The organism is Pseudoalteromonas piratica (assembly GCF_000788395.1).
GTDB classification, from domain to species: domain Bacteria; phylum Pseudomonadota; class Gammaproteobacteria; order Enterobacterales; family Alteromonadaceae; genus Pseudoalteromonas; species Pseudoalteromonas piratica.
Genome location: NZ_CP009888.1, coordinates 1,699,730 through 1,757,400, shown reverse-complemented (window position 1 = coordinate 1,757,400; position 57,671 = coordinate 1,699,730). Strand labels below are relative to the sequence as shown.

The following is a 57,671-nucleotide window of genomic DNA, read 5'->3' as shown; positions in this document are numbered from 1 at the left end:
AACGAGTATTACCGCATTTATGGTATGCGTTGGCTTGGCACAATTAATTTTAGGCCCTCTAAGCGATCGATTTGGCCGTAGAAAAATCGCCATCTTCGGTGTGGTCACCTACTTCATTGGTGCACTATTCGCTGCATCTGCTGAAACCGTATCTTTATTAATCATCGCTCGAATTATTCAAGGTGTGGGCGCTGCAGCAACCTTTGTCAGTACTTTTGCTTTAGTGCGGGACAACTATAATGCGAATAAAAGTGCGCAAGTAATCTCTTACTTAAATGGCATTGTCTGTTTTATCCCTGCATTAGCGCCAATTTTAGGCGCATGGCTTACAGTACAATTTGGTTGGCAAAGTAACTTCTACTTTTTAGCTAGTTTTGCGCTGGTAAGTTTACTAATACTGATTTTTGCAATTCCAAAAAAGGCTTCTAATACCCCACAAGGAAAGCATCAAGCAAAAGTATCGTACTGGCAAATTTTCTCTCACCCTACTTTTTTATTTAATGCCACCATATGTATGTTGTCTATGAGTGCAATTTTGGCATTTGTTGCCCAAGCTCCCAACTATTTAATGACGCAACAAGGACTGGATGAAAAAAGTTTTACCTTTTGGTTTGGCATTAACGCAACGGTGAGCATAATAGGCAGCTTTCTCGCACCGCAATTAATCAAAAAAGCCACCTCATTGGCACTTATGATTGGCCTACTATTAATGATCTCTGCAGGTTGCTTAGTGATAGCATTTCAGCTGGCATTCACGAATGTCACAAGTTTTATGATTGCCATCTTTATCGGTTCAATTGGTTTTGCCTTTTCAATGGGCGCTGCAGCAGGTAATGCTTTAGCACCTTTTAAACAAAATGCAGGTAAAGCATCGGCATTACTGGGGATGATGCAAATGAGTGGAGCAGGCCTAATTGTTAGCCTAACTCAGTATTTACCTATTGCTATTCCCTATATTATTGCATGCCATTTATTAAGTGTTTTGCCTTTTCTAATTCGCTTGAAACAGCATGATAATGAACCTCTGGCCGCTTACAGTTAAAACTCGTTATGATTAATTTTGAATCGCTATTATCGTTTGTCACTCTTAGTTTTTTGCTAGCCGTTTCACCCGGCCCGTCTAACGCTTTTTTGATGGCGCAAACTTTTGCAAAAGGTAAAACTGCCGGTATGCAAACTGCCTTTGGCTTTGCAACAGCGGGCGTAGTACACACAATTTTAGCCGTTGCAGGCTTGAGTGTAATTTTAAAAACATCAGAAATAGCCTATCAAACCGTACTTTGGGTTGGCGCTTTGTACTTAGTGTATCTTGGAGTAACGAGTATTATTGATAGTTTGCGCCCTCCCGAAGAGATCCATTGTGAACTGTCGGGTAAAAAAGAGAAAAACATTTTCGTTCAAGCCATGCTGACTGAAATATTCAACCCTAAAGTGGCTCTATTCTTTCTGGCGTTTATTCCACAATTTGCTGACAGCACATTAGCGACGCCTGTCTGGCTACAGTTATTAATTTTTGGTTTACTCTACCCTATTTTAGCGTTTCCAATTGACGTTATGTATGTGAAGAGCGGCAATAAAATTGCAGGTTACTTCAAGCATCATCCAAGTGCGCAACAATGGATTGACCGCATTGCCGGTGGTATTTTTATTTTATTAGGGTTACGCTTGATACTTGAAGTTTTTTAAGGTGTTAACAAATGGAACAAATTATCACTGCAATTCCAGCAAAGAAAAGCATCGCATTAGTCGCACATGACGGTAAAAAAGCCGCATTAAGCGCGTGGTGTGAAAAACATAAATCGATTCTTGCAGCGCATAATTTATACGGCACCGGCACTACAGGCCACCTCATTGAGAAAACAACAGGGCTACAAGTCGAGAAGCTCTTGAGCGGCCCGATGGGTGGTGATCAACAACTTGGTGCCAAAATCGCTGAGCATGAAGTGAACCTACTTATCTTCTTTTGGGATCCCTTAGCTTCCCAGCCACACGACCCTGACGTAAAAGCACTTTTAAGATTGGCTGCCGTTTGGAATATCCCCGTCGCTTGTAACGAGGCAACAGCAGATATGTTGATTGCCAGTCAGATGATGTCGGAGCAAATCGACCGCACTATTCCTGATTATCATAACTACTTGGCAAATCGCCTCGACTAAACATTGTGGTTATTCACGCTGTCTAACACGTAAAAACCGTGCAAATCGTGGTTTGCCATATTTGGTAAACCCATTATAACGATAAGTAACTTGACTGCCGATAACTGGGGGCTTTTTTCTTAACGCATCAGATAAACCACTGCCAAGTTTTATTTGCTCACCACTTTTAAGCTCAACAATCAGCGCACCAACCATTCCTTGATATTTACCTTTGCCGGCACTGTAACCTACTATGATCCCTTCGGCGTCTTGATAAGGTTTATATTTGAGTAAGTGAGCACTTCGTCCATTACTAAATCGAGCCTGTTTTGCATGTAGAATAACCCCTTCAGCACCTTGCTTTAAACGTGCTTGGTAGAAGCGCTCTAATTGCGATTCATCACTGAACTGGTGTTGTTCGACTGCCGCAAGGTAGTCAGAGTCTGTCTCAAGAATTGCTGCGAGGTAATTTTGATAACGGATAGAAAACACGTTTTCATTATCTGGCATATCAAAAACAAAAAATTTTATTTTTCGCCAAGCTGCTTGGTTCGGTTTTTTATCTAAAACGGTACTGGCGATAAACTCAAAATCATTATGCTGACTCCATAGTTCTCCATCGAGCCATTTATTTGGCCAGTTTTTAGTAAACCAGCTCGGTGCATAAATTTTATTTCCATTACGGGTAACAAGCTGTTGATTACGCCAAATAGCTCTTACACCATCTAGTTTTTCGCTAACTAAGTACTCGCTTACACCTTGTCTCTGATAAGTTTTTGCCAGTTGAACTTCTACGGCAAATGTATGTTCAAAGCAAAAAATTAAAGAAAAGAACAAAAGAAGTTTAAGAGCCATGATTTCCTCCTTGAAATTAGATCGGCTCTTATAAGTGTATCGGATTATTTAGAGTTTGCTGGCGATCAGCGCTTTAACAGCTGTTAAATCTTTACAGCGAAGGTCTACATGCGAAAAATCAGATGACATAGTGTATTTATTTGGCACAACCACAGTAAATAGACCCGCAGCCTTGGCACTTGTTGACCCCGCCACAGTATCTTCAATAGCAAGGCCGGATTCAGCTGTTAAAGCAAACTGTGCTATTGCCAATTGATAAGGCTCAGGATGTGGTTTTGGCAACTCAACATCATCTCGGGTATAAATCACATCAAAAAATGGCGTTAAATTATGGCCTGACAAAATAGCGGTGGCTTCCGCTTTTGCACTGCCAGTCACCAATGCCAATTTTAAACCTTGCTTTTTACACCACGTCAGTAAGTCTTTTGCCCCTGGCAATAATTCTGGTAGCTGGTTTTTTGAGATATCAGAAAAAACCACATGCTTGAGATTGGCAAGTGCACTTGGCGTAATCTCTAAACCATGTTCGCTAACAATGGTTTTAGCTGCTTCAAGAGTCGGCTTTCCAGCATACTGCTGGCAAAATTCATCTTCACTAAAAGAGAGTCCATATTCAGTCAGTACTTTATTCCAGCTCACCGCATGTAAGTGCTCTGAATCAACCAAAGTGCCGTCTAGATCAAAATAAATCGCCAGCAAAGACATGTTAGTTTTGCTCTTGTAATGCTTCTGGTACTGGTGATGAAGCTAGTTCACCACTTTCCACTTCAATTAATTCGTAACCTCGTGCTAGGCGCTTTACTGTCAGCACAGGTTTATCCAATGCTTGCTTTTGACGCTCAAGATCTTGTGACAACCCCTCAAGCGTTGTGCCAAAAGAGCCTTCTGCCGTTTCAGACCAGTTTACCGCTTTACCATTAATATTGTATTCAACCACGTGTACTTGAAATAAGGTACCCTCTTCACTCGGGCATTCAATGACACGATAATTCCAAAATGCAGACATAATAATTTCCTCGTATTAAGGGCGCAGACTTTAGCATATTTTAAATATTTATAAAGTAGTTGAAAACGGCTCACAGACAAGGCTTGCATAATTATTCTTAAACTGGTTGTATAGTGAATATCTAAGCAGTTTTATGTAGATAGTATGTGGTTACAAAAAATTTTAGTAGTATGCTTATTGGTCGTTTTCACTGTTTCCAGTGGCAATGTTTATAGTCAAAACCCTATCACTGTTCCGGTGTTAATTGCCGAAGATGTAAAACTTCATTTAGAACGATTAAGTAAACAGACGGATATTTTAGCACTTAATGATTTTTCTCAGCTCCCACAGGGCCGCGATTTAGTCGATGTCATTTTGCTTAATCAAGCACTCCACCTTGGTAAGTGCAATTGTCGTTTAGTGTATTTTGATAATTCTGTGTATGGCCGCAACATCGATTTACTCAATAGTGGAAAATTTGCTATGAGTGCAGATACCCTTTGGTTATCTGATATTCAAGCACATCCAGAGTCACTCATCGCTAGCCATGTTGTTATCAAAAAGGGTGACTATGATGTCGGTTTATATACGTCCAAGGGCAATGAAAAAGCACTTAAGGCGAAAAATACTGATGACATTTCTAAACTTACAGCCATATCAAATCGTTTTTGGACAGCAGATTGGCAGGCCATTAACCAATTAAAACCGAATAAACTTGCTCATATTGAGTCGTTCCCGAATATGAAGCGATTAGTTAAAAGCGAAATTGCAGACTACACCTTAATCCACTTTAGAGTTGATGAAGATGATCTAAGCTATGAGGAGATGTTGCCCATTCCCAATATAAAGGCTGTTTTATGGGATAGCCGCCATTTTGCAATATCATCTCATTTCCCTAACTCTCAGCATATTGCTAATGCTATTAATGCTGGCCTGAAGCTGTTACATAAACAAAATAAAATTACAGCGGCATATCAATCTGTTGGTATTAATCACCCAGTTACTGCAAATTGGGAGGTCCTGAATATTAACCCAGATGATAATTTAAATGGATTATGAGGAACCGCTATTAGCAGCTATTTAGCAAATAAAAAAAGCCCATCAAATGATGGGCTTTTTAATATACTTAAAGAGTATGCTTAGAAGAATTTAGCCTTGAATTCAACGCCTACAAAGCGACCTTCATTTACAATACCCGTGTTGTTGTTGAAGTCTACACCACCAATAACAACACGTTCATCAGTTAAGTTACGGGCAAATGCTGCAACTTCATATTCGTTGTCGCCCGACGCCCAGTTATAACCAGTACGTAAGCCGCCTTCAAATAATGCTTCACCAGTGAATTCAACTGAACGGTAAAGGAAGAAATCAATTTCACTGCGGTATGACCAATCAGTGTATGCGAAGAACTCACCATCGCCAATTTCTTTACTGTAGCGAAGCGTGAAGTTTGCAATCCATTCAGGTGCATGCGGTAAACTGTTACCATCGATGCTGTAACCTTTGCCTTCAACCATTGGATCAGTAATGGTGCAACCAAAACAACCTGGCAGGTATAAAGAGTCATCTTTAAGCTCAGTGTTGTTGTAGCTTAAGTTGAATGTTGCAAATAAGTCGTCTGCAAGCACCCACTCTGAATCCATTTCAAAACCATAGCCAGTTGTTTTATCAGCATTAAGTAAACGGTTGAAGTTCGAGTCACCACCTACTGCAGTTAATTGCTGATCGTCCATCTGATAATAGAACACGGTCATATTCAAGCGGCCACGACCATCAAGAATATCTGACTTAACACCTGCTTCGATTGAGTTGATTGTTTCTGAGTCAGCAACAGTTACCTCATCACCAAACAGGATACGGCCCTGAATACTTGGGGCACGGAAGCTGTTTGCAGCACGTGCAAATAAATTTACGTCATCCGTTAACTTATAAGTTGCTGATAAATCCCATGACACATGATCATCACTAGGGTTTGCTTCACCAAATGCAGTACCTGAACCGAAAGGTCCTTGAATACGCTCTGCAACAAAGTCTTTTTCATCATCTGAATAACGAAGACCAGCAGTCACTTTTAGCGCATCGCTTAGCGTGTAATCAACTGAACCGAATAATGCCCACGCTTTAGTTTGTTGGTTTTGTACCGCATAACCATTTTGAGCGCCATTCGCCAGTGTATCGTAGCTGAAGCTTTCAATTGTTAAATCTTCATCAAAGTAAAATACACCAACTTGGTAGTTTAAATCACCACTGAAGTTGCTTGAAAGACGAAGTTCTTGAGTGATTTGATCGTGATCAGGAATCGCATCCGCACTTTCTGCTGCAAATGGAATAAAGCCGTGACCTGTTTCCATACCACAGAAACCACAACCGTAACCACCATCTACGTCAGCACGAGAAAAAATCTCAGCACTGTCCCAAGCTGAAATACTTGTGATTGTGTGATCATTTAAGTCCCACTCAAGCTTTAAGCTAACACCTTGTGTTTCAACTTGTTGCGTTGCATTCTTCGCAGCATCGTGATGCACAACATCATCTTTCCAACCCGCGCGAATTTTGTTTGAGCCCACATCCATTAGGTTGCCATAGAAAACAATCGGCTCACCATCAAGGTCGCGGTAACGGAAATTTAAAAGACCCGTGAAATCGTTGCCTTCATAAAGGAACTGAACACGTGCCGCTTTTTCGCTATAACCACCTAAAACATCTTTTTGTTCAGCACCAGGGGCTACTGTGTCGATGTAGTTATCTTTTTCTTGCCAAAGTGTCGAAACACGCATTGAGATGTTATCAGTAAGACCTGTTCCTACAGCACCCTCAAAGTCCATTGCACCACGCGTACCATATGAAAGTGATGTATATGCATCAAATTCTTGAGAAGGCTTAACTGAGTCAAACTTTACAAGACCTGCTGGCGTGTTACGTCCAAACAGCGTACCTTGAGGACCACGAAGTACTTCGATACGTTCGATGTCAAAAACAGGGAAACCTTTTAGAATAGGGTTTTCTTGAACCACATCGTCAACTACTAATGATACAGGCTGAGACGCGTTTAGATCGAAGTCAGTGTTACCTAAACCACGCACATAAAAACGTGGGAAAGTACGACCAAATGAAGACTCAACCGAAAGGCTTGGGATTTTCGCATTCATAAAACGAATATCCATACCAGCAGAGCTGTATGCATCAAGGTTATCACCTTGCAGTGCTGAGACAGCTACAGGAATTTCCTGAGCATTTTCAACACGCTTACGAGCTGTTACTTGGATTACTTCTAGTTGAGATGACGCAGCACCTGCTTCTTCACCCTGCGCAAATGCGGCACCTGATACAACTAAAGAAGAAAATAGTGAGCCTTGAATTAAATTAGCTAGCTTGGACTTTTGTAGATATTTCATGGTGGTTTAAAACCTTGTGCACTCAAAATAAAACGTTTGATTTGACCTACTTTGTTGTCATGAGCAGTGTCAAAATCATGCTTGTATCCTTTTAAAGTGAATGGCAAAGTTCAACTTTTCACGTTAATACGCGGACCCTTCAATACGAGTACTTAATACTGCGGGTTGAACAATGCCTCAACAAGCCAACCTAGTGGTTAACATGTTGTTTACACCCTTATCCATTTGCGGCAAAAATAATACAAATCACCGCCTTCTCAGAAGGACATATGCCCTTGAAAAGTTCTAGTAGATCGAATATGAAATATAGCTTAAATGGTCTTTTTTTCATCTTTTAGCAACAAAAGATGAAAAAAAGTCTAAAAAAGTACATTTAAAGAAAGGACAAATGGCCGCAAGCAGGTTACAACTGGTTTACATTCTTAAGCTTGTAACAATTCGGGAGCAGCCAATTTTAACTTATGTTGATGCAATAAATTCATGATTTCGAAGTGAAGTGTATCACTGACCTTAAGATAGGTTTCAAAATCAGTGCTTGTAATATAAGACAATACATACAACTCAACAGCAAATGGACTAAACCCCTTAAAATAAACTCGACATGGACTTTCATCAATTAATTCATGCTGTTCGAGCAGTGCTTTGAGCGCTTTATTAAACTCGCTCAATTGCGTATTCGACTGCGGCATTTCAAGCAATAACTTAGGGCGAAATGCCATTTTCTCTCGCTCGGAAAAGTTTTCAATTTCCATATCGATAAATTTGGCATTTGCAATATACACAACGGTGCGTTCAATAGTACGCACGCGGGTGGCACGTAAGCCTATCTCTTCAACCGTACCAATAAACTTGCCAATACGACATAAGTTACCAACTTTTACCGGGGTGGATGAGTACAAAGTGATTGCGCCTATTAGGTTTTCCACTGACTTTTGCGCGGCAAGGGCAACAGCTAAACCGCCAATACCTAAGCCAGCCATAATAGTGGTTGCACTAAACCCTAAGTTTTCAAGCCAGATTAGCACCGCTGCGATCACAAGGAGGGATTTAACAACATTTGCCGCAGGCCTAAGCAAATACGTCGTGTGTGTTTTCCCCTGCGCTACCAGTTTACCTGTCAATTTACTCTTCACAAGCTCTACAGTACGCCAAAGAAACCAAAGCCAAGCAAAAATTAAAATGGTTGATGCTTCTGCCACCGCTTTCACGGCAAAAGTCACATTAGACGTATCAGAAAAATTACGAGTTAATAAGGTTGCTGTTAAAAAGCTTAAAGGCGCATATAAAAAGTCTATATAAAAACTTAGTTTTATTTTGAACGCATTAAATAACTTAATTAACACCCAATAGCTCAGACAGCTAGCGACAATGTAAAGTAAAAATGTCACTGCAAAATAAAGCCATTGCCATAGCATCACCCCCATAAAGCGATAATTAGGTAAATGTTGTGATAACCATTCACCCATTTCACTGTATCCATAGTATTTATCTAAGACGGGAATTTTGGCAACAGTGGCGTTGGAGATCTTCCAAATTCGTTTATTTTCACTTGTCGGGACACGCTGTAACAATACAGGCACAGTGCCTTCGGGAGTTTCAATTGTGCCGACTAAATCACGATAGTCAGGCACATTTTCAGGTAACTTTCCCAATAAATCATTGGACAGGCCTTCAATATCAACCCACAGAGTGCGATCTAAGCTGACATGAAGTTGACGTGCGATTTCAGGCTGAGATGCAGCTGTGACTTCAAAAGGTAAGTTTCTAAAGTCCAAATATTCGGATGCTGTTTGGTAATCCTGTTGACGAGCGGCAGATAGAAACCCCTGCATACTGCTCTTAGGTGTTTCACGTCCAAATGTGTCCCAACCAACAAACGCATTTATTTCATTTGTTTGTTTCGCGGCTTGTTCAACCTCTTCTAACTCTAACAGGTCTTTTACCGTGACATCAGTTTTGGGCTCTGCAACAGCAGAACCCAAAAACATCATAAAACACACAAATAAACTGCGCCATATCACACATTTCATTACCATCTTCCCTAACTAAATTTTTGTTTAATTGTTTCGCACCTGATTAAACATGGATACCTGTTGTTCAGAAGGTTCATCTGATAAGTAACTGACGACCACAATTGCGATGCTGGCAATGATAAAACCAGGCACGATCTCATACATTAGACTACTTAGACTTTGTCCATTTACCGTAACTGGTAAGTAAATCCACAACAACACCGTCGCGGCTCCTGAGATAATCCCTGCTAGCGCCCCCTGCTTAGTCATTCGTGACCAGTACAAGCTCAAAATAACAACCGGTCCAAACGCAGCACCAAAACCAGCCCATGCATTACTGACTAAACTTAAAATAGAACTCTCTCTGTCATAAGCAAGAAATATAGCCAGCAAAGCAACCACTAATACCGAAATACGACCCACTAATACCAACTTTTCTTGTGACGCTTGTTGATTCAAAAATGCTTTGTATATGTCTTCGGTTAGTGAACTTGATGTCACTAATAATTGTGATGAGATGGTACTCATAATAGCAGCTAAAATGGCAGCCAGTAAAAAGCCTGCAATGAGAGGATGGAACAGCACTTGCGAAAGTAAAATAAAGATAGTTTCAGCGTCTTTTAATTCAATGCCAGTTTGATTTACATAAACAACACCGACAAAACCAGTCGCTAATGCGCCAATTAAAGAGACAATCATCCAGCTCATGCCTATTCGTCTTGCAATAGGTAAATCTTTAACTGAGCGAATAGCCATAAAGCGCACAATAATATGCGGTTGACCAAAATAGCCTAAGCCCCACGCCATTGCCGAGATAACGCCCAATATAGAAACACCCGATGCAAAACTTAATAACGTTGGGTTAAGTTGTTCAACGGTATCAATAGCATTTGATAAACCGCCCACTTCTGTTAGCACAACCACAGGCACCAAAACGAGCGCCAAAAACATGATGCAACCTTGCACGAAATCAGTCAGGCTCACAGCCAAAAACCCACCAAATAACGTGTAAATTACCACCACCCCAGCGGTGACATATAAGCCAAGTTCGTAACTCATACCGAAACTTGATTCAAATAACTTGCCCCCAGCTACAACACCAGATGAGGTATACAAGGTAAAAAACACAATGATAACAATTGATGAAATCACCCTCAGAATACGTTTGTCATCATTAAATCGGTTTTCGAAAAAATCCGGTAAGGTAATCGAATCATTAGCAAGCTCGGTATATGTCCGTAAGCGTGGTGCTACAATTAAATAGTTTAGATAGGCACCAATGATAAGTCCTATGCCAATCCAAGCACTGCTTAGCCCTGATAAATACATGGCTCCAGGTAGACCCATTAACATCCAGCCACTCATATCCGAAGCGCCCGCAGAAAGTGCGGTTACACTTGGGCTTAAGTTTCGGCCCCCTAACATATAACCAGATACATCACTGGTCGACTTCTTATATGCATAAAAACCAATACCTAACATTACTGCAAAATAAAGGCCTAACGAAAAGATGGTGCCAAACTCCAAGATAACTCTCCTAACATACCAAACTTGGTACTTTATTCGCATTCTCACGATGCGTACCAACTGTCATAATAATTTACTATATCAAAACATTTTTCGATTTGTTTATTAATTGCGATAAAGACAACTTGTAGTGCGAAAAATCATTTCACCTAGGAAAAAATAACCAAAAATAAGGTGAAATACACTCTTACTTATCCTATATTCAGATCATAAAAAGAACTCAAGACAACACACAGGACCTCTGCTTTTATGTATTTTTATGCAGCGAGACAACCTATTCTAAACCGCGAAAAAAAACTCATTGGTTATGAACTTCTTTTCAGAGATAGTTTAGATAATGTATTTCCTAATATAAATGAAGACGAGGCAACTTCGCGCCTTATTGAAGGAAGCCAGCTAAGCCTTGGGCTTGAAGATATGACAGGCGACAAACCTGCATTTATCAATTTTACACTTGAAACATTAGTAAAAGGTTATGCAAAAACATTAGGCACCAAAGAAGTCGTTGTCGAAATTCTAGAGACTGTGCAACCAGGTAAGCGACTTCTTGCTGCGGTAAAAGAGCTTAAAGAAATGGGTTACACCATTGCTCTTGATGATTATAAACATGCCCCAGTTTGGCGACACTTTTATCCCTTTGTCGATATCATCAAAATCGACTGGCTCGACACCTCGATTGACCAAATCAAAGAAATCATTGCACAAACCAAAGACTTTCCAAGTATTCAATTCCTGGCTGAAAAAGTAGAAACACCAGAACAATTTGAACAAGCAATGGAGCTTGGCTTCCACTATTTCCAAGGTTTTTTCTTCGCAAAACCGGAAGTAGTTCAAAGCCGTGCATTAGCACCAAACGAAATGACACTTGCAGAGTTACTGTATGAAACATCAAGCCCAGAGATGGACTTGAAAAAAGTAACGGAAGTGTTTGAGCGTGATGTCAATTTATCATACAAGCTCTTACGTTATTCAAACTCAGCAGCATTTAAACGTCGTGCCGAGATAAGCACAATCAAACAAGCACTTGTTGTGTTAGGTATTGAAGAACTTAAACGTTTTCTATCTGTGCTTTTCACCGCGCAAGTGGCTTCAGACAAGCCACCTGAGCTAATGCGTTTGTGTTTAACCCGAGCAAAGTTTGCTGAGCTTCTTTCAGAGCAAGCTGGTCAATATCAAGAGTCATCAAAAGCCTTCCTTACAGGTATGCTGTCGTTGATTGATGGTATCTTAGATCAATCAATGGAATCTGTATTGGATAAACTTCCTCTTTCGGAAGAAATCAAACTCGCGATTTTGAACCGTGAAGGGCGCTTGGCTGAGTACCTAGGATTAGTTGAGGCATATGAAATAGCGCAATGGCAAAAAGCAAAAGAAATCCAAGATAAATTAAGCTTGAACGCAGATGAAATTCCTACGGCTTATCATGATGCTCTGCAGTGGGCTAACTTACAGATGGACGCCATGAGCAAATAACAATGTTATTTAATAAAAAAACCGACGCTTAGGTCGGTTTTTTTATGCTTAAAAATTAACTATAAGTTTTCAAAAAAGTCATCATTCGCTTTTTCTTCAGTGCTCTTTTCAACTTTTGGTAATGGTGGATTACCATCATACAATTCGTATAGTTGGCGCTGAAAGTAAACGTCTTTTAAGAATAAGTATGGGTCTAATGACTCGTTTAATAATGCTTCTTGCGGAATAAGTGAGGCACGAGCTTCAAGCACCTTTATTACCCATTTACCCAAAGTCACAGGCGTGCCTAAAGATAAACTTGGCAATACAACCGCATCCATGACATCTCCTGATGCATTTCTGACAGTACTTGGCCCGTAACCTGGAAACATTAAGTAAGCGCCATCAGAAACACCCCAAACACCCAATGTTTGACCAAAGTCCTCCGTTTCTTCAACTAAACCGATTTCAGAGGCAACATCAAAAATACCAAAAATACCGACGGTTGAATTAACTAAAAATCTAGCAACATTCACCCCCGAGTTCGACACTTTTCCTTGCAATAACGAGTTTGTTGCATCAATTGGTGCATCTAAATTATTGGTAGCATTGACTAAACCACTACGAACAGGTTGTGGTGTCACTTTGGTATAACCAACAGCAACAGGTCTCAATACATATGCATCAAGCACATCCATATTGAAATCGTAAATGGGCCTGTTTACTGATTGCAGCGGATCGCGCGGATCTTCCTTCTCAGGTGGTACTTGGGCACACCCTGTTAACAGCATACTTGCAGATATGGCAAATAAAGTAACTAAGGTTTGGAATGTTTGCTTTAGCACTCAGTGTTCCTTTAAAACTTATAGTAATTTATCTATTGTCAGATTAACTTGATTAATTTGCTCAATATCAAAGCCTTGAGTATGTCCTTCAAGTTCACCTGCTTGCGTATCAACTTTATCATCAATACTAATGCGGGCTACTATTTTAACACGCTTGAACTCAGCAAAGGTCATGCCTGCAACCATGGCGTCACTTTCGGATAATGTAACGGTTAATGGGAGCTGCCATTGTGGCTTTTTAACCACTGCCAGCGGCATTGGCGGACCATTTTCTGCTTTTGCAAAAACGAATAAAACACCATTAGCAGGTAGTTGATCTTTTAATTCATCTGCAAGGGTAATATTTACCGAGACGGATAGGCCTTGTCCAACTGAATTTTGTTCAGAATTGTTAGATTGCTGCGCAACCTTAACCTTTAACTCTTCAACCCGAGCATTTAACATGGCATAACTGGGGTTAGTTTCTGACATACGCCCTAAGATAAGCTCAAATGCCGCAAGAGATTGTTGCCAATCACCACGTTCATAAGCAATTAATGCCAGCATTGAAAGTGCATCTGTATTACTCGGTTCAATCTTTAAAACCTGAGAAACCACTTTAGCCGCTTGGTTTATTGAATGATCAGCCCCCTCTAACATTAATACCTGAGCTTTACTCACCAGCGCATTAATATTATTGGCATTCATAGCTATTGCCTTATCAAATGACATATTTGCTGATTCATAATCGTTTAGCATCAGCATGATTCGTCCGAGTAGTAGCCAAGCCATTTCGTCATCACCTTGCTCTGCGAGTTTTGTGCGCAGACCAAGAGCAAGCTCTTGCATTTCATTGTTTGATAGTGGCTCGCCTTGTTGTAGCACCGCACGTTTACCAAGTTCAGGTAAGTTATCTTTCGCATCTTGCCATTGTGTCAACAAGTTGAAGCTACCCGTCATTAAATAGAACACTATACAGAATGTTAAGGTGAACAAACTCGCAGTTAATGCGATAACGGAACGATTGCCATGTTGATTAAGCTGTTGCTCCGGAGCAAGTTCCTGTAATAAAGCTTGTTTTTGCTCAACAACCGCAGTGTTATAAGCATCTTCACTTAATTTACCGGTTTCAACTTCTTGCGATAGTTCTTCTAAACGAGATTCGTAATCAGAAATACGTAAGGCATTTGCATTGGGGTTAGTTTCAATTGATTTTTCTTTGCGAATAAACGGAAAAACAACAAAGAACAAACCAAATACCACAAGAATTGCAGCATAAAAATAAAATGATGTAATCATGCTGATTCCTTATACTTTGCGATCAATGCTGCTAACTTTTGTTCATCAGCCTCACTCCATTGTGCTTTTTTCTTAGCCTGCTTTTTTTGCGTTAATAAAATAAACACAAAACCAAGCACAACAAATCCTAAAGGTAAAATCCAAAGTAATAATGTAAGTGGTGTGACAGGCGGCTTGTAGTGAACAAAGTAGCCGTAGCGATCAATCATATAATCAACTACCTGATCTTTATCATTACCCGCTTGTACCAGTTCAAGCACTTTATCACGCAGATCTTTTGCAACGACGGCATCTGAATCTGCAATATTCTGATTTTGACATTTAGGGCAACGCAGTTCAGCAGTTAATTCACGAAACAATTGCTCTTCTTGAGCGCTGTTAAACTGATATTGATTTTCTGCAGCGAACAAACTCACAGAGAAAATCGTCAATAATACGATAAATAATTTTTTCATTACTTGAGCTCTAATAACTTAGGTGCAAACTTTGCACGCCATACTCGTTCATTAATATCACCTGTGTGATGCAAGATAATTTTGCCGTTTTTATCGACTAAAAAGTGCTCTGGCGCACCAGAGACACCTAAATCTAACGCCAGTGTGCGGTTGAGGTCCAAAATGTTAAATTGATATGGGTCACCCGTGCGTGACAACATGCCCTTCACTTCACGCTGCAACGCAGCTAAATCAAAGCTATCACCGAAATCAGGGTCATAGTTTTGTTCATAGTAAAGGCCAATAATTTTCACTCCTTGACCACGTAACTTAGTAAGGTATGGCAATTCGATTAAACAGGTAGGGCACCATGTGCCCCATACATTCAATAAATAAACGTCACCAAGTAGATCTTTATCTGTCCAGCGCTTATTCTCATCCATTAAATCTGGCAAGTTGAACGCTGGCATCGTTTGACCTAATCGACCCGTTTCAATTTCTTTTGGGTTACCAAATAAGCCTTTTAATAAAAATACGCAAAGCACGGCAAAAATAATAAAAGGTACCAACATTAACGTTTTATTTTTCATGCCGTTACTCCTTTCATCTCAGAAGCCACACTCGCTTTACGACGATAACGTTTATCGAGCATCATAATGACACCGGCAAGTGCCATCAGTAATCCACCCAGCCACATCCAGCGTACAAACGGTTTTTCATAAATACGCAACGCCCACGCGCCGTTACTTAATTGTTCGCCAAGAGCGAGGTACAAATCACGACTTAATTTGGCGTCAATTGCAGCCTCTGTCATCACTTGCATTCCCACATCATACTGACGTTTTTCCGCGTAAAGTTCTGTTACTTTTTGCTCGTCTTTAAATACAGTGACAACCCCTGCATGCCCTTTATAATTAGGCCCTACAATCGCTTTTACGCCTTCAAAACGATAGCTGTATTCATTTAGCTGTGTTTGCTCACCTGGGTTTACTTTAACTTGTTTCTCAACTGAGTACGCCGAGGTTAACGTAACGCCTAACACCACACAGGCAAAGCCTAAATGTGCAGTGTGCATAGCCCAAAAACTGTTACCCAATTTAGTGATAGAGGCGCCCTCTTTGCTAAGCTTATCAAGCAAATCAATAACCACGGTTAAACTCACCCATAGCGCAAAAAACACGCCCACTAATGTCGTGGTCGATACATTTTCATAACTTGAGTAAAGCCATGCAAATGTAATAACCGAGGTCACAATTAATGCACCTATCAACTTTTTAGTGAGATGTGAAAACTTGTTTTGCTTCCAGCGCAACATTGGACCTAAGCCCAATAACAATGCAAATGGCGCAAGTAAATAAAAGAACATTTGATTGAAGAAAGGCACACCAATAGAAATTGTACCTAAGCCTAGTTCTTTATGAACCATCGGCAGTAATGTGCCAAGCAGTACAATCAGGGTTGCAACACAAAGCAGTAAGTTATTCAGCCAAAGTGCAACCTCACGTGACAAAACTTTATAGCGCGATGACGATTCAACCGTACCTGCGCGCAAGCCATACAGGAGTAAACTGCCGCCCACCACCAGAGCTAAGAATGACAAGATAAATGAACCTCGCCCAGGATCTGTGGTAAATGCGTGTACAGATACAATAATGCCAGAACGTACAATAAAGGTACCGAGTAAGGTCAAAGAGAATGCAGCAATAGCCAAAAGCACTGTCCACGATTTAAAGACACCTCGTTTTTCAGTCACTGCGAGTGAGTGGATCAATGCGGTTGCGACTAACCATGGCATTAAAGATGCGTTTTCAACTGGATCCCAGAACCACCAGCCGCCCCAGCCTAATTCAGCATAAGCCCACCATGAGCCAATTGTGATACCTAATGTTAAAAACAACCATGCAGCCATGGTCCAAGGACGTGACCATTTTGCCCATGTATTATCGAGTTTACCCATTAATAGTGCTGCAATCGCAAAAGCAAATGACACAGATAAGCCAACATAACCCATGTACAGTAATGGCGGGTGAATGATCATACCTGGATCTTGTAATAAAGGATTTAAATCATGCCCTTCGATTGGATAATACGGTAGTAAGCGCTCAAATGGGCTCGACATTAATAGGGTATATAGAATAAAACCAAGGCCTAAAAAGCCAAGAATAGACAGTACGCGCGCGCGTAATTGCCATGGCAATGATTTAGAAGCAAATGCAACAATGGCAGTCCAGCCTGTTTGCATTAATACCCAAAGCAGTACCGCGCCTTCATGACCACCCCAAGTAGAGGTTACTTTGTAATACCATGGCAAGGTTGTACTGCTGTGGCTGGCAACATAAGCAACCGTGAAGTCATCTATCAAGGTTACATAAATTAATATACCAAATGAAATCGCAGTGAAAAGAAACTGCGCCAAAGCAAATGCTGGGGCGCTTTGCATTAGGCGCAAGTTGCCTTTAACTGCACCCACCATAGGGTAAACACTCAGAAGTATCGAAAACGCCAATGCCAACGTTAACGATAAATAACCTAATTCAGCAATCATAATTAATAACCGCCGTTGTTAAGGTTATATTTTGGTTTTTCGTGTTTAATTCCCTTCACAGCTTCAGCAACGTCCGCTGGCATGTATTCTTCATCGTGCTTTGCTAGTACTTCAAACGCTTCAATCACATTTGGTTCAATTAACACACCTTGTGCAACAATGCCCTGACCTTCACGAAACAAGTCAGGTAAAATACCATGATAACGAATTGTCACTAATGGACCGGTATCAATTAATTTGAACTCAACATCTAGAGATTCTTCATCACGAACAACTGAACCCGGTACAACCATACCGCCGATTCGCAGTTTTTGACCAATAAATGGCTTTTCTTTATTTTCGCCTTTACCTTCAATTAATTCTGAAGGTGTGTAGAACAAGTTAATATTCTCTTGTAATGCATACAAGGTCAGGCCTATTGCTGAACCAATCCCTAACAGCACCGCTAAAATAGTAAACATACGTTTTTTACGTCTTGGATTCACAGCCCCTGCTCCTTCGCTTTTTTGATACGCTCTTCGCGCGCAATTTGCGATTTAACATTATCTAAAATTTTACGATGTGTACGTTTACTTGATATAAAAATACCTAATAAAATCAATGCACATGCCCCATATGAGAGCCAGACAAAAAAGCCATAGCCACCCATAGCGAAAAATTCTGAAAGCGAGTTAAACTGCATTTTTACCTCCACTCACTAAATTGCGCACCCAGGGGCGGTGCTTTTCTCTTTCTAAAATTTCATTCTTCAAACGCATTAGCACGATAACTGCCATTAAGCATGCAAATGCAAAAATATTGATAAGCAATGGATAAAGCATACTGCTATCAATTGCAGAACCATCAAATTTGGTAATTGTTGAACCTTGATGAAGCGTGTTCCACCACTCCACTGAGTAGTGAATAATTGGTACATTCACTACACCTACCATAGCCAGAATACATGAGGCGCGACCGGCTGCACCTTTATCTTCAAACGCATGATAAAGCGCAATTACCCCGATATAAAGAAATAGCAAAATAAGCATGGTTGTTAAGCGTGCATCCCATACCCACCAAGTGCCCCACATAGGTTTACCCCATGCTGCACCAGTAATTAATGCAATTGCGGCAACCGCTGCACCCACTGGCGCTATAGCAACTACGGCTAGTTCGGCATTTCGGATCTGCCACACCATTGCAATAAAGGCGGTAATTGCCATTGAAGTGTAAGCACCCATTGACAAAATCGCTGAAGGAACATGAATAAAAATGATTCGATAACTGTCTTTTTGTTGATAATCCGCTGGTGCAAACGCAAGACCCCATGTCCACCCAACAATTAAACCAACTACCGCAAACACGGCAAAATAGGGCATCAAAGTATTACAAACTTGATACGCTTTTTCTGCTTTCGCATATGGATGTAACCACTTCCACATAACTAACTCACACTCACTTTTAAAGATGATGAAACGGCAAATGGCGCCAATACACTTGCACCAGCAAGTAACGCCCCTAATATGGCTAACTGACCAGAGTAGTCAAGCGACATCGCCCCCGCATCAATGGCAGATGTCGCAAAAATTAATACCGGAATATAGAGCGGTAAGACTAATAAACTAAGTAAAACACCGCCCTTCTGTAACCCTACCGTTAACGCCGCACCTATCGCCCCGATTAGACTTAACAACGGTGTACCAATTAGTAGCGTTAACAAGGTCGCCGTTAACGCTTCACTTTCTAGGTTTAGCAGTAAAGCAAACATTGGCGTCATTATGACTAAAGGTAATCCGGTAACAGTCCAATGAGCCGCAATTTTAGCAAGCACGGTTAATGATGTAGGAAATGGACTTAACATCATCTGTTCAAGCGTGCCATCGATATAGTCATCGCGAAACATTTTATCCAAACCCAACATGGTAGAAAGTAATGCAGCCACCCAGATGATACCTGGCGCCATACGCGCTAGTAAGTTAGGTTCAGGCCCTACACCTAATGGAAATAAGGTAATAACAATAATAAAAAATAAAACAGGATTAATAATCTCTGAGCGCTGGCGAAACGCCAAAGTGAGATCTTTTTTATAGATACTTGAGAATAAGCGCCAGTAAGAATCATGGGTGTTCATTTAGAAACGGTACTCCAATACTAAACGCGATAACTCTGGAAAGTGTTCGGTTAAATCTTGGTGGCTGGTTAATATAATTGCACCACCTGCCGCTAAATGCTTTTTAAATTGCTGTTGCAACAATACCACCCCTTTTTTGTCCACGGCAGTAAATGGTTCGTCCAACATCCATAACGTTGCTTTGTTAAGCCAAAGGCGCGCAAGTGCCACGCGGCGTTGTTGACCTGCTGAAAGCAAGCGAACGGGCACATCTTCGAGACCAACTAACCCAAGCTGCGCCAATACATCATGCAAGTCTTCATCTGTTTCTAGGCCATGAGTTTCAAGCCAAAAAGAAAGGTTTTCAAGTGCTGTAAGTTGACCATTAACACCTGTTTTATGGCCAATATAAAGTGTATCGCTGGCAAACTGGAGGTTGTCTTTAGCAATATCAACATTTTGCCACATCACTTTGCCTGATTCTGCGCGAACGAATCCAGCGAGTATGCGCAGAAGGGACGTTTTACCAGCCCCATTTTGCCCTTCTAACTGGACAATTTGCCCTTGATGTAATTCAAAAGAGAGATCTTCAAACAAACATCTATCTTGCCGAATGCAGCAAATTGAATCTACTTTTAACAAGTTAATACATCTCTCGACCTAAAATTGGGCATTAGTCTAACATAATGGTATTGTAAAACGTAATCTCCTCGACAAGAGAAATTGGCAATAGCTTGATTTAAAACAGATGACAGATATTCAATCTCTGCTAAATATTATCTCTACCCCAAGTAGTGAGCTTGAGCAAAGCACTTTACCTCAATTAACACACAACCAGTTAACACAGGTGAAACAGCTTCAACAAACTTTGCAGCATTTGAATTTGCCTACAAAAACAAATCAACAGCTACTCACAGCATTAGTCAAAGATGCGGTAAATGTGACGAACCTATCTGTAACTGACAATAAATTGTCATTTTCGCTCGCACAATTAACGTCAAAACTAGTTGAATTATCGATACCTAACCAAACATTGCTGCTACGTACAGATAAAGCAGAACTTTCGCTATCAACAAATCTGACAAATCTACTTATCAATCTACCAAAACAAAGTATTAAGCTGCCACAGCAAACAATATTTGAGTTACTTAAGCACGCAACTAATAATTCAGTCTCTGTACCAAACAAGTTTGCATTGCCTGCAAGTATTATTAATTCTGATAATCAATTGATAGTAAAAGCTAACAGCCTTGCTATTTCTACTGAGCTATCCAAAAACCTAACAAACCTGGTTAAACATCAACAGCCGGCAATTATTGAAGTTGAACATAAAAGTGAGCAATTAAAAATAAATGTTAAATTGGATAAGAATAGTCAGCCTGTGCAATCTCAAATTTTACCGATAAAAAAAGCCATCGAGCTAATCAAGCTGCAATCATCTAGCTTACTATTAAATTTAAAGAAAACACCTGAAATACAGGTTAACGGTCAGGCTATTCCACTACCTCATTTAGCAAAAGTGGTAACCAATCAAACACTGCCTTTCACGCTTAATAATTTAGGCGATAAGGCTGTATTAAATTTGCCGAGTCAAAATCTTCAGGTAAAACTTAATGCCGAACCTTCACCATTAAACATAGCGCCAAGAGACATGCTCTCGGTACCCCAATCTTCAGCCAAAGAACTCTCACTTATTCAACGAGTGGCAACGACAGACAAAAGCTTCAACCAATCTCTTATTGGGTCAATGCTTGAAAGTATTAAAACCGTTTTATTTGAACGAAATATCACTTTGAAGCATGCTTCTAAAGGAAGTGTGCATTTACCCAAGCTCACCCCCTTAAACGAAGATAACTCTAATACTCAGCAAACTAAAAAGTCTCAAGATGCACTCATCAAATTGCCTGTATTAACCCAAGCCGTTGATACATTGCAAAAAGCGCCAACCTATAAACGCCCGATAACTCCGACTTCACCCACTCACAAAGAAACAAGCAACCTTGATGGGGGGCTAGCAAAAACCATCACGTCTGGAGCTGATGCCATTAAGTCAATCCAGCATAAGCTTGAAAACATCGCAAAACAAAACCCTTTGCAAACATTAACAATGCAACTTAATAAAACGCTTTCCTCATCTGAATTACCTGATCCATTAGCAAAGCTTGTCAATCATGCATTTAATAAGATGATAAATGAGTCGAGTGCTTTGCAACCCACCATGTTGCAAATAAAGTCGATAATTGCCCCTTTAGAAGTAAAGCAAAGAGACAGCCTACAAACACCTATTGGTGCAATTGAACATGTAAAAATTGCACTTGCAGCCACGGGGTTATCACAACAAGCCCGTTTAATACCTGAGCAGCAAGGCAAGCTAGAGAATTTATTGCCATTATTGCTTAATTTAACGAAAGCCTTGAACAGCAAAAAAGAGGGTAAATCGCAAAAGGGACAATTATCTCTGTCGAATGCTCTGCAAAGAAATTTAAGTGATAATATAAATACCCTGCAAAAAGGCCTTCAAGGTAACTTGCAATCAGCTACACAGCAAACAACCAGTAATGAGCAACCGCTTGTAAATATGCAGTTTTCGTTGCCACAGCAGCAAACTGAAAAACTTGCCACTACGCCAATAACCATTCAAGAAGAAAAGCGCAAAAACGATAATGGCGAAATTACGTCAATATGGCATATCTGTTTAGCATTCGAGATACAAAGCGGTATTTTGAATATTGCCGCCGAGTTAAATCAACGCCAGTTGTCTCTCAATTTTAGCTCTGACAACACAATATTAATCAATCAAGCAAAGTCACAGGCTCCTTTATTAGCGCAAAAATTAACGCAACACGGACTTGACGTTTTACACAGTGAATTTGTTTTAACTGAGCAACAGCATCTTAAGTCGCGCTCAGGAATCGTAAATATTAAGGTTTAATATGACTTCACAGAAATCAGCAATCGGGCTATTTTACGATGGCCAAGGTGCCCCAGAAGTGAGTAGTAAAGGCTTCGGTGAATTAGCAGAGCATATAATTCAATATGCCAAAGACAATGACATACTGCTGCATCAGGACTCAGCATTGGCAGAGAGCTTAGCGGGCCTTGAAATCGGCCAACAAATACCGGAGGAGTTGTATTACGTTATTGCAGAGTTAATCGCGTTTTCTTATGTACTACAAGGAAAGTTTCCACCAGGCTGGCAAGCATTGCATAACAAATTAGACGTAGAAGCCTAGTAGAAAACTAGGCTTTTTATTTGCGCACTACCCTTCTTTTTGGTGAAGTGTAAAGAGCAGTTCAGCTTCAGCTCTTGGCAATTCACATTCGCGCATAATTTCGTCGATATCCGCCCCTAAGGTGATCATTTTGACTGCACGAGAATAAATTTTTGATTCTGGATCTGCCAACTGAATATCTTGCTGCTTTTGTTTTAGCTCTTGTGCTTCGGACTGAAGCTCCATTACATGTTTACCAATTTTCAGTAAACCCGAACGGATTTCTGCGATTTCATTTTTGTTGATTGTTTGTTGAGTAAGTAACTTAGCTTCACTGTCCTGATGTGTTTTTTGTACCTGCTTTAAACGTGAAAGAAAACTAAACGCAATTATGCAGGCACAAACAGCAACACAGAGTGCAACAACTGAAATTATTTGCCAAACCATTAGAAATTACTTAGTTCATCCCACTCTTCATCACTTAGTAACTTATTTAAATCAACTAAGATTAGAAGCTCACCGTCACGGTTAGAAACGCCTTGGATAAACTTAGCACTTTCTTCAGTGCCAATGTTTGGTGCACTGTCTATTTCAGAACTACGTAAATAAACAACTTCGGCAACACTGTCGACTAGAATACCAATCACCTGCTTTTCAGCTTCAATGATCACGATTCTAGAGTTATCTGTCACTTCAGCGCTATTTAAGCCAAAACGCGTACGTGTATCAATGACAGTTACAACATTACCACGCAAATTGATAATGCCAAGTACATAAGCAGGGGCACCGGGCACTGGCGCAATTTCACTGTAGCGCAGTACTTCTTGAACTTGCATTACATTGATGCCGTACGTTTCCTCTTCTAGGTGAAACGTAACCCACTGCAATACTTCATCATTTACGTCGGCTGCATTTGACGAAAGAACTCTTTCTTCACTCATTTTTAAGCTCCTATCCAAAGTGGATATGTGTTAACTGCTTCTAACTCAACGACTATTGCGAACAGCCCTAATCGTCTTGGCTATCTAAACCTTGATTCAATAACTCGGTCATTGCCGATACATTAATTAAAGCACACATTTTCTCTTTAATTAATCCAGCTAACCAGGGTCTTCTGCCGGCTTTATCACGCCATTTAATGTCCTGGTGTGATAAGCTAACATTATCAATCAATCGCTCAGCTAACAGTCCCCAGTTAGATTCACCTAACATTATAAGATACTGATAGTTTAGCGCTTCTTCTAAGTTTTTGTTATATTTTTCTGGCATTACCCAGCGCGCAGAGTCAACTACATTCAGTTTCTCTTCACGATGCAACATTACCCCTTTAAACCAATCTGGCTTTCCAAATAGTTGATTTATTTCACCTAATTGGTAAATACCGCCTAACGATTTTAGTGGTACTGCAAGGGTGAGCCCCGCTACTTCAAAATAAAGTGCTTGGAATTCATCGGCCGCAAAACTGTCATCTTGAGTTTGTGATGGTGGTAAAGCGACTTCCACAGCTTCAACGACTTCTCTCGACTCAACTTGCTCAATGGTAGACGCAATCTGTGGGCTTTCTTTTGGTTTTAAAATGGCTTTTTGATGTTCAGCAGCTTTACTCTCTACATCACTAAGCAAATTTTCAACTGGACTTACTAGTGTTTCCGATGATTCTTCTTGTAACAGCGCATCTAGATACTGCTTCATCACTTTTTCGTTTGCAAATAACTGCTTAGTCATTTTCTGCCATCTCCAAATGCTCTAACAATGAAGTATAAGCAAATACACCGCGTGACTTGGGGCAAAACTGATGTGGAGCCTGCATGGCAAGGCTTGCATCTCTAAGTTTAGTATCAACCGGAACAACACCCGGCCATACTTTATCTCCGTAAAGGGCGCGTAATTTTTTGTAAGCCTCTAATGAAGCCTTTGTACGTTTATCGTACATTGTCGGAATAATTGTGAAATTGTATGACTTATTTTGTGAGCTTTGCATCAGCTCCATTGTTCTCATCATACGATCTAAGCCTTTTAAGGCCAAAAACTCTGTTTGCACAGGGATCAAAACACGATTACACGCAGCAAGGGCATTCACCATTAACACGCCAAGTACTGGTGGACAGTCAAGGATAGCAACGTCATATTCATCACTAATTTTATCAAGTGCATGACGTAAAATAAGCCCCATACCACTTTTTTTACCTAAACTTCGGTCAAGTGTTGCGATTGCCATCGTAGCTGGAAGAATATCTAGGTTTTCAACACCTGAGGGACATAGAGATTGTAAGATTTCTTCTCTTGCCATGGTTTTTCCACGGGTGAAAAGGTCAAATACACTTACTTCTAATTCTTCAGAATCAATACCAAAGTAATAAGTTAATGATGCATGAGGATCGGTATCAATCAATAAAACACGCTTGCCCCGTGAAGCTAATAAGCCTCCAAGGGACACTGTGGTAGTGGTTTTACCTACCCCACCTTTTTGATTTGCTACAGTCCAAATTCTCAATTAATTACCTATTGTTCTTGTTCTCGGGTTGTAATTCTGATCCCACCATTGGGTAGTTGTATTACCTTAAGTGAATCATCTTGTTCACTCGATTGTTTTAGTTTTTCAATTTCTAATGCTGTGGTTTGTGATTCTGTCAGTTCATTAGTGTTTTTAACTGGCAAAGCGTATTTAGAAATGGCAATAACCACCTTACGGTTTTGCTGACGACCACTTTCCGTATCATTATCACTAAATGGCGCATATTCACCATAGCCTTCAATTGCCATCCTAGCAGAAATCACGCCAAGATATTCCAACCATACAAGTACTTCGGTTGCTCGCGCAACGGACAAATGCCAATTGGAACGAAATACCTCATTATTAATTGGCAGGTTATCCGTATAACCACGGATCCTTAAATAATTTCGGTTTGCATTGAGTATCGGTAATAAAGCCCGTAAAACCTCTCTGGCACGCTCAGTCGCAACAGCACTGCCACTTGCAAACAATAAACTTGAACTAAGCTCGATGGTCAGCCAATCCATATCTTTTTCAAGCCTTGCCTGTCCTGTTTCAAGTTCATCAGAAATCGCACTCTTTAGCTCTTCTTCAAGTGAATCTAATGGTTGCCCTAAATATTTTTGTTTTAAATTACTTAACTCTCCACGTCCATCGACAAGTTCAGGGCCCTTTTCTTCTTCGACAATACTAATGCCGTGTAGCGACATATCAACATTCGCTTCATTACTGTTTAATAAGCCTTCACCAGATACACCTGTGCCATCAGCTTGAAATGGTTTATCGGTTGTTTTAAATACATGGGAGATAGTGTCAGATAGAACGGAAAACTTTTCTTCTTCAATGATAGCCATTGCATACATAACAACAAACAAAGCAAACATTAAAGTCATATAATCAGCATATGAAACTAACCAACGATGCGAATTATCATTTTGGTCTGGTTGCTTAAATTGCTTAAAACGCGCCATTCAAATTACCGAAACAGTGAGTTATTGTTCTTTTCAGTTAAGTATGCCGATAATTTCTGATCGATCACATTGGGCGAATCGCCTTGTAAAATACAAAACATGCCTTCAGCCAACATTTGGTGATAGCGGCAATGTTCATCAATTAAATTTGCAAGTTTATTAGCGATAGGAATGTAAATAAGGTTGGCAAACCCAACGCCGTAAATTGTCGCGACGAATGCAGTAGCAATACCCGCACCTAGCATATCCGGTTGTTGGATAAAATTCATCGCTTGGATTAGACCCAAGACCGCACCTAAAATTCCAAGCGTAGGACTGTATCCGCCCATTGCATGAAAAACTTGACTTGATTCATTCAGTGCATGACGTCTTTGAAGTATTTCATTTTCCATTGTGTCAAAAAATTGCTGCTCTTCACTGCCATCCACCAATAAATTTAAGCCTTTGGAGACAAAATAATCTTTTTCATCTATCGCCAAGTTTTCTAATGATAAATAACCATCGTGACGTACTTTTGCAGCCCAATTCTTAACTAGTTCAATGCCTTGCGAAAAGTCGTGTTTTGGTGGTTTTACTACCCAAGGTAACATTTTCAACGCAGTGATAAATTGATACTTGGTTGCTTGCAGCATCACCGCCCCGAGTGTACCACCAAAAACAATTATAAAAGCCGATAAATCAAATAAGTTTGCGAGTACACCACCTTCCAGTGTGTACCCTAATCCAATCGCAACAAACGCTAAAATAACACCAAAAATGGCTAATTTATCCACAACCTATTTCCGTATTGATGTGTTTTGCAACATCCGCTAAAGCAATACTTTTCTCGCTTAAGCCTGCACTTGCAACAGCTTGAGGCATGCCATAAACGACACAAGAAGCCTCATCTTGAGCCCAAATTTTAGAACCTGCTTGTTTTAATAAACGCGCACCATCTCGACCATCAGCTCCCATTCCTGTCAAAACAATTGCAAGAACAGCATCGCCATAACTCTTAGCAGCACTGGCAAACGTAATATCAACACTTGGCTTGTATGTCACTCTTGGACTGTCATCTTCATAAATCTTTAGTTTCTGGCTACCACTTCGTCCTTCAACTAACATTTGCTTGCCACCAGGCGCTAAATACGCAACCCCAGGTTTCAATAAATCCCCATTTTCAGCCTCTTTTACCTTAATTTTACATAAGGTATCCAAACGTTGAGCAAATGCCGGTGTAAAAGCTCCTGGCATATGTTGAATGAGCAGAATTGGGTGGGGGAAATTGGCAGGTAACTGCGTCAATACTTTTTGCAATGCTACAGGCCCGCCTGTCGATGTGCCAATTGCCATCAACTTATATTGTTTACCTGAAGCCTTAGGTCTTTCTGATGTACCCGTATTTCTCGTATCGGTAACTGGCGCACGTTGCGAAAATGAACGGTCGGGTTGGCGAAGTGATGACGTTGTCGTTCTTTCAGAAGCAATTCGGGACGCAGTAGAAGGTGTCGCAGCGACTCTCGAAGGACGAAAGCCACTTACGCGACGACGACCAATTTCACGTACTTTTTGTTGTAATACCTTGGTCGCTTCTTCTTTGTCACGTGCAATATCCTCAAATTTTTTCGGAAGAAAATCTAACGCACCCGCATCAAGCGCATCTAAAGTTGCGCTTGCACCATCATGAGTTAATGAAGAAAACATTAGAATGGGTGTTGGTGTTTGCTGCATAATTTGTTTGACCGCACTAATGCCATCCAACACCGGCATTTCAATATCCATAGTAATCACTGATGGTCTTAATTCAGCAGCTTTTTCCACCGCTTCTTTACCATTGTTAGCAGTGCCAATTACTTCAATATTGGGATCTTGATTCAAGATTTCACTCACTCTGCGGCGAAAGAAACTTGAATCATCTACAACTAATACCCTAATTGTCATTAAATGCTCTCTTACTTTTTATTGCGACCTTGACCGGCATAGTGCTTTAACATACTCGGTACATCTAAAATCAGCGCTATCCCGCCATCTGATGTAATCGTTGCACCGGCCATGCCTGGAGTTCCCTGTAATAGTGCATCTAAAGGTTTAATTACCACTTCTTCTTGACCAATTAATGAATCAACCACAAAGCCCATTTGCTGTGTGCCTAGTTGAACAATAACAACGTGTCCTTGAGAACGTTTTTGTTCCGTTCTAGGGTTACGAAGCAACCATTTTTCGAGATAGAAAAGCGGAATCGCTTTATCACGAACAATAATTGTTAACTGGCCATCTACTAAATTCGTTTTGGTTAAATCAAGGTGGAAAATTTCACTGACACCGGCAAGTGGTAATGCGAATGTTTGCTGGCCAACAACAACCATTAAGGTCGGTAGAATTGCAAGAGTAAGCGGTACCTTAATTTCCAGTACTGTACCCTTACCTTTTTCAGATTCTATATTAACAGTACCGTTTAATTGGGTGATTTTTGTTTTAACAACATCCATCCCCACACCACGTCCTGAAATATCTGAAATTTCTTCTTTTGTTGAGAAACCTGGGGCAAAAATTAAGTTATAAGCTTCTGTGTTCGATAATCTGGCCGCTTGGTCAGCATCGATAACACCTTTGCTAATTGCTATATTTTTTAATTTCTCTGCATCCATACCTGCACCATCATCTTCGATGGTAAGTAGAATATGGTCGCCTTCTTGTGATGCGGAGAGAGTCACTGTACCTGTTCGCGGTTTTCCTGCAGCTTCACGGTCATCTGGCATTTCAATGCCGTGGTCTACTGAATTACGAACTAAGTGAACAAGTGGATCTGCAAGTGCTTCCACTAAGTTTTTATCAAGGTCAGTCTCTTCACCAACTAATTGTAAATTGATTTCTTTTTTCAAGCTTCGAGCTAAGTCACGAACAACGCGAGGAAAACGACCAAATACCTTTTTGATTGGTTGCATGCGCGTTTTCATTACTGCGCCTTGTAAATCTGCAGTAACCACATCCAGGTTAGAAATCGCTTTGCCCATGCTTTCGTTGCTAACATTTGCACCTAAGCTAACTAGGCGATTACGAACTAGTACCAGCTCACCGACCATGTTCATAATTTGGTCAAGACGTTTGGTATCGACTCGTACAGTGGTTTCAGCAGGCGGCGCTGCTGGTTTGGCAGGCGCTTTATTCGCAGCTGGTGCTGGTGCACTTGCTGCAGGCTTAGCTGGCGCAGCAGGTTTACTCGGTGCCGCAGGTTTGGCAGCAGCAGGAGGTTTAACCGGCTCAGACTTCGGTGGCGGTGCTGGGGCTGGTTTTGCCGCCGGTTGTGCGACTGATTCAGTATTAAACGAATTCTCGCTCGCTTTTGGTGCACTCCCCTTACCATGAAGTTCATCCAACAATGCTTCAAATTCGTCTTCAGTAATATCTTCATCATCACCGGAACTAACTGGAGCAGAAGCAGGTGCTGGCGCATTGCTTTCCGAACTTGGTGAAGCAGCCTCAGCTGACGCACCAAACGAACCTGCGCCATGAAGCTCATCCAGCAAACTTTCGAATTCATCATCAGTGATTTCATCAGAATCAGCGCTAGTCGATTCTCCGCTTGGCTGTGCTACTGGACCATTTCCTGAACCATGAAGTTCGTCAAGTAAACTTTCAAACTCTTCTTCGGTAATATCGTCAACACTGCCAGATTCATCTGAAGAAGCAGTTTCATCTGCATCAAATAAAATATCATCAAACGGATCGGCTTCAACAGCTTCAGGTTGCGCTGGTTCAACTTCTGCAGGTTCTTCAGCAACAGTTGCTTGGGCTTCATCTGCACTTTCTGGCTGACTTAAGCGGTGTAACTCTGCAAGTAATTGAGGATCAGCTGGGTCAGGTTGCGCTCTATTTTGAATGTGAGCAAACATCTCATTAATGGTATCAAGTGCTTGTAAGATGACATCCATCAATTCTGGGGTAACTCTGCGTTGGCCTTGGCGAAGGACATCGAAAATATTTTCCGCACCGTGACAGGCATCTACCAATTCCGTCATTGAAAGGAAACCCGCTCCCCCTTTAACGGTATGAAAGCCCCTAAATATCGCATTCAATAAGTCAGCATCTTCTGGGTTATTTTCCAATTCAACTAACTGTTCTGAGAGCAATTCTAAGATTTCACCGGCTTCGACTAAAAAGTCTTGTAAAATATCTTCATCGACATCAAAGCTCATGCATAATTCTCCGATTAGAAGCCCAAACTAGATAATAGATCGTCTACTTCATCTTGACCTGAAACCACATCTTCACGGGTTTCAGCATTTATAATTGGGCCTTCAGCTACTTGGTCTAATTCACCATCAGCAACCATTTGTTGTTCTTGTTCTAGTGTCGTCTCAGGCGATCCTGTATGTTCAACAGGTGTACCAAACACCGTTAACATATGAATCAAACTCTCTTCGACCTCGCGTACTAGCTCGATTACGCGGCGAATAACTTGACCTGTAAGATCTTGATAGCCCTGAGCCATCAATACTTCTGTCATTAAACTATTCAATTCGTCAGAGTTTGTTTTAGCTTCTTCCATAAAACCATTCAACTCATGACAAAGCACTTTAAACTCGCCTACTTTTAGGTCCCGAGACATTAATTTATCCCATTTAGGTTTAATATCATTGAGACCTGTTTGTAGTTTATCGGCAATAGGCAGAGAAGCTTCAACCGCATCCATTGTGGTATTTGCTGCTTGCTCTGTCATTTCCATAACGTAGTTTAAGCGTTCTTTAGCATCCGGTATGGACTCTGTTGTTAACGCAGATAACGTGGTATCTAGCTGAAAGTTTTTTAATGAATCATGAAGTTGGCGTGTTAATTTACCAACCTCGCCAAACAATTCATCTTGCTCAATTGCCGTGACTTGCTGTAACAGCTCTTGCGCTTGTTGTTGTTCACCATTTTCAAGAAACGCAACAAGCTGTTTAGCCTGTTCTAAGGTAATTGGAGGCGCAGCACCTGCTGACATAAACCTCTCCTTCCCAATTAGCCTAAACGCTCAAAAACTTTATCAAGTTTTGTTTTCAGCGTTGCTGCAGTGAATGGCTTAACAATGTATCCGTTAACACCAGCTTGTGCGGCAGCAATAATTTGTTCTTTCTTAGCTTCTGCTGTCACCATTAGCACAGGAATGTGTTTAAGGCTGTCATCTGCGCGAATAGCGCGCAGCAAGTCAATACCTTGCATACCAGGCATGTTCCAATCCGTTACTACAAAGTCAAATTCTTGATTTTGTAACATTGGCAGCGCGGTACTTCCATCATCTGCTTCTTGTACATTTGTGAAACCAAGATCTCTTAACAGGTTTTTAATGATTCTTCTCATTGTTGAAAAGTCATCAACCACAAGAATTTTCATGTTTTTATCCAAAATATCCTCCAGTGAGGTATGCACCTAATTGTTTACTTACTACTTTATTCTATATCCAGTCATGGACTTTTGCTTTAAGGCGCACCATGGCCTGACTATGTATTTGGCTAACCCTAGATTCACTAACTTCAAGGATTAAACCGATTTCTTTCAAATTCATTTCATCATTGTAGTAAAGCGAAAGCACTAATGCTTCTCTTTCTGGCAAAGTTTGAATTGCCGTTACCAATGCTTTATTAAATTTATCTTGTTGAATATCTGCTAATGGGTTTTGCTCATTATTACCAAGGCCTGCATCGATTACATCTTCATCAACGCCGAGATCTTCAATGCCGATAATTTTGCCATTACTTATATCCCTAAGAATATGATGGTACTCATCTATCGTAATATCAAGTTTTTCAGCAACTTCACTATCTTTAGGCTCTCGACCAAGCTCTGCTTCTAAGGAACTAATGGCAGCAGCAACCTCGCGTGCATTTTTATGCACTGAGCGTGGCACCCAGTCCCCCTTGCGGGTTTCATCGATGATTGCACCACGAATACGAATACCTGCATAGGTTTCAAAACTAGCCCCTTTAGAACCATCGAAGTTTTTCGCAGCCTCAATCAATCCTATCATGCCAGCTTGAATCAGGTCCTCAACAATAACACTTGACGGTAATCGTGCAAGTATATGATAGGCAATGCGTTTAACCAACGGCGTATGCTGTTCAACAAGATGTGATAATTGATTTTGGTTAGCATAAGCAGTGGTTCGTTTCATAGGCATTCCTAGTTACTAACCAGTTTCTCGATAAAAAACTCAAGATGTCCTGAAGGCTGATTTGGGATCGGCCAAGTCGCAGCTTTAGAGGCTAACGCCTTAAAAGCAATTGCTGCTGGAGATTTAGGAAAAACATCTACAATAGTTTTTTGTTTACGAATGGCTTTTCGAATATTTTCGTCAAATGGCACGGTTGCCACTAACTCTAATGAGACATCTAGGAAACGATCGGTTACTTTCGACAATTTAGCAAAAAGTTCTTGCCCTTCTTTTAGGCTTCGTACCATGTTGGCAACAATTTTAAATTTGTATACACCGTGCTCTCGACTAAGCACCTTTATCAGAGCATATGCATCAGTAATTGATGTTGGTTCGTCGCATACAACAACAAGCACATCTTGAGAAGCACGAGAAAAGCTCAATACCATATCAGAAATACCTGCTGCAGTATCAACTACCAGCACGTCATAGTGAGAATCAAGTTCACCAAAAGCACGAATAAGTCCAGCGTGCTCTGAAGGCGTTAGTTCAACCATATTCTGAGAGCCTGAAGTCGCAGGCACAATTTTTACACCATACGGACCTTCCACCAGAATATCTTCTAAATCACATTCACCAGATAAAACATGAGACAGGTTACGCTCAACACGTAAACCAAGCATAACATCACAATTTGCCAAACCTAAATCGGCATCGAGTACAAGTACTTTTTGGCCTTGTTGGGCCATGGCGATTGCCATATTAAGAGAAACATTGGTTTTACCAACTCCCCCTTTACCTCCAGTTACCGCAATTACTTTTACAGCCTTGTTATTGTTTTTCATTTTCCGCAGGCCACTAGCTTGATCTAATTCTGGGTTAATCATACATTCCTACTGCTTGATGCGCCATGCTTGATGCACGTCTTGCTTGCGCGTTTGTTCGTTTTGCATACAACTGCTGTGCTTTGCTGACCAATTTTTCCGCATTTGCTACACGAATGTCCTCTGGTACGCGCTGCCCATTGGTAAGATAGCCTATTGGCAGTCGATTTTGAATGGCTACACTGATAATTTCGCCTAAACTTAGACATTCATCAAGTTTTGTGAAGATACAACCACTTAGCTGTACCTGTTTAAACTGCTTAATGGCTTCTTGTTGTACCTCTAATTGTGCTGTTGCACTTAAAACAAGGTAACTACGAATATCTACTCGGCTATTTCGCATTAATGTATTCAGTTGCTCAGTCAAACGCAAGTCTCGTTGGCTCATTCCTGCTGTATCAATTAATACTAGACGTTTATTTCTTAAATGATAAAGAATTTCAGTAAGTTCTTCTGCATTTTTAACTTGCTTAACAGGGCAACCAATAATACGTCCATATGTTGATAATTGTTCATATGCGCCAATACGATAGGTATCTGTAGTAATTAGTGCAATATTGTTGGCACCAAACTTTTGTGCACCAAGCGCAGCAAGCTTGGCAACTGTTGTTGTTTTGCCTACACCTGTAGGGCCAACCAGTGCATATACACCGCCACGGCGCAAAATTTCGTTGTTTGCGGTGTACAATTGCTTACTCAGCATGTTCAAGGTCTCTTGCCACGCTTGACGTGGAGCAACGTCATCAGGAATGAAACAGGCTAACTGGTCTGCTACAGCTTCACTAATTCCCATACCTTTTAAACGATCTAATAACAGAGCTCGGGTTGGATCACGGCGTGCCATATCCTCATTCATTAAACCAGAAAGTTGATGCTCTAATAACTGTCTAATAGATGCCATTTCATCACGCATTGCTTGCATTTCATGTGACGGCTGAGGTTCTGAGTCAAAGCTTGACGCCTGTTTGCTTTGATTAAACGAATTAAAACTGTCGTCTTTTGGTGCTTGATACTTATCTTCATCAAACCAATTTTGCGATTGTTGAGGTGCAGATGGTTTGTCAAATTGCGGTGTCTTTTTCGCTTGGCGTTCTAACAAAGCAGATAAACTATCAGCCACTGCGGCTTGCTTTTCAGGCTTTGCTGTTTGTGGCTTTGGTTTAACAAATTGGCTATTAAACGTTGGTTTTTCTGCTTGAACTTGTGGAGCTGCTGGCGCACTTTGAACCGACTTTTCATAATCAACAGCAGCAACAATTTCAATACCATCAGCCATACGTTTGTTTGACATAATGACAGCATCTGGACCTAATTCATGTTTAACTTCATTTAATGCACTACGCATATCTTTCGCAAAAAAACGTTTAATTTTCATGTCACACCTCACCTTGACTTATTACTGTTGACCAACCGAGCAAACAATTTTTATCTGTTTTTCTTCAGGTACTTCCTGATAAGACATCACACGCAGCCCTGGTAAGCTGTGTTTCACAAATCGTGATAACACACTGCGCAGCATACCCGATGTCAACAGTATTGAAGGTTCACCTGCCATTTCTTGGTTTTGATGAGCATCGCCGAGAGAGTTTTGAAGTCTTTCTGCAAGCCCTGGTTCAATACCAGCACCTTCATCACCTGCACTTTGAAGTGACTGATGCAACATCTGTTCCAACTCAGGCGCCAATGTAATGACAGGAATTTCAGGGGTGTTACCAGCCACATCTTGAACAATCAAACGACGAAGTGAAATACGCACTGCAGCCGTTAATACATCAGGATCTTGGCTACGTGGCCCATATTCAACCAAGGTTTGTACAATTGAACGCATGTCACGAATTGGCACCCCTTCGTTAAGTAAATTTTGTAATACTTTTACGATAGTTGTGAGCGGTAAAATATCTGGCACAAGTCCCTCAATTAAACGTGGGTGTGACTTAGCTAACATATCAAGCAGGTTTTGCACCTCTTCATGACCAAGCAAAAGAGCAGCGTGATTATGAAGTAATTGTGAAATGTGAGTGGCAACAACTGTGGCAGCATCTACTACTGTATAGCCAAGTGATTGTGCTTCATCTTTTTGTTCTGGCGCAATCCAAACAGCATCTAAACCAAATGCAGGGTCTTTAGTCGCAACCCCTTTCACCTCACCAAAAACTTGTCCTGGGTTAATTGCTAATTCATTATTGTGCTTTAACTCACCGTAACCACTCGATACCCCCATCAAGGTAATGCGGTATTCATTTGGATCAAGCTCTAAGTTGTCGCGAATATGCACTGGCGGCACCAAGAAACCAAGTTCTTGTGAAAGCTTTTTACGTACACCTTTAATGCGACTGAGTAGTTCACCGCCTTGCGCTTGGTCAACTAGTGGAATTAGGCGATAACCTACCTCTAGGCCAATAACATCGACTTGCTGTACATCGTCCCAGCCTAATTCTTTTTGTTCAATTTGTGCTTGTTCTTGACTCGGTGACTTACCTTTCGCTTTTTGTTCTGCTTCTTCGTCTGCCTTTTTGGTCTTAATACGTTGGTTCCAATAAGCAACACCACCAATTAACAAGCCGAGACCTAAAAATGCGACTTTTGGCATGCCAGGGACCAATCCCATCACAATCAAGATACCTGCTGCGATATAAAGCGCTTTATCATTTCCAAGTTGGGTATGAAATTGTTCGCCCATATTTTGTGATTCATTTTGACGTGTAACAACAATTGCAGTGCCGATAGAAAGTAATAACGAAGGTAGCTGAGCAACTAGACCATCACCAATTGTCAGTAAAGTATATACTTCCATTGCACGGCTAAAAGGTAAATCGTGTTGGATCATTCCGATAAATAATCCACCGATAATATTGATCACTAAAATGATAATGCCCGCGATAGCATCCCCTTTTACGAATTTACTGGCACCATCCATCGAACCATAGAAGTCAGCCTCACGGGTTACTTCTGTTCGACGTTCACGGGCTTGTTCAGCCGTTATAAAACCAGCGTTCAAGTCTGCATCAATTGCCATTTGTTTACCTGGCATCGCATCGAGCGTAAAACGTGCCGAAACTTCTGAAATACGACCAGCACCTTTGGTAATTACAACAAAGTTTATAATGATCAGAATTAAAAATACAACCAAACCAACGGCATAGTTACCGCCAATTACAACTGAACCAAATGCTTCAATCACTTTACCTGCTGCATCGCCCCCTTCATGCCCCTCAAGTAACACCACACGCGTACTTGCTACATTCAGAGCTAAGCGGAGAATCGTTGCAATTAATAGCACTGTAGGAAAAATGCCAAAATCGAGTGGCTTAAGTGTGTATAAAGTTATCAACAGGACAACTAGTGAAAGCGCAATATTAAATGAGAATAAAATATCGAGTAGAAACGCAGGCATAGGTAGTACAACCATGCCCAGTGCTGCGAGCACAAGAATAGGCGTTCCTATACCTTTTAAGTAGTCCGATTTATTCGCATTCAGTTGGTTTATTGTGGCTTTGAAGTCCATACAGCAGCTATTCAAAATATTGACACTGGTATAGCTAAAGCAAATTATGTTCCAACTAGTTAAGTGCTATAACATACTGACTAATATTTGAATTCTTCAGGTATAGGTAGGTTTGCAGCCAATTTTTCAGGCCGTTTGCCACGTCCTTTATTGAACTGTTTTAATTGATAAACGTATGCTAGCACTTGTGCCACAGCAACAAATAATTGTTCTGGTATTTGCTGCCCAATTTCACCTGTGTGGTAGAGTGAACGAGCAAGTAATGGTGATTCAACTATTGGAACGTCATAGCGATCTGCAATTTTTCTAATTTGCAGGGCGATTTCATCTCCACCAATTGCGATTACTATAGGCGCTCCGGCCTTCTCTGTATCATATTTCAGTGCCACAGCGAAATGAGTCGGGTTAGTGACCACAACATCAGCATCCGGTACATCCTGCATCATTCTACGTTGAGACATCTCACGTTGTGTACGCCGAATACGCGCTTTAATTTGTGGGTCACCTTCACTATTTTTGAACTCATCTTTCACTTCTTGCAAGGTCATTTTTAGCTGTTCGTTGTGATTCCATTTCTGAAAAGGCGCATCAATTGCTGCAATAACAATTAATGTCATAGCCAACGCAAAAAACATCCATGCTAGGATCCAAAGAGCATGTTCAATATTGCCTGGAACGGCTTCCAAGCTGAGTGTTAAAATTTCGGGAAAATAGCCTTTTATTAAATAGACAGCGACCGTTGCAATAAGGCCAAATTTTAATAACGCTTTGACAAGCTCAATTGCAGCTTGTTTACCGAACATCCGCGTAAGACCTTTGATTGGAGACATTTTACTTGCTTTCGGCGCTGCTGCTTCCCAACTAAAATTAAACCCTCCCAAAAAGGTATTACCGATTACGCCAGCAACCAGTAAACATAATACAAACATGGTCATGCCATACCACAGTTCATTAGCTATCTCGCCCCACACAGAGAACATTTTAGTGGTATCGTAAACTTCATTGCGATTGAGCGTTAATAATCTACCCATTACATTGTAAAGGCCAACAGCAATGTCCTTTCCAAACAATAAAAAGCTAACAGCAGCAGCAATCAGCACAAAGGTTGTGCCAGTTTCTTTTGAACGGGCCACCTGCCCTTTTTTAGCCGCGTCAGCTAATTTTTTGGCGGTGGGTTCTTCGGTGCGTTCTTGATCTGAGCCTTCTGCCATATTAACTCTCTATACTTGGCAACCAACAAGGTCACACATTAGCTCAATCATCTTTAACCATTGAAACTCAAACTGTGCAATGAAGTTAGTCATAGTTGCCCAAATAATCACAAGCCCAGCAAGCAGTGTAAACGGAAAACCAATGGTAAAAATGTTTAACTGAGGTGCAGCTCGAGTCATTACCCCAAACGAAAAGTTTATAACCAGCATGGCAGTTAATGGCGCTAATGACAACACCAGCGCCGTTGCAAACATCCAACTGCCCCATAAAGCAATTTTTTGAAAATTAACAACAGGCCACCATGTTCCATCGATTGGTAATGCCGTGAAGCTATGAACTAACATCTGGATCATCATTAAATGACCGTCATATACCCAAAAAAGCAACGTCGCTAAAATCAAATAGAATTGACCAACCGCCGGGACATTTTGGCCATTGGCAGGGTCAACGATGGATGCAAAACCCAAACCCGTTTGCATCGCGAGTATTTGGCCAGCCAATATAAATGTGTTTAACATCATTACAGAAGCTAGCCCCATTGCCGCGCCTATGAGTATTTGCTGCAAGACAACCAGTATCATTTGAAAACTAAACAGTTCATTAAACTGACTAGGTGGCAAAATTGGCATTACCAACAAAGTAACAAGCACAGATAGACCTAGTTTTACACGAGTGGGGACAGTTTTAACCCCAATACCCACCATCACCATAAACATGGCCGAAATACGTGCTAAAGGTAGAAGGAAATCCGAAAGGTATTGAACAAGCTGGCTAAATAATATTTCCATAATTAGCTCTGGCTAGCCGGCAATTTGCGGAATAATCTCCACCATTTGATGGAAATAATCAGTCAGCTTTTGTGTAATCCAATGGGCACCATATATAAGTGCAAGCAAGGTAACGACTAAACGCGGAAGAAAACTTAATGTTTGTTCGTTAATTGACGTGGCTGCTTGGAAGATTGCCACGATCAAACCAACGATTAAACTGGGAACAATAATCGCTGCTACGAGCTTTATCACCAAAAAAAGTGCTTCACTAAGTACCTCAACAAATATTTCTGGTTGCATCTAACCTCCCGACACCTTGGTATGGCTACACATTATCCTATGTCCCTAAGCCATAACTACGGGCTAATGTTCCCATCACCAGCGACCAGCCATCCACTAATACAAACAGCATTATCTTAAAAGGCAGTGAAACAATCATAGGTGAGAGCATCATCATACCCATTGCCATTAAGACACTGGCAACCACTAAGTCAACAATCAGAAACGGAATAAAAAACATAAAACCGATAATAAACGCGGTTTGCAGTTCGCTCGTGATAAAGGCAGGAATAACAACAATAAAAGGTGTATCTTCAGGTGCATCGAGCTTTTCATAGCCTGCTATTTTTGCAAAAGTTTCTAAATCAGAAATTCGTGTTTGCGATAACATAAAGGCTTTTAGTGGCTCTTTTGCTTGATCGAGCGCTTGAATCGAAGTTAGCTCTTCTTTTAGATAAGGCTGAATTGCACGATCATCAATCTGTTTATAGATAGGCGCCATAATAAATATACTCATAAACAGCGCCATACCCACTAAAAGTTGACTGGAGGGTGTTTGCTGTAAGCCAATTGCTTGGCGCAAAATTGCCAGCACCACAATAATACGTGTAAAAGATGTCATCATAATCACTGCCGCTGGGATAAAACTCAGCGCCGTCATCATGATCAAAACTTGTAATGTGACTGAGTATTCTTGTGCACCATCCGCGTTCGTTTTAACGGTTAATGCTTGTAATCCATCATTTGCAGACGCTATGTCAGGTAAAAGAAAAAACAGCGCAACAACGAATAATTTTAGACACATTCGGATCATATTATTTCTTATTTTTCGGATTCATAAAATGCGCCAATTGCTTGGCAAACTCTGGCATCTGTTGATCTGCCAAAGGTGTTTCTAGTTGATACAAATAGTTTATAGAGCCTGATGTAACACCTAACACATGGTGCTTATCGTCCATTTCAACAACTAACAATCGCTCTTTGCTACCCAAATTAATTGTACGGATAACTTTAAAGTCTTCGCTTTGAGTTATTTGAGGGTTAAAGCGTTTTACCAACAAACCCAAAGCAACAATACACACAACGACTAAGATTAACGACAATAACATCGAAGCCAACTGTTGAAAACCAGCAGGCTCGGCAGCCAACGCTGTGCATGGCAAAAATAAAAGCGCTGCTCGCTTGATCATCGTAGTTTTTTAATCCGTTCAATTTGGCTAATAACATCCGTTAAACGAATACCAAATTTGTCGTTAACCACAACCACTTCACCGTGTGCGATAAGTGTACCATTCACCAACACATCTAACGGTTCACCTGCAACACGATCAAGTTCAACGACCGAGCCCTGGTTAAGCTGCAGTAGGTTACGAATGCTTATTTTAGAACGACCCACTTCCATTGAAATGGTCACAGGAATATCTAAAATCGTATCCAGTTTACGTTTTTCTTCAGTGGTTAAATCTGCTTTTGAATCTTCAGACAGCTCTTCGAGTTCAGCAACCTCTGCTTCACCACCATCTTCGCCTTCTGCTTCAGCTAGCGCTGCAGCCCATTCGTCCATTGTATCTTGATCATCGCTCATACTAAATTTCTCTCAGTTAATTACCAGTCGAGGTCTACACCATCTGATAAATGTAAATCTTCTTCTAATTGCTCTAATTCAGCATCTGAATCGAGTTTTTTACCGCCCTTGGTGAATACATGCAGTTCGGATTTAACAGATTCTGGACGTTTAATCTTTTCACTAATTTGCAACGCAACATTGTCGCGAGAACGACCCATTTTAGCGCGGTAGGTCGGTAAGTCTTCAATAAATACCGTAATATGCTCAGGCATTTCTACCGGAATGATATCACCCTCTTTTAATTCCATGATTTGCTGTAAGCTTAAATCAACTTCAAGCATACGTGTGCTTAAGTCGACTTCAACATCCATAATTTCATCACGTAACGCTTTAGACCAGCGTAAGTCGGTATCTTCAGTATCAGATTGCACACCAGCATCGAGCAGTTCACGGATAGGCTCAAGCATTGAATAAGGCAGTGCAATATGGAAGTCACCACCACCACCATCAAGTTCAATATGAAACGAGCTGATTACGACAACTTCTGTTGGACTTACAATGTTGGCCATTGCCGGGTTCACTTCTGAATCTAAATATTCAAAAGATACATCCATGACAGGTGCCCATGCTTCTTTGTAATCTTCAAAGATGATTTTCAACAGCATTTGCACAATACGGCGTTCTGTGGGGGTAAATTCACGGCCTTCAATTTTCGCATGATAGCGACCATCACCACCGAAAAAGTTATCTACCAAGATAAACACTAAACGTGCTTCCATGGTAATCAAGCCGGTTCCCTTTAATGGTCTGAAACGCACCATATTTAAGCTGGTCGGAACAAATAAGGTATGAATGTACTCACCAAATTTGATCATTTGCACGCCATTAATTGACACTTCTGCCGTGCGGCGCATCATATTAAAGAGTGAAATACGCATATGGCGAGCGAATCGTTCGTTAACGATTTCAAGCGTTGGCATGCGACCACGCACAATACGATCCTGCGATGAGAAATCGTATTGCAATGCGGAGGCATCGCTATCGCCGCCTTCGTCTATCTCTTCTTCGTCAACATCATCAACGCCGTGTAAGAGCGCGTCAATTTCGTCTTGAGATAATAAGTCGCTCACCTAAACTCCTAATTATTGCATTACAAAGCCAGTAAATAGAACGCGTTCTATCACTTTACTGTCTTCAATTTCAACTAAAGCATTTTGCACTTCAGTTAATGCGTTATAGCGCAATGCTTCTTTACCTGCTGTGGTACTTAAATCATCGGCATTACTTGCTGAAAAAACGCGTAGCAGGGTGTTTTCAATTAATGGGATGTGTCGTTTTGCTGTTTCTTCGTTCACGTCACCGCGAACCAAAAGCTGTACCTTAATTTGCACGAGTCGATCTTTCGCTGAACCTGGTACATTAAAAACAAATGGTCGTGGCATACCAACATAAAGTGCACTGCCAATTTCCGCAGAGCTGGTTTTTGCTTGCCCTTCGCCACCCTCTGCAGTACTTGTTTCTTCTGCGAGTGTTTCTGCTGGAGCACTATCATCACCACCCATAAAGAAAAAGGCTGCGCCACCACCGGCGAGCAAGACAACAACGGCAATGATGATAATCATCATTTTTCCGCCTTTTTTCTCACCACCTTCTTCTATTTCAAGATCTTTTTCATCTGCCATTGTCACAGTTCCATAGCTACAAATTATTATTTTATATAATAGTGCGTTTATTTCGGTTTAATAGCAATTAGTGTTAAGCGTAAAAATCAATTCCATCTTGCTGTTTGCTGAGAATTTGTTCAGATAATTCAACACCATCGTCTGCACTAAGCTCAACACCTAGCGGTGAGCTTGATTGCTCTGCCATTTGTTGCTCATTTTGTCCTTGTTCGGAGACACTACTTTCCCCTAGATTTATGCCTTGCTCAGCTAGCATTTCTTTCAAACGCCCCATCGATTGTTCTAACATCTCTTTCGCTTGTTGGCTTTGCACCACGAAATTAATTTGTGCCTGTTCGGCATCTGATCGGATACGAATCTGCATCGAACCTAACTCCGGCGGATCTAATCTAATCTCAGCTTCTTTAAGGTTCAGATTTAGCAGCATATTCGCTTTATCAAACAATGCCTTAGCTGCATCATTTCGAGCAATATTAACTGGCTGCTGTAAAACTTGTTCCGCTGTCGCACTCACTTCTTTTGTATTCTGCATAACTTGTGCTGTTTGTAATGCAATATGCTGTTGATTCACGTCTCTTAATTCAGCTTGTTGCAACTGACTCGATTGAATTTGTGTGACGAGTTGCGATAACACAGGTGTATTAGCATTATTTTTTAGTGAATTAAGCAACTTACTAAAGCTCATTGATTGCTCACTTGCTTGATCACCAAAATCAAACTCATTTTCCGCTTCAACGTTCTCGGTATCAGTAACAATTTGCTTCATCATGTTATTTAGTTCTGCACGTGACTGCTGCTTTTGCGCTGAATCTTGGTTATATAAATTAGCTTGAACAGGATTTACGACCGGTTGATTCACTAGTTCTGCCGTTTTTTGATTAGCTAATTGGCTTGTTCCTGCTTCTTCTGTAATAGCTTGCGCTATTGCATTGCTAACAGGAGTTGCACTATGTGGAACTTGTTTATCTGGTCGCGTAATAGTTGCAGACTTGTCAGATGGTATGATTATTTTTCCATCGTCAACTAACTGTGACAGACTGCTTTTTGTATTCTCACTGAGCTTGATTGCTCCATCATTCTTGACACTTTCAGTTTGTTCACTGCCTTCCATTGACTTTGTTAACACCGATTGCAATGTAACGGTTTGTTTTGAAGGCTTTGTATCAACGCGCTCAAGAGCTAAGTTCAGTTTATCAAGCACTTGGCGGATTTCTTGTTTTGATAACCCCAATTGTTCAAAGTTTTCGTCATTAAGCTGAGTAAATAGTTGCTTTAGAGAGGCGAGGGCTTCTTTATCTAATTTTTCAATTTCTTTATCAAGAGTGACTATATTTTGCGTAAACTTAGGGTCACTTTTTGGTTCGCCTTTATCAATAGCTTTATCGGTTATTGAGGTTATCGCTTGCTTATCTACTGCTTGATCATTCGTGGTTTTTGATAACTCCACATTAAGTGACTGACTTTTCGCTAATTGTTCTAAAAATGAAGTGGCGTCCTCAGTTTGAGCGTCTGCATTCTCAAGTGCTTGCAAAGCTGAACTACTCTTTTGAGCAGCGTCATTTACTCCACCACTCATGTTAGCTTTTGTTTCTTCTTTGCTTAAAGGTTGAGATTTAGCCCAGTCAGAACGCTCAAACTTTGATTTATCTGTGTCACTGTCAGTGTCTACAGCAAGGCTTGAGAGCTGTTGAAAGTCTTTAGAACGTGTTGAGGAAACATCATCTTGCGAATAGTCTTTTTCAACTGTTATAGCTTGCTTCGCTGTGTCAGATTCATCAGTTTGGGCGTTGTTGTCCTCCGACTTCTCGCGTTCTTCATGCTCCAATTCTGCAACTTTTTTATCAGCTTCATTAGATTCTTCTTGTCTTAACAACTCGGCTTGTTCATTTTCAGCTGCACGTTGTTTTGCATCAGCTTCATTTTGTACTGAGGTTAGAACAGCTAAAAAGCCGTTTTTATTGTCTGTTTCAGAAGTTGAGGACGCTAATCCCACATCAAGGTTTGTAACGCTTAACTGTGAATCAATTATTGCCATAACACGCTTCTCGTCTTGTTAAAGTTTGCCGCTTTTCGCTGGTATAGAAATAAAAGCAAGAACTAAGCCAGTGTTTTTCTATTTCTTACAAAAATATTGGTGGCAAATTCATCAAGTTGTTTTTGTTCTGCTTTTGCAAGTATTGCTTGCTGTTTTAACTGTTTTCGCTGCTTTAATTTTTCTATAGCTTCAAGCTTTGCTTTTTGCGCTAACCAAAGTTCCTCACGTTGTTTGAGGACTTTATTTGCCGTATTTATCGCATTCAATTGCTGTTTTAAAGCATCATCTAGTTTGCCTATAAACTGCTGAAATTGATTATAATAACTGCCACCAACCCCCTCAGTTGCACGGTTTTGCAACTGCGCTAGGTAGTCGGAACGAAAAGTTTCGATACCAGTTAACTGACGCTGTAAATTAGCGAGGTGCTGCTGTGCACCGATAAAATCCATACGCAACTTTTCTTCTTTATCTGATTCAAGCTTAATCAATAATGCAAGTTGATCGCGTGCCATTAACCTTGTCCTAGTATGCGTGATAAACTAATTAACCCTTCATCATAAGGGATCACATCTGTCATACCTTGCTGTAAAAAGTGGTTAATACCCGGCATCATTTCAATGGTTTTATCTAACATCGGATCACTGCCTTTTTGATATGCACCCAATGTGATTAAATCCTTATTCTGTTGATAAAGCGAATAGATTTGTTTTAATACTCTTGCCTGCTGCAGATGTGTTTCACTAATCACTTGCGGCATTACACGGCTGATTGATTTTTCGATATCGATGGCGGGGTAATGGCCTGAATCAGCTAATTCTCGAGATAACACAATATGACCATCAAGAATCGCACGAGCAGCATCGGCAATAGGGTCTTGCATATCATCGCCTTCGGATAAAACAGTAAAAAACGCCGTTATACTTCCTTGCCCTTCCCCCCCATTACCGGCTCGTTCCACCAGCGCAGGTAATTTTGCAAACACCGAAGGTGGGTAGCCTTTTGTCGCTGGCGGTTCACCTACAGCAAGGGCTATCTCACGCTGCGCCATGGCATAACGTGTTACCGAATCTAATAACAACAATACGTTTAAACCTTGATCACGAAAATACTCGGCTATCGTGACAGCTGTTTCGCACCCTTTAAGTCGCATTAACGGAGATGCGTCAGCGGGAGCTGCAACCACCACTGAGCGTGCGCGCCCTTCTGGCCCTAGTATTTCTTCAATAAACTCTTTTACTTCTCGACCACGTTCGCCCACTAAACCAACCACAATTACATCCGCATTAGCGCCTCGGGTCATCATGCCAAGTAATACCGACTTACCCACACCACTACCTGCAAATAAGCCCATGCGTTGACCTTGACCAACTGTTAATACTGAATTAATCGCACGCACGCCAACATCCATTGGCTGTTTTATTGGACGCCTGGCAAGTGGATTAATTGGCTTAGCGGCAAATTTGAGTTTTGTTTCGGCTTGAATTGGTCCGAGTCCATCGAGTGGGCGACCAAGCCCATCAACGACACGGCCTAATAAACTCATGCCAACTGGCAGGCCAGCATCAGAGTGTTGTGGGATTACGCGCGCACCTGGTAACACACCAGAAATTGCATCATTGGGCATGAGATAGAGTGTCTCTCCACTAAAGCCAACCACTTCAGCTTCGACCAAACCGTGTTGCGTTTCGATTTTACAGCTACTGCCTACGGGTACTTTCAAACCTTCAGCTTCCAACGTTAAACCAACAACACGTTTTAAACTGCCAGCGACTGCTGGTCGGTGTAATTTAATTTTTGATTGATAACTGGCGAGACGCTCAGCAAGCCCTTGGCTCATAATTAACTGTCGTGATTTTGACTATCGATACCAGCTTCTTGCAAAAAGCTTTCCAGTATTTCTTTGAGGCGTAATTCTACCGAGTAATCAATTGATGAATTATCAGAATTGATGTGAAGGCCACCCTTAGTGATACTCGGCTCAACAACTAGCTTCCAATTTCTATCAGCTAACTGCTCTGCGGGGATCGCTTGATTTACCAGTTCAAAATCTTCTGGGTTTAATAATATTTCCAGGGCATGATGTTGATTTTTAAGTGCATCAGTTGCCACTTTCATTGCATTGAATATTGCTTTTTCATTCACGGTAAGTTCGCCATGAACAACCGCTTTAGCAAGCTCAGTTGCCAACAATACAACTTGCTTTTCAACTTCATTACTGACTTGTTCAAATGGGGTTGCCAACTCATCGAGCAACTTAGTCAATTGCGCAATTTTTTCCGCAATTTCTGGTTTAGCACTTTCAAATCCTTCCTGTTTACCTTGCTCAACTCCCTCTTCATAACCTTTTTGTGCACCTTCCAACTTTCCTTGTTCAAACCCTTCTTGATAACCTGCTTCTTTACCCTCAGCGTGACCTTCTTGATAGGCTTCTTCACGAATTTGTTCGATTTCTTGTATACTTAATGGGGTAAATTCTTCTTCCTGCTCAGGGGCTTGTTCAGCTTGTTTTTTTTGATAAAGCTCTTCAAGCGATTTACCCATTGCGGTAGAGCGACCCTTGAGGTTACGTCGCTCATCCTTAACATCAGGAATAGGCCAACTTTCCAAAAGGCTTTCGATGGCCTCTGAATTTTCAATTTTTTGACCTGAGCGGTACTTTCCAAGCTTCATAAATTAGAGGAACTCCTCACCACCGCCACCACCGAGCATAATTTCACCCGAATCGGCAAGACGACGTGCAATACTGAGGATTTCTTTTTGTGCTGCTTCAACTTCACTAATACGCACAGGCCCCATTGCTTCAAGGTCGTCAACCATCATCTCTGCCGCACGTTTAGACATATTATTAAGGATTTTATCTTTGAGTCCTTCATCAGCCCCTTTAATGGCTTTCATTAATACGTCTTGCTGAACTTCACGAAGAATCGCTTGAATACCGCGATCATCTACATCGATTAAATTATCAAATACAAACATCAAGTCTTGGATTTGTTGAGACATCTCTTCATCATGCTCACGAATTGCATCCATTAACTGACCTTCTACATTGGTATCGAGGTAGTTCATAATATCTGCCGCAGCTTTTAAGCCACCCATTTTCGCAGCTTGTGCACCTGCTTGACCGGCAAATTGTTTCTCCATGATTTCATTCAATTCTTGTAATGCCGCTGGTTGCACTTCTTCCAAGTTGGCAATACGCATGGTTAAATCAAGGCGAACTTTTTCTGGGAATTGATTAATAATTTCAGCTGACTGCTCTGGTTCTAAATATGCCAATACAATGGTTTGGATCTGCGGGTGTTCATTACGAATAATATTTGCTACCTGCTTGGAATCCATCCATTTTAAGGAGTCGAGGCCTTTTGCCCCAGAGCCCATAATAATTTGGTCAATTAAATTCGCTGCTTTCTCTTCACCAAGTGCCGCGGTAAGTGCTTTCTTAATAAAGTCTTCTGATTGGAAGCCAATCGTACTAAAGCTTTGAATTTGATCTATAAACAACTTGTGTACAGCAGCTATTTTCGATTGACTTAAATCATCGAGACCTGCCATTGCCATACCCACTTTTTGCACTTGCTTTGGCTCTAAGTGCTTTAAAATTTGTGCAGCATCTTCTTCAGATAAGCTCAATAAAAGAATCGAGGCTTTTTCAACACCATCCAGCTTATCAACATCAAAGTTGCCGCTCGATTGTTCTGCTACTTGGTTCTCTTGATCAGTCATCTTCGGTTAACCACGCTTTAACTACTTGAGAAGAAAGTTCCGGCTCATTTGCCACAAGTGCTCTTACAGCTTTCAGTAAGTCTTCATCACCATGTAAGTCAGGTAACTGCAACGTTCCGTCAGGGCTAAAGCCTACTGCTGATTCGTCAAATTCTTGACTTAGCATATCAATTGTATCATCACCTAAGTCTACACCTGCAGATAGGCTTGCGTCATCATAATCCTCGGTTGTATCTTCTGGATTAATCAACTTACGTAACATTGGACGAACAACAGCCAGAATCAGAACAATAATGACCAGAGCACCTAATGCTAAACGCACAACTTTAAAGAACCACGGTTGTTCCCAAAGCGGTAATTCAATCACTTCACCCAATTCTTCTTGCACAAATGGAATGGTTACAACTTCTAACGCATCACCACGTTGCATATCAAAGCCAATACCACCTTGTAACAGGCGACGAATGTTAGCGAGTTCCTGTTGTGTTCGAGGATCACGCGTGGCCTCACCGCCTTCCGCAACACCATTTTTATAGTTGACCGCAACAGACACACTAATTCTACGGATCACGCCCGTTTGTTGGCGCTTGTGCGAAATCGTAGTATCAAGTTCATAATTACGCGTCGCTTCTTTACTGTTTCTGCTTGGTAATGTGGTTTCGCCTGCACCTTCACCCGCTTGTTCAGGAATTTGCGAATTGACTGGCGGCTGATTGGTAAGTGCACCAGGAATGCCTACAGCCAGACCACCTATATTAGTATCTTCACGGGTCATCTCACTGCGCACTGCAGGTAAATCTGGATTGAAACGTTTTTGTGTTTCTTCAATTGAACTGAAATCCATCACTAAATCGACTTGTGCGGTGTAATTACCAAGTCCCACCACAGGGATCATGATTGAGTCGATTTTTTCTAAATACTCTTGTTCACGTTTACGTTCAATTTCATACTCTTTGCGCGAACGTGCTGTCAGGGAGTTTTGCGAACCTGAATTCAGTAAGCGCCCATTTTGATCGGTTACCGTAACACGACTTGGCTCAAGTCCTTGTACCGCGGACGCTACCATATCCACAACCGAATCCACTTCTTCGCCATTAAGTGTGCGGCCGCGTCTAACAGTGAGAACTACTGTTGCACTAGGTTTTTTCTCTCTGCGTGCGAATACATTTTCTTTTGGGATTGCAAGTAGCACTTTTGCGCGGGCTACTTTGCTCAGCTCTTCAATTGTGCGCGCAAGCTGTTGTTCGCGAGAGTGCTTTAAGCGTTCACGCTCTAATCGTTGACTCACGCCAAAACCCATATCTTGCATCAGAATTTCAGTGCCAGATGATGGTGTTTGCTCTAACCCTTCTTTTGCCATTAATAACTTGATGTTCTGATAAGCTTCTACCGGCACCATCACCACATTGCCATCAAGTTTATACTCAACTTTTTGCGCATCAAGGAATTCAAGGGTTTGGATCAGCTCATCCATTGGCATTTTGCCAAGTGGGCGCATATCAGGCTCTTTAGCCCAAATCATAATGAACACAGCAATCGCAACACAAATGGTTAATGCGATGATAAGTGTCACTTGACGCATTACATCAACACCACTCAAGCTGCCAAGGAAACCTGATTTTTGTTCTTGATTGTCACTGTCCATGTCAGTGACAGCTAAGTCATTGGTGTCCATTGTTGTTAAATCTGTTGATGAATTAGCCACAACCCTACTCCACTATCGCTTAAACTGGCATGTTCATGATGTCTTTATAAGCTTCAACAAGCTTATTACGCACCTGAACCGTTGCCTCAAAGGCCACTGATGATTTTTGTGAAGCGATCATCACTTCCGCAAGAGAAACATTGCGGTCACCCATTTCTAAAGCAGTTGCTTTTGCTTTTGACTCTGCTTGCAAACCGCTAACGGTATCTAACGCATCTTTGAGTAAGTTATTAAACTCAACTTGCGAACTACCTTGAATTGTTTCAATCGGCTGTTTTGGTTTTGAAAAATTACTTGCTTCAACTGCAAGCGACTGCATTTCCTGATAAAGATTGTTTGCTGAAATATTCATGCTGACAAACCGTACTAAATAAACTTACCAAGATGAATGCAAACTTAATGCCAGAAATAAAACCCTATCTATCAACAACTTATAAAGCCATTATTTTGACAATGTAGAATATTTAAACAGCAAGAAGCCCTCAGAACGAGGGCTTGAGAAGAGTGAAACGCTTTCTTATGCAGGCAGCTCGATGCCCATTTCACGCATTTTTGCTAACTTGTAACGTAATGTACGAGGACTCATACCTAGTTTGTCAGCTACATCTTTGCGTTTACCATTGCAGGCTTTTAGCATATCAAGAATTATCGAGTTTTCTTTGTCTTTCAACTCTTGTTTGTATCCAAGTGACTCATCATGAATAGGGTCTTTGCTTTGTTCCGTTGCAATATCAGGTATGATTTCACTTTTTTCTACAACACTCGCTGTAACCTTGCTCGATTGCAGGCTGGCTACAGAGCCTAAGAAAATGTCATCAGTATGAATGGTTTTATCACTTTGTAAAATAAGTGCACGTTGCACCACATTTTCAAGTTCACGTACGTTACCCGGCCAGGTATGACTTAATAATTTTGCTTTTGCAGCATCATCAAATTGCACTGGCATGTCATTATTATGACGCTGAATTAAATGCTCAGCTAACGGGATTATATCCCCTGGACGCTCTGCCAACGGCAACCACTCGAGCGGAAACACATTTAAACGATAATATAAATCTTCACGGAACACCCCTTCCGCCACCGCATCGCGTAAATCACGGTTAGACGTAGCAAGCACACGTACGTCGAGTTTAATGGTTTTACGTGAACCTAAACGCTCAACTTCACGCTCTTGTAAAACGCGTAATAACTTTGCCTGTAAACTTAAATCCATTTCAGTGACTTCATCAAGTAAAATGGTGCCACCTTGCGCTTGTTCAAACTTACCTGGGCAGGCTTGAATTGCGCCTGTAAATGCCCCTTTTTCATAACCAAACAATGTGGCCTCAAGCATGTTTTCAGGAATGGCTGCGCAGTTGATAGCAACAAAATTTTCTTCTGAGCGTAATGACTTGTCGTGGATATAGCGGGCCATAACTTCTTTACCCGAACCACTTGGACCCAGCACCATCACAGATGCATCTGACTTCGCTACTTTTTCTGCAAGTTTCATTAATGCTTTACTGGCAGGATCTTCTACAATAGGACCATCTTTAATCGATTCTTTTTCCGGTAGATAACGACTTACCATATTTAACAGTACTTCTGGTGCAAATGGCTTCGCCATATAATCAATAGCACCTAGACGCATCGCTTCAACTGCATCGTCTATAGTCGCATATGCAGTCATCATTAATACTGGCAAATCAGGGTAATTTAGCTTGATGCTTTTAAGTAAATCGATGCCCGACATTGCACCCATTTGCACATCACTCACCACCAGTGAAATACCACCTTGTTTTAACTTGATAATGGCTTGTTCGGCACTATCGGCTTCAATGCAGCTAATATCTGCCAATGCTAAGGTATCAACTAAAGCTTCGCGTAAACCAGAATCATCTTCTACTACTAATACTTTTGCATCGCTCATAATGTCTCCTAACACGCTTTTTTGCCAATAATAGGAAGGTATAAATTAAATTCAGCACCACCGAGATCACCATTGCCCGCTTTAACAAACCCTTGATGGCTGTTTGCAACCGACTGCACAACTGCCAGACCTAAACCTGTGCCATGTGACTTGGTAGTAAAAAACGGTTCAAAAATTTGCTGAGCAGCAGCTTCACTGAGCCCCGGCCCATTATCTTGCACCGAAATTTTGACATGATCCGCAAATCGCTCTGAGCGCGTTGCACTTAAAATAATTTTGCCACCTTGCCCAGATGCCTGCACTGCATTATGAACCAAGTTACTGATAGCGCTGCTAAGCGCCACTTTATTAGCAATTATCTCAATATCCGGCTCGGGTAACTTCAAATCAAGTTCACACTGCTGGCGCATTATCATGGCTTCAGACGCATTAGTAACATCTGTTAGTAATGCCTGCATTGATACGGGTGCTAACACTTGCTGTTCACCACTTTTAGCGAATAGCAGCATGTCATTAACTTGGCTTTCTAAATCTTGTAAACGCGACATCAGCTTTTCATGAAAATTGGTGCGCGCTGTCGGGTTTAATTTTTCAGACGATAAATTGGCGGCATATAACATTGCAGCAGAGAGTGGCGTGCGTACTTGGTGTGCAAGCGAGGCGACCATTTTACCTAATGCACTCAGGCGTTGCATATGTGCAATGCGCGATTGTAACTGCCTTGTTTGGGTTAAATCTGTCATTAAGATCAACTGACCCGGCTCAGGTGTCAGTGGCGAGATATCAAGCTTTACTAAACGACCATCGCGTAATGTCACTTCATGACCATCACTACCGTTAGGTGCAAACGAGCGCTGAATAATTGTAAACCATCGCTCACCCTCCAGCGGCTCCCCCAGTAAATCAATAGCAATTTGGTTTGCTTTCGCCACCATTCCTTTACCATCAAGTACAATCACACCGGCAGGCATGGTATCAACTAAATGACTCAACCAACTTGCTTGTTTTCTCAGTTCACTAAGTTCACCCACGTACTTTTCCTGCATCAAACATGGGTTATATACCTCGTGAAATTGTTGGGGTATGATTTGCGCTAACGCCATAATGGTACACCAATTAATTACTCTAACTAATGAGTACTTATACACGAAGTGTGCCAATTTTTATTTTTATAAAATACAATAACTTAAAGCACAAAAAAGACGTCAATTATTTGTCTAAGGGATTTATATGTGCAAACGATGTGAGTGGCTCGATACCACAAAAGCGGATTATATTGCCTACCATGATACCGAGTGGGGTGTACCATTATTTGATGACCATTTGTTGTTTGAGTTTCTGACACTTGAGTCAGCCCAAGCAGGATTAAGTTGGTATACCATTTTAAAAAAACGCGATAATTATCGAAAAGCCTTTGCTAATTTCGACCCAAATCAAGTTGCACAGTTTGATGAAAGTAAGAAGCTTGAGTTAATGAATGACAGTGGCATTATTCGCAATCGACTAAAAGTTAACGCCGCGATAAATAATGCACAGCAGTTTTTAGCGATTCAAAAGGAGTTTGGCAGTTTTGCCAACTATCAGTGGCAGTTTGTAAATAACAAACCAATAATTAACGACATCAACAGCAAAGATGATTATCAAGCCACCACCAAAGAATCCGAAGCCTTTGCTAAAGACCTCAAGAAAAGAGGTTTTAAATTTTTAGGACCAACCACAGTTTATGCGCATATGCAGGCTTGTGGCATGGTAAACGACCATCATAATCACTGTTTTCGCAAACAAGAAGTTATTGCACTCTACCCTTCTCTTTTTTCTTAAAGAACCGCTTCCTAATACTGCTTATTGATAGTCAAAAGTGAATAATGAATTCACTTTTGAACTATTCAAATTCAAATGAAGCTCAATTAAAGTGTGCCTATCTATTTAAGGAAATGATTATGGTTCTCGATAACGAAACTAAATTCGGTACAGTTAGCAAAGTGTTTCACTGGCTTAGCGCCATTGTAATTCTCGGACTGTTTGCCGTCGGTTTCTGGATGGTCGATTTAAATTACTACAGCGAATGGTACCGCACAGCACCTTATTGGCATAAGAGTATTGGTATTCTTTTACTTGGGTTTACGCTGGCTAGATTGCTGTGGAAATTTATAACGCCATCACCAAAAACATTAACAACGCATACAAAGCTAACCCAATTAGCAACGAAATTAGGCCATTTAGCGCTGTACAGCATTTTATTGGTGATCCTCATTAGCGGTTATCTCATTTCAACTGCAGATGGGCGTGCAATTGAAGTATTCACTTGGTTTGAAGTTATGAGCCTTGGTGAACTGATTGCAAACCAAGAAGACGTTGCTGGTAGCATTCATAAATATACAGCTTACAGTTTAATGGCAATAGTATTAATACATATTTTAGCGGCGCTAAAGCATCACTTTATCGATAAAGATGCCACCTTGCGCCGTATGATTAAGTAAATTTATAAGGAAAATGACGATGAAGAAAACACTATTAGCATCAGTTCTTGCACTTAGCAGTTTGGCAATGCCTGTAATGGCCGCAGACTATGTGATTGATACTAAAGGCGCCCATGCTTCAATTAATTTTAAGGTTAAACACTTAGGTTACAGCTGGCTAACAGGTCGTTTTAATACTTTTTCTGGAGAGTTTAACTACGATGAAAAACAACCTGAAGCGAGCAAAATTTCAGTAAACATTGATACAACCAGTGTTGATTCCAATCATGCAGAACGCGACAAGCACTTACGTGACAGTGATTTTCTAGATGTTAAGAAGTTTTCAACCGCAACCTTCAACAGTACTAAAGTGACTGATTTAGGCAATGGTAAACTTGCTATAACAGGTATTTTATCACTGCAAGGGATTGAAAAAGAAATCACTATTGACGCAGAGAAAATTGGTGAAGGTAAAGATCCATGGGGTGGTTATCGCGCAGGTTTTGCCGGCACAACGTCGATTCAAATGAAAGACTTTGGCTACAAAATGGACTTTGGTCAAATTGACTTTGACCTTCATATTGAAGGCATTAAAAAGTAACTTTCCCAATAAAAAGGCTGCCCTAACAGCCTTTTTGCTAAAACCTGCCTTTAAAAACAGCATCAGCTAAAGTTAAACAACTTGTTTCATTATTAGATTTAAGTAAACTGAAAAAAATCTCAAAATTCTAGGATCTGATATGCCAGGTTTGCCTGCTGCAAGAATTACAGATATGCACGTCTGCCCAATGGTTACCGGGGTTGTTCCTCATGTTGGTGGCCCAATATCTGGCCCATCAGTACCAAATGTACTAATTGGAAGTCTTCCCGCTGCTGTTGTCGGCGACATGGCTGTGTGCGTTGGTCCACCGGATGTCATTGTAAAAGGTAGCACCTCAGTACTTATAAGTGGCAGACCGGCTGTAAGAATGGGTGATACAACCAGTCACGGTGGTAATATCGTTTTAGGCATGCCTAATGTGCTGATAGGATAAAACGCGCAATAGCGCGTTTTAAAATCCTAACTGAATATTGCGGTAATCCTTTAGCGGGAAATCCTTCATCGTGCCATGACGTTCAAGCCACTCCGATAATATCTTCATCCAGTGGAATCCTAATTTAAAATTCCAAATTGGATTAAATAGTGGCACATAATTCATTTGTACTAATTGCGCTCTTAATGTTTTGACATCTTGTTCGCTTTCCATAATCCAAATTCTACCATCGGGAAAATAAACCACCGCTTCATAATCGACTTCATCGACCATTGGACGACCAGCTTCATCACTATGGTGGATCATCCAGCCGCCGCTGCCCGCTTTCATACAACCAGCGTTAACTCTCACTGCTATCTCTTCAATTAATAGCGACAAGTTTCCTGTGTGTGCCCCTTCTTGACGTCCGTATTCTTCAAAAGTACGAATAAACTGATCACTACCATCAACATCACGCTGCCAAAATGAGTCTTTTTTACCATTTGTTGCAGCTTGTACGATTTTACGTTCTTCTTCAGAAAAAAATCTATCTTTTGGAAATACGCCCCAAAGGTCGTAGTCACCAGTTTGCACACCCTTATAATTTGAAGGTGCTTTTGCGCCATAACCAAGTGGATTTGTCAGACCACACACCTGGATATAACTTTGGTCAGTACCCACTGTTATCGCATGCTTTCTATTTTGTGGGCAATGCGCCACCAGCTCATTATTTTCTCCATAACACACAGCCCAATCAGTATTGAGCGGACTATATTCTCTTGAGTTTTGAGCGATTTGATTTACTTGAACTAAAACAAACTCATGCTTTTTACCATCCTTTGCGGCTGCGGTGATTTTAAAAACATGGTCGTTGATTCTTTGTTCTTGATACGCCTTACCAGCTCTTAACATGAGTGCAGGCAATGCGGCTTTACGTTCTGACGTAATGTATAATGGGATAGCCATCGCGCCATAATGGTTCATTGCATCGTTTACTTTCCCTTCTTGCCAGGCACGCGCTTTACTGTCTGTGCCTTTTTTACCTAGTGACGGATCGGCAAGCACAAAGCCCGCCATCGGGCCCCAATCACATGACTTAGCTTTGACGTGATAGCCTTTCGTGGCATAGCCTTGCCTAATTAATTGGGTGGCGTAGATACCCACAGCACGGGACGATATTACGGTATCCGTTTCACGTGCCACCGATGCAAAAACGTTAGAGTGCTCCTCTGGAATACCAGCAAGTGACTCCGCATTTTCAATTCCATTTTTCATTATTTTACCTTAGTAATAGGTCATTATCGTTGTGACGAAAATCATCACTGTAAGCAATGGCCAAAACCAAATATTGGCGATGTGCTTGAAGTATTTTGCGTTACCGCGCGAGGTAACCGCTTTATAATATTGATGTGCAATCAACATAAATGCTGATGCAATCAAGTACAATAGAAAATAAAAAATTTCAAAGTACACCACTTCATCGATTTGCAGGTGTTCTCGTATACTGTAATGGGCTAACAAAATGGTAAACACCACAGCAGTAATGTTATTACGTAAATCCCCATACGGGGTATAGGCCATACTGACAACGCATGCATAGAGCAGGCATACCATTACCATCACAGGTAGCAGTGTAGTCACAAAGGGGCCTAAAAACTCTCGCTCTAAATTAATACTGTAATTAAGTTCGGCGTTAATATCCTGATTTGTAAACGTATCCAAACCAAAATTGGTGTTATAGTGTTGGAAGGTATATTTGAAATAACTCTGAACTAATTGCCATTCTTCCATCACAATGTCATTGGCGATTGCAGGGTTATCTTTTTTACCTAATCGTTCATAGGCGTCAAGATCGGGCACCAATACAACATTAGCACCAAGATCAGATGCACTGAGTCGCAAAACAATATTTTTATGGTCAAATGGGTATTTTGAATAATCGAATTGTTGCCGTGTAATAATCGAGAAATGCCAACTGACTAGCAATGAGCCGTCGTTTAATTCTTTTCGGTAGTTTTCTTCTACTTTACTTTCAATTGCTTCATTAAAGCTTATATTTGCTGTTAATACTTGGCGCTGGTCTGGAGTTAACTTTTGCCAAACACTACCGGTAATATGGACATTATTCGCATTAACAAATTCAATAGATTCAACATACGCCCCGGTCGCCACAAAATGAGGCTCTTCAATGCGCATTTGGAGCAAACGATTACGGTAGCTTGTTTGAAAGGCCTCTTTTTGCGAGTTAGAGGTGACAATAACTGTATCTTCCGCTTCTATCTCATTAAAGCTTCGAGCGAAATCAAGCACTATGATTGTGCTGATCATCAATACAATGGAGATTGATACGTTGTTTTGCGTCCAGTTTAGTCTTCTCTTTCGCGTAAGTAGCAAAATCAAGAAAATAATACTCGCTGCATAACAACTGATTGCAATGATATTCGTTTGTCTTCTAAAATCTTTATCGATTTCAAACATATCAGATGACATGCGCGTAATTAGCACCCAATTTGTATGAGGAATTAATGTACATGCCGCGTAGTGTTCATCGTTATCTAATGTTTCACCATTAAAAAATAAGTAATCTAAT

The 57,671-nt window shown here is 41.0% G+C and carries 60 protein-coding genes (2 of these 60 running past the window's edge); 11 read left to right on the top strand and 49 right to left on the bottom strand.

The features are described from left to right. The 3 genes in view from OM33_RS08065 to OM33_RS08055 are tightly spaced (at most 11 nt apart) and all read left to right on the top strand, a layout consistent with a single transcriptional unit that may run on beyond the window. A protein-coding gene (locus tag OM33_RS08065; protein WP_038640704.1) for a multidrug effflux MFS transporter crosses the window boundary here: on the top strand, positions 1-1,042 show its 3' portion. 116 nt of this gene lie to the left of the window's left edge; only the last 1,042 of its 1,158 coding nucleotides appear in the window; its start codon lies beyond the left edge, outside the window; it ends in the stop codon at positions 1,040-1,042. Positions 1,043-1,050: 8 nt separating this feature from the next. Further along, positions 1,051-1,686 carry a LysE family translocator gene (locus OM33_RS08060; RefSeq protein WP_038640703.1) on the top strand — a complete coding sequence of 212 codons (636 nt, stop codon included), beginning with the start codon at positions 1,051-1,053 and terminating at the stop codon, positions 1,684-1,686. Positions 1,687-1,697: 11 nt separating this feature from the next. Then, positions 1,698-2,156 (top strand): methylglyoxal synthase, encoded by a 459-nt coding sequence (locus OM33_RS08055; protein WP_038640701.1) that lies wholly within the window; start codon positions 1,698-1,700, stop codon positions 2,154-2,156. Positions 2,157-2,165: 9 nt separating this feature from the next. On the opposite strand, the gene OM33_RS08050 is transcribed toward OM33_RS08055, so the two are convergent. The 3 genes from OM33_RS08050 to OM33_RS08040 are packed head-to-tail and all read right to left on the bottom strand — an operon-like array spanning position 2,166 to position 3,996. Then, positions 2,166-2,990 carry a DNA ligase gene (locus OM33_RS08050; RefSeq protein WP_052140940.1) on the bottom strand — a complete coding sequence of 275 codons (825 nt, stop codon included), beginning with the start codon at positions 2,988-2,990 and terminating at the stop codon, positions 2,166-2,168. Between the two features lie 48 nt (positions 2,991-3,038). Beyond that, on the bottom strand, positions 3,039-3,695 hold the full coding sequence (locus OM33_RS08045) for an HAD family hydrolase (RefSeq protein WP_038640697.1): 657 nt from the start codon (positions 3,693-3,695) through the stop codon (positions 3,039-3,041). Between the two features lies 1 nt (position 3,696). Continuing rightward, positions 3,697-3,996 (bottom strand): hypothetical protein, encoded by a 300-nt coding sequence (locus tag OM33_RS08040; protein ID WP_038640694.1) that lies wholly within the window; start codon positions 3,994-3,996, stop codon positions 3,697-3,699. Between the two features lie 144 nt (positions 3,997-4,140). Between OM33_RS08040 and OM33_RS08035 the strand changes: the two genes are divergently transcribed. Then, positions 4,141-5,034, top strand: coding sequence for a hypothetical protein (locus OM33_RS08035; RefSeq protein WP_038640692.1), 894 nt, complete (start codon positions 4,141-4,143; stop codon positions 5,032-5,034). Between the two features lie 80 nt (positions 5,035-5,114). Here the strand turns inward: OM33_RS08035 and OM33_RS08030 are convergent, their stop codons facing one another. From OM33_RS08030 to putP, 3 genes are all read right to left on the bottom strand, one after another. Beyond that, the gene (locus OM33_RS08030) at positions 5,115-7,370 is read right to left on the bottom strand and encodes a TonB-dependent receptor (protein WP_038640690.1); all 2,256 of its coding nucleotides are present in this window, start codon (positions 7,368-7,370) and stop codon (positions 5,115-5,117) included. 422 nt (positions 7,371-7,792) lie between these two features. Further along, positions 7,793-9,400, bottom strand: a complete 1,608-nt coding sequence (locus tag OM33_RS08025; protein ID WP_052140939.1) for a mechanosensitive ion channel family protein — start codon at positions 9,398-9,400, stop codon at positions 7,793-7,795. A gap of 27 nt (positions 9,401-9,427) precedes the next feature. Then, positions 9,428-10,909 (bottom strand): sodium/proline symporter PutP, encoded by a 1,482-nt coding sequence (gene putP, locus OM33_RS08020; RefSeq protein WP_038640687.1) that lies wholly within the window; start codon positions 10,907-10,909, stop codon positions 9,428-9,430. A gap of 249 nt (positions 10,910-11,158) precedes the next feature. Here putP and OM33_RS08015 point away from each other — a divergent pair, with 249 nt between their 5' ends. After that, positions 11,159-12,382 carry an EAL and HDOD domain-containing protein gene (locus OM33_RS08015; RefSeq protein ID WP_038640685.1) on the top strand — a complete coding sequence of 408 codons (1,224 nt, stop codon included), beginning with the start codon at positions 11,159-11,161 and terminating at the stop codon, positions 12,380-12,382. A 59-nt stretch (positions 12,383-12,441) separates the two neighbouring features. Here the strand turns inward: OM33_RS08015 and OM33_RS08010 are convergent, their stop codons facing one another. From OM33_RS08010 to ccmA, 10 genes are all read right to left on the bottom strand, one after another. Continuing rightward, entirely contained in the window at positions 12,442-13,152 is a 711-nt protein-coding gene (locus OM33_RS08010) for an MlaA family lipoprotein (RefSeq protein WP_038643169.1), read from the bottom strand. A 72-nt stretch (positions 13,153-13,224) separates the two neighbouring features. After that, positions 13,225-14,484 carry a c-type cytochrome biogenesis protein CcmI gene (ccmI, locus tag OM33_RS08005; RefSeq protein ID WP_038640683.1) on the bottom strand — a complete coding sequence of 420 codons (1,260 nt, stop codon included), beginning with the start codon at positions 14,482-14,484 and terminating at the stop codon, positions 13,225-13,227. After that, entirely contained in the window at positions 14,481-14,939 is a 459-nt protein-coding gene (locus OM33_RS08000; RefSeq protein ID WP_038640682.1) for a cytochrome c-type biogenesis protein, read from the bottom strand. The genes ccmI and OM33_RS08000 overlap by 4 nt, the downstream gene beginning before the upstream one ends. Further along, positions 14,939-15,508, bottom strand: a complete 570-nt coding sequence (locus OM33_RS07995; protein WP_038640680.1) for a redoxin family protein — start codon at positions 15,506-15,508, stop codon at positions 14,939-14,941. The genes OM33_RS08000 and OM33_RS07995 overlap by 1 nt, the downstream gene beginning before the upstream one ends. Next, the gene (locus OM33_RS07990; RefSeq protein ID WP_038640678.1) at positions 15,505-17,463 is read right to left on the bottom strand and encodes a heme lyase CcmF/NrfE family subunit; all 1,959 of its coding nucleotides are present in this window, start codon (positions 17,461-17,463) and stop codon (positions 15,505-15,507) included. Before OM33_RS07990 ends, OM33_RS07995 begins: the two co-directional genes overlap by 4 nt. Positions 17,464-17,465: 2 nt before the next feature. After that, positions 17,466-17,948, bottom strand: coding sequence for a cytochrome c maturation protein CcmE (gene ccmE / locus OM33_RS07985; RefSeq protein WP_038640676.1), 483 nt, complete (start codon positions 17,946-17,948; stop codon positions 17,466-17,468). Then, positions 17,945-18,145, bottom strand: a complete 201-nt coding sequence (ccmD, locus tag OM33_RS07980; RefSeq protein WP_038640674.1) for a heme exporter protein CcmD — start codon at positions 18,143-18,145, stop codon at positions 17,945-17,947. The genes ccmE and ccmD overlap by 4 nt, the downstream gene beginning before the upstream one ends. Then, positions 18,135-18,884: a heme ABC transporter permease gene (locus OM33_RS07975; protein WP_038640672.1), complete on the bottom strand. Its 750-nt coding sequence runs from the start codon at positions 18,882-18,884 to the stop codon at positions 18,135-18,137. The genes ccmD and OM33_RS07975 overlap by 11 nt, the downstream gene beginning before the upstream one ends. A gap of 2 nt (positions 18,885-18,886) precedes the next feature. Next, positions 18,887-19,573 (bottom strand): heme exporter protein CcmB, encoded by a 687-nt coding sequence (ccmB, locus tag OM33_RS07970; protein ID WP_038640670.1) that lies wholly within the window; start codon positions 19,571-19,573, stop codon positions 18,887-18,889. Further along, positions 19,574-20,194: a cytochrome c biogenesis heme-transporting ATPase CcmA gene (gene ccmA, locus OM33_RS07965; RefSeq protein WP_081991030.1), complete on the bottom strand. Its 621-nt coding sequence runs from the start codon at positions 20,192-20,194 to the stop codon at positions 19,574-19,576. Positions 20,195-20,300: 106 nt separating this feature from the next. On the opposite strand from ccmA, the gene OM33_RS07960 reads away from it, so the two are divergent. Both OM33_RS07960 and OM33_RS07955 read left to right on the top strand, forming a co-directional pair. Beyond that, positions 20,301-22,484, top strand: coding sequence for a hypothetical protein (locus OM33_RS07960; RefSeq protein ID WP_038640666.1), 2,184 nt, complete (start codon positions 20,301-20,303; stop codon positions 22,482-22,484). Position 22,485: 1 nt separating this feature from the next. Next, positions 22,486-22,785 carry an EscU/YscU/HrcU family type III secretion system export apparatus switch protein gene (locus OM33_RS07955; protein WP_038640664.1) on the top strand — a complete coding sequence of 100 codons (300 nt, stop codon included), beginning with the start codon at positions 22,486-22,488 and terminating at the stop codon, positions 22,783-22,785. Positions 22,786-22,812: 27 nt separating this feature from the next. On the opposite strand, the gene OM33_RS07950 is transcribed toward OM33_RS07955, so the two are convergent. The 31 genes from OM33_RS07950 to OM33_RS07800 form a co-directional block, all read right to left on the bottom strand. Further along, positions 22,813-23,211 carry a DUF2802 domain-containing protein gene (locus OM33_RS07950; RefSeq protein WP_038640662.1) on the bottom strand — a complete coding sequence of 133 codons (399 nt, stop codon included), beginning with the start codon at positions 23,209-23,211 and terminating at the stop codon, positions 22,813-22,815. After that, positions 23,211-23,705: a chemotaxis protein CheW gene (locus OM33_RS07945; protein WP_038640660.1), complete on the bottom strand. Its 495-nt coding sequence runs from the start codon at positions 23,703-23,705 to the stop codon at positions 23,211-23,213. The genes OM33_RS07950 and OM33_RS07945 overlap by 1 nt, the downstream gene beginning before the upstream one ends. A 67-nt stretch (positions 23,706-23,772) precedes the next feature. Continuing rightward, on the bottom strand, positions 23,773-24,489 hold the full coding sequence (locus OM33_RS07940) for a chemotaxis protein CheW (protein ID WP_038640658.1): 717 nt from the start codon (positions 24,487-24,489) through the stop codon (positions 23,773-23,775). Beyond that, positions 24,482-25,258: a ParA family protein gene (locus OM33_RS07935; RefSeq protein WP_038640656.1), complete on the bottom strand. Its 777-nt coding sequence runs from the start codon at positions 25,256-25,258 to the stop codon at positions 24,482-24,484. Before OM33_RS07935 ends, OM33_RS07940 begins: the two co-directional genes overlap by 8 nt. A gap of 8 nt (positions 25,259-25,266) precedes the next feature. Next, a complete protein-coding gene (locus OM33_RS07930) occupies positions 25,267-26,229 on the bottom strand; it encodes a flagellar motor protein MotB (protein WP_038640654.1) in 963 nt (320 codons plus the stop codon). Positions 26,230-26,234: 5 nt separating this feature from the next. After that, complete coding sequence (locus tag OM33_RS07925) at positions 26,235-27,002, bottom strand: flagellar motor protein (protein ID WP_038640651.1); 768 nt, start codon at positions 27,000-27,002, stop codon at positions 26,235-26,237. Next, positions 26,995-28,149: a protein-glutamate methylesterase/protein-glutamine glutaminase gene (locus OM33_RS07920; protein ID WP_038640649.1), complete on the bottom strand. Its 1,155-nt coding sequence runs from the start codon at positions 28,147-28,149 to the stop codon at positions 26,995-26,997. Before OM33_RS07920 ends, OM33_RS07925 begins: the two co-directional genes overlap by 8 nt. An 11-nt stretch (positions 28,150-28,160) precedes the next feature. Beyond that, positions 28,161-30,404, bottom strand: coding sequence for a chemotaxis protein CheA (locus tag OM33_RS07915; RefSeq protein ID WP_038640647.1), 2,244 nt, complete (start codon positions 30,402-30,404; stop codon positions 28,161-28,163). A 14-nt stretch (positions 30,405-30,418) separates the two neighbouring features. Further along, entirely contained in the window at positions 30,419-31,192 is a 774-nt protein-coding gene (locus tag OM33_RS07910) for a protein phosphatase CheZ (protein ID WP_038640645.1), read from the bottom strand. Positions 31,193-31,209: 17 nt separating this feature from the next. After that, entirely contained in the window at positions 31,210-31,593 is a 384-nt protein-coding gene (gene cheY, locus OM33_RS07905; protein ID WP_010560568.1) for a chemotaxis response regulator CheY, read from the bottom strand. A 49-nt stretch (positions 31,594-31,642) separates the two neighbouring features. After that, positions 31,643-32,359, bottom strand: a complete 717-nt coding sequence (locus tag OM33_RS07900) for an RNA polymerase sigma factor FliA (protein WP_038640643.1) — start codon at positions 32,357-32,359, stop codon at positions 31,643-31,645. An 8-nt stretch (positions 32,360-32,367) separates the two neighbouring features. Beyond that, the gene (locus tag OM33_RS07895) at positions 32,368-33,225 is read right to left on the bottom strand and encodes a MinD/ParA family ATP-binding protein (RefSeq protein ID WP_038640641.1); all 858 of its coding nucleotides are present in this window, start codon (positions 33,223-33,225) and stop codon (positions 32,368-32,370) included. Further along, positions 33,218-34,597 carry a flagellar biosynthesis protein FlhF gene (gene flhF / locus OM33_RS07890; RefSeq protein WP_038640639.1) on the bottom strand — a complete coding sequence of 460 codons (1,380 nt, stop codon included), beginning with the start codon at positions 34,595-34,597 and terminating at the stop codon, positions 33,218-33,220. Before flhF ends, OM33_RS07895 begins: the two co-directional genes overlap by 8 nt. A gap of 21 nt (positions 34,598-34,618) precedes the next feature. Then, positions 34,619-36,727 (bottom strand): flagellar biosynthesis protein FlhA, encoded by a 2,109-nt coding sequence (gene flhA, locus OM33_RS07885; RefSeq protein ID WP_038640637.1) that lies wholly within the window; start codon positions 36,725-36,727, stop codon positions 34,619-34,621. 80 nt (positions 36,728-36,807) lie between these two features. Then, complete coding sequence (gene flhB / locus OM33_RS07880; RefSeq protein ID WP_038640635.1) at positions 36,808-37,938, bottom strand: flagellar biosynthesis protein FlhB; 1,131 nt, start codon at positions 37,936-37,938, stop codon at positions 36,808-36,810. 9 nt (positions 37,939-37,947) lie between these two features. Further along, the gene (fliR, locus tag OM33_RS07875) at positions 37,948-38,727 is read right to left on the bottom strand and encodes a flagellar biosynthetic protein FliR (protein ID WP_038640633.1); all 780 of its coding nucleotides are present in this window, start codon (positions 38,725-38,727) and stop codon (positions 37,948-37,950) included. Between the two features lie 12 nt (positions 38,728-38,739). Further along, a complete protein-coding gene (fliQ, locus tag OM33_RS07870) occupies positions 38,740-39,009 on the bottom strand; it encodes a flagellar biosynthesis protein FliQ (protein WP_038640631.1) in 270 nt (89 codons plus the stop codon). A gap of 37 nt (positions 39,010-39,046) precedes the next feature. Continuing rightward, positions 39,047-39,793, bottom strand: a complete 747-nt coding sequence (gene fliP / locus OM33_RS07865; protein WP_038643165.1) for a flagellar type III secretion system pore protein FliP — start codon at positions 39,791-39,793, stop codon at positions 39,047-39,049. Between the two features lie 10 nt (positions 39,794-39,803). Continuing rightward, positions 39,804-40,178: a flagellar biosynthetic protein FliO gene (gene fliO, locus OM33_RS07860; RefSeq protein ID WP_038640629.1), complete on the bottom strand. Its 375-nt coding sequence runs from the start codon at positions 40,176-40,178 to the stop codon at positions 39,804-39,806. Continuing rightward, positions 40,175-40,573, bottom strand: coding sequence for a flagellar motor switch protein FliN (fliN, locus tag OM33_RS07855; protein WP_038640627.1), 399 nt, complete (start codon positions 40,571-40,573; stop codon positions 40,175-40,177). Before fliN ends, fliO begins: the two co-directional genes overlap by 4 nt. A gap of 20 nt (positions 40,574-40,593) precedes the next feature. Next, positions 40,594-41,685: a flagellar motor switch protein FliM gene (gene fliM, locus OM33_RS07850; protein ID WP_038640625.1), complete on the bottom strand. Its 1,092-nt coding sequence runs from the start codon at positions 41,683-41,685 to the stop codon at positions 40,594-40,596. A gap of 12 nt (positions 41,686-41,697) precedes the next feature. Then, complete coding sequence (gene fliL, locus OM33_RS07845; protein ID WP_038640623.1) at positions 41,698-42,237, bottom strand: flagellar basal body-associated protein FliL; 540 nt, start codon at positions 42,235-42,237, stop codon at positions 41,698-41,700. A gap of 73 nt (positions 42,238-42,310) precedes the next feature. Further along, entirely contained in the window at positions 42,311-44,272 is a 1,962-nt protein-coding gene (locus OM33_RS22015; protein WP_052140938.1) for a flagellar hook-length control protein FliK, read from the bottom strand. Positions 44,273-44,334: 62 nt separating this feature from the next. Beyond that, positions 44,335-44,784, bottom strand: a complete 450-nt coding sequence (gene fliJ, locus OM33_RS07835; protein ID WP_038640621.1) for a flagellar export protein FliJ — start codon at positions 44,782-44,784, stop codon at positions 44,335-44,337. Then, a complete protein-coding gene (gene fliI, locus OM33_RS07830; protein ID WP_038640619.1) occupies positions 44,784-46,109 on the bottom strand; it encodes a flagellar protein export ATPase FliI in 1,326 nt (441 codons plus the stop codon). The genes fliJ and fliI overlap by 1 nt, the downstream gene beginning before the upstream one ends. 2 nt (positions 46,110-46,111) lie before the next feature. After that, positions 46,112-46,942 (bottom strand): flagellar assembly protein FliH, encoded by an 831-nt coding sequence (gene fliH / locus OM33_RS07825; protein ID WP_038640617.1) that lies wholly within the window; start codon positions 46,940-46,942, stop codon positions 46,112-46,114. Positions 46,943-46,945: 3 nt separating this feature from the next. Continuing rightward, on the bottom strand, positions 46,946-47,995 hold the full coding sequence (gene fliG, locus OM33_RS07820) for a flagellar motor switch protein FliG (RefSeq protein WP_038640616.1): 1,050 nt from the start codon (positions 47,993-47,995) through the stop codon (positions 46,946-46,948). Beyond that, positions 47,988-49,670, bottom strand: coding sequence for a flagellar basal-body MS-ring/collar protein FliF (gene fliF / locus OM33_RS07815; protein WP_038643160.1), 1,683 nt, complete (start codon positions 49,668-49,670; stop codon positions 47,988-47,990). Before fliF ends, fliG begins: the two co-directional genes overlap by 8 nt. Before the next feature lie 49 nt (positions 49,671-49,719). After that, a complete protein-coding gene (gene fliE, locus OM33_RS07810) occupies positions 49,720-50,052 on the bottom strand; it encodes a flagellar hook-basal body complex protein FliE (protein ID WP_038640614.1) in 333 nt (110 codons plus the stop codon). Positions 50,053-50,217: 165 nt separating this feature from the next. After that, positions 50,218-51,609: a sigma-54-dependent transcriptional regulator gene (locus OM33_RS07805; protein ID WP_038640612.1), complete on the bottom strand. Its 1,392-nt coding sequence runs from the start codon at positions 51,607-51,609 to the stop codon at positions 50,218-50,220. Between the two features lie 8 nt (positions 51,610-51,617). Then, a complete protein-coding gene (locus OM33_RS07800) occupies positions 51,618-52,712 on the bottom strand; it encodes a sensor histidine kinase (RefSeq protein WP_038640610.1) in 1,095 nt (364 codons plus the stop codon). 127 nt (positions 52,713-52,839) lie between these two features. Between OM33_RS07800 and OM33_RS07795 the strand changes: the two genes are divergently transcribed. From OM33_RS07795 to OM33_RS07780, 4 genes are all read left to right on the top strand, one after another. Next, positions 52,840-53,430: a DNA-3-methyladenine glycosylase I gene (locus tag OM33_RS07795; RefSeq protein WP_038640608.1), complete on the top strand. Its 591-nt coding sequence runs from the start codon at positions 52,840-52,842 to the stop codon at positions 53,428-53,430. 119 nt (positions 53,431-53,549) lie between these two features. Beyond that, positions 53,550-54,089 carry a cytochrome b gene (locus OM33_RS07790; RefSeq protein ID WP_038643158.1) on the top strand — a complete coding sequence of 180 codons (540 nt, stop codon included), beginning with the start codon at positions 53,550-53,552 and terminating at the stop codon, positions 54,087-54,089. 19 nt (positions 54,090-54,108) lie between these two features. Continuing rightward, positions 54,109-54,669 carry a YceI family protein gene (locus OM33_RS07785; RefSeq protein ID WP_038640606.1) on the top strand — a complete coding sequence of 187 codons (561 nt, stop codon included), beginning with the start codon at positions 54,109-54,111 and terminating at the stop codon, positions 54,667-54,669. Positions 54,670-54,808: 139 nt separating this feature from the next. Further along, positions 54,809-55,102 carry a PAAR domain-containing protein gene (locus OM33_RS07780; protein ID WP_038640604.1) on the top strand — a complete coding sequence of 98 codons (294 nt, stop codon included), beginning with the start codon at positions 54,809-54,811 and terminating at the stop codon, positions 55,100-55,102. A gap of 18 nt (positions 55,103-55,120) precedes the next feature. Here OM33_RS07780 and OM33_RS07775 read toward each other — a convergent pair whose 3' ends face one another. Both OM33_RS07775 and OM33_RS07770 read right to left on the bottom strand, forming a co-directional pair. Continuing rightward, positions 55,121-56,356, bottom strand: a complete 1,236-nt coding sequence (locus tag OM33_RS07775) for an anthrax toxin-like adenylyl cyclase domain-containing protein (protein WP_038640601.1) — start codon at positions 56,354-56,356, stop codon at positions 55,121-55,123. A gap of 9 nt (positions 56,357-56,365) precedes the next feature. Next, positions 56,366-57,671, bottom strand: the 3' portion of a protein-coding gene (locus OM33_RS07770; protein ID WP_052140937.1) for a PDC sensor domain-containing protein. It continues 821 nt past the right edge of the window; the window shows 1,306 of its 2,127 coding nt (coding positions 822-2,127); its start codon lies beyond the right edge, outside the window; its stop codon occupies positions 56,366-56,368.

What these genes read in the sequence shown, in the direction of transcription:
- OM33_RS07910 (WP_038640645.1), bottom strand. Translation starts at nt 31,192, where the DNA reads ATGTCAGCAGGTGCTGCGCCTCCAATTACCTTAGAACAGGCTAAACAG.
- OM33_RS08035 (WP_038640692.1), top strand. Translation starts at nt 4,141, where the DNA reads ATGTGGTTACAAAAAATTTTAGTAGTATGCTTATTGGTCGTTTTCACT.
- OM33_RS07800 (WP_038640610.1), bottom strand. Translation starts at nt 52,712, where the DNA reads ATGGCGTTAGCGCAAATCATACCCCAACAATTTCACGAGGTATATAAC.
- OM33_RS08025 (WP_052140939.1), bottom strand. Translation starts at nt 9,400, where the DNA reads ATGAAATGTGTGATATGGCGCAGTTTATTTGTGTGTTTTATGATGTTT.
- OM33_RS07805 (WP_038640612.1), bottom strand. Translation starts at nt 51,609, where the DNA reads ATGAGCGATGCAAAAGTATTAGTAGTAGAAGATGATTCTGGTTTACGC.
- OM33_RS08045 (WP_038640697.1), bottom strand. Translation starts at nt 3,695, where the DNA reads ATGTCTTTGCTGGCGATTTATTTTGATCTAGACGGCACTTTGGTTGAT.
- OM33_RS07790 (WP_038643158.1), top strand. Translation starts at nt 53,550, where the DNA reads ATGGTTCTCGATAACGAAACTAAATTCGGTACAGTTAGCAAAGTGTTT.
- OM33_RS07785 (WP_038640606.1), top strand. Translation starts at nt 54,109, where the DNA reads ATGAAGAAAACACTATTAGCATCAGTTCTTGCACTTAGCAGTTTGGCA.
- OM33_RS07900 (WP_038640643.1), bottom strand. Translation starts at nt 32,359, where the DNA reads ATGAAACGAACCACTGCTTATGCTAACCAAAATCAATTATCACATCTT.
- OM33_RS08030 (WP_038640690.1), bottom strand. Translation starts at nt 7,370, where the DNA reads ATGAAATATCTACAAAAGTCCAAGCTAGCTAATTTAATTCAAGGCTCA.
- flhA (WP_038640637.1), bottom strand. Translation starts at nt 36,727, where the DNA reads ATGGACTTCAAAGCCACAATAAACCAACTGAATGCGAATAAATCGGAC.
- OM33_RS07780 (WP_038640604.1), top strand. Translation starts at nt 54,809, where the DNA reads ATGCCAGGTTTGCCTGCTGCAAGAATTACAGATATGCACGTCTGCCCA.
- OM33_RS07930 (WP_038640654.1), bottom strand. Translation starts at nt 26,229, where the DNA reads ATGGCGCGTTTTAAGCAATTTAAGCAACCAGACCAAAATGATAATTCG.
- fliG (WP_038640616.1), bottom strand. Translation starts at nt 47,995, where the DNA reads ATGACTGATCAAGAGAACCAAGTAGCAGAACAATCGAGCGGCAACTTT.
- OM33_RS07995 (WP_038640680.1), bottom strand. Translation starts at nt 15,508, where the DNA reads ATGAAAAATAAAACGTTAATGTTGGTACCTTTTATTATTTTTGCCGTG.
- OM33_RS08010 (WP_038643169.1), bottom strand. Translation starts at nt 13,152, where the DNA reads ATGCTGTTAACAGGGTGTGCCCAAGTACCACCTGAGAAGGAAGATCCG.
- fliJ (WP_038640621.1), bottom strand. Translation starts at nt 44,784, where the DNA reads ATGGCACGCGATCAACTTGCATTATTGATTAAGCTTGAATCAGATAAA.
- OM33_RS08000 (WP_038640682.1), bottom strand. Translation starts at nt 14,939, where the DNA reads ATGAAAAAATTATTTATCGTATTATTGACGATTTTCTCTGTGAGTTTG.
- OM33_RS07915 (WP_038640647.1), bottom strand. Translation starts at nt 30,404, where the DNA reads ATGAGCTTTGATGTCGATGAAGATATTTTACAAGACTTTTTAGTCGAA.
- fliP (WP_038643165.1), bottom strand. Translation starts at nt 39,793, where the DNA reads ATGTGTCTAAAATTATTCGTTGTTGCGCTGTTTTTTCTTTTACCTGAC.
- ccmD (WP_038640674.1), bottom strand. Translation starts at nt 18,145, where the DNA reads ATGCAGTTTAACTCGCTTTCAGAATTTTTCGCTATGGGTGGCTATGGC.
- OM33_RS22015 (WP_052140938.1), bottom strand. Translation starts at nt 44,272, where the DNA reads ATGGCAATAATTGATTCACAGTTAAGCGTTACAAACCTTGATGTGGGA.
- flhB (WP_038640635.1), bottom strand. Translation starts at nt 37,938, where the DNA reads ATGGCAGAAGGCTCAGATCAAGAACGCACCGAAGAACCCACCGCCAAA.
- OM33_RS07795 (WP_038640608.1), top strand. Translation starts at nt 52,840, where the DNA reads ATGTGCAAACGATGTGAGTGGCTCGATACCACAAAAGCGGATTATATT.
- ccmB (WP_038640670.1), bottom strand. Translation starts at nt 19,573, where the DNA reads ATGAACACCCATGATTCTTACTGGCGCTTATTCTCAAGTATCTATAAA.
- OM33_RS07895 (WP_038640641.1), bottom strand. Translation starts at nt 33,225, where the DNA reads ATGATTAACCCAGAATTAGATCAAGCTAGTGGCCTGCGGAAAATGAAA.
- fliL (WP_038640623.1), bottom strand. Translation starts at nt 42,237, where the DNA reads ATGGCAGATGAAAAAGATCTTGAAATAGAAGAAGGTGGTGAGAAAAAA.
- OM33_RS07920 (WP_038640649.1), bottom strand. Translation starts at nt 28,149, where the DNA reads ATGACAATTAGGGTATTAGTTGTAGATGATTCAAGTTTCTTTCGCCGC.
- OM33_RS07945 (WP_038640660.1), bottom strand. Translation starts at nt 23,705, where the DNA reads ATGAGTGAAGAAAGAGTTCTTTCGTCAAATGCAGCCGACGTAAATGAT.
- flhF (WP_038640639.1), bottom strand. Translation starts at nt 34,597, where the DNA reads ATGAAAATTAAACGTTTTTTTGCGAAAGATATGCGTAGTGCATTAAAT.
- OM33_RS08015 (WP_038640685.1), top strand. Translation starts at nt 11,159, where the DNA reads ATGTATTTTTATGCAGCGAGACAACCTATTCTAAACCGCGAAAAAAAA.
- fliI (WP_038640619.1), bottom strand. Translation starts at nt 46,109, where the DNA reads ATGAGCCAAGGGCTTGCTGAGCGTCTCGCCAGTTATCAATCAAAAATT.
- ccmI (WP_038640683.1), bottom strand. Translation starts at nt 14,484, where the DNA reads ATGATTACATCATTTTATTTTTATGCTGCAATTCTTGTGGTATTTGGT.
- OM33_RS07960 (WP_038640666.1), top strand. Translation starts at nt 20,301, where the DNA reads ATGACAGATATTCAATCTCTGCTAAATATTATCTCTACCCCAAGTAGT.
- fliH (WP_038640617.1), bottom strand. Translation starts at nt 46,942, where the DNA reads ATGAAGCTTGGAAAGTACCGCTCAGGTCAAAAAATTGAAAATTCAGAG.
- fliQ (WP_038640631.1), bottom strand. Translation starts at nt 39,009, where the DNA reads ATGCAACCAGAAATATTTGTTGAGGTACTTAGTGAAGCACTTTTTTTG.
- OM33_RS07975 (WP_038640672.1), bottom strand. Translation starts at nt 18,884, where the DNA reads ATGTGGAAGTGGTTACATCCATATGCGAAAGCAGAAAAAGCGTATCAA.
- OM33_RS07950 (WP_038640662.1), bottom strand. Translation starts at nt 23,211, where the DNA reads ATGGTTTGGCAAATAATTTCAGTTGTTGCACTCTGTGTTGCTGTTTGT.
- OM33_RS08050 (WP_052140940.1), bottom strand. Translation starts at nt 2,990, where the DNA reads ATGGCTCTTAAACTTCTTTTGTTCTTTTCTTTAATTTTTTGCTTTGAA.
- fliN (WP_038640627.1), bottom strand. Translation starts at nt 40,573, where the DNA reads ATGAGCGATGATCAAGATACAATGGACGAATGGGCTGCAGCGCTAGCT.
- fliE (WP_038640614.1), bottom strand. Translation starts at nt 50,052, where the DNA reads ATGAATATTTCAGCAAACAATCTTTATCAGGAAATGCAGTCGCTTGCA.
- OM33_RS07775 (WP_038640601.1), bottom strand. Translation starts at nt 56,356, where the DNA reads ATGAAAAATGGAATTGAAAATGCGGAGTCACTTGCTGGTATTCCAGAG.
- fliO (WP_038640629.1), bottom strand. Translation starts at nt 40,178, where the DNA reads ATGATCAAGCGAGCAGCGCTTTTATTTTTGCCATGCACAGCGTTGGCT.
- fliF (WP_038643160.1), bottom strand. Translation starts at nt 49,670, where the DNA reads ATGGACACCAATGACTTAGCTGTCACTGACATGGACAGTGACAATCAA.
- fliR (WP_038640633.1), bottom strand. Translation starts at nt 38,727, where the DNA reads ATGGAAATATTATTTAGCCAGCTTGTTCAATACCTTTCGGATTTCCTT.
- OM33_RS07990 (WP_038640678.1), bottom strand. Translation starts at nt 17,463, where the DNA reads ATGATTGCTGAATTAGGTTATTTATCGTTAACGTTGGCATTGGCGTTT.
- OM33_RS07940 (WP_038640658.1), bottom strand. Translation starts at nt 24,489, where the DNA reads ATGACTAAGCAGTTATTTGCAAACGAAAAAGTGATGAAGCAGTATCTA.
- OM33_RS07955 (WP_038640664.1), top strand. Translation starts at nt 22,486, where the DNA reads ATGACTTCACAGAAATCAGCAATCGGGCTATTTTACGATGGCCAAGGT.
- OM33_RS08060 (WP_038640703.1), top strand. Translation starts at nt 1,051, where the DNA reads ATGATTAATTTTGAATCGCTATTATCGTTTGTCACTCTTAGTTTTTTG.
- OM33_RS08055 (WP_038640701.1), top strand. Translation starts at nt 1,698, where the DNA reads ATGGAACAAATTATCACTGCAATTCCAGCAAAGAAAAGCATCGCATTA.
- OM33_RS08040 (WP_038640694.1), bottom strand. Translation starts at nt 3,996, where the DNA reads ATGTCTGCATTTTGGAATTATCGTGTCATTGAATGCCCGAGTGAAGAG.